General features: G+C 70.8%; 57 protein-coding genes, 2 rRNA genes and 1 pseudogene (2 of these 60 running past the window's edge). 29 read left to right on the plus strand and 31 right to left on the minus strand.

Annotation, left to right across the window (positions count from 1 at the left end; all coding sequences use genetic code 11):
* Positions 1–2049 (plus strand): 23S ribosomal RNA (locus tag AB5J73_RS23360); it begins 1070 nt to the left of the window's first position.
* 69 nt (positions 2050–2118) lie between these two features.
* Positions 2119–2235 (plus strand): 5S ribosomal RNA (gene rrf / locus AB5J73_RS23365).
* Between the two features lie 462 nt (positions 2236–2697).
* Here rrf and AB5J73_RS23370 read toward each other — a convergent pair.
* Together AB5J73_RS23370 and AB5J73_RS23375 are read right to left on the minus strand one after the other, a co-directional pair.
* Positions 2698–3909, minus strand: a complete 1212-nt coding sequence (locus AB5J73_RS23370; RefSeq protein ID WP_370972235.1) for an Ig-like domain-containing protein — start codon at positions 3907–3909, stop codon at positions 2698–2700.
* A gap of 104 nt (positions 3910–4013) precedes the next feature.
* Positions 4014–4883 carry a patatin-like phospholipase family protein gene (locus AB5J73_RS23375; protein WP_370972237.1) on the minus strand — a complete coding sequence of 290 codons (870 nt, stop codon included), beginning with the start codon at positions 4881–4883 and terminating at the stop codon, positions 4014–4016.
* A gap of 69 nt (positions 4884–4952) precedes the next feature.
* On the opposite strand from AB5J73_RS23375, the gene AB5J73_RS23380 reads away from it, so the two are divergent.
* The 4 genes from AB5J73_RS23380 (at position 4953) to AB5J73_RS23395 (ending at position 8427) form a co-directional block, all read left to right on the plus strand.
* Positions 4953–5912, plus strand: a complete 960-nt coding sequence (locus AB5J73_RS23380) for a LysR family transcriptional regulator (RefSeq protein ID WP_370972239.1) — start codon at positions 4953–4955, stop codon at positions 5910–5912.
* Positions 5913–6011: 99 nt separating this feature from the next.
* A complete protein-coding gene (locus AB5J73_RS23385; protein ID WP_290060952.1) occupies positions 6012–6575 on the plus strand; it encodes a papain-like cysteine protease family protein in 564 nt (187 codons plus the stop codon).
* On the plus strand, positions 6572–7330 hold the full coding sequence (locus tag AB5J73_RS23390; RefSeq protein ID WP_370972241.1) for a hypothetical protein: 759 nt from the start codon (positions 6572–6574) through the stop codon (positions 7328–7330). Before AB5J73_RS23385 ends, AB5J73_RS23390 begins: the two co-directional genes overlap by 4 nt.
* A 218-nt stretch (positions 7331–7548) precedes the next feature.
* Positions 7549–8427, plus strand: a complete 879-nt coding sequence (locus tag AB5J73_RS23395; protein WP_370971552.1) for a transposase family protein — start codon at positions 7549–7551, stop codon at positions 8425–8427.
* Positions 8428–8569: 142 nt separating this feature from the next.
* Here the strand turns inward: AB5J73_RS23395 and AB5J73_RS23400 are convergent, their stop codons facing one another.
* Genes AB5J73_RS23400 through AB5J73_RS23415 form a run of 4 tightly spaced genes read right to left on the minus strand, consistent with a single transcriptional unit; the run spans position 8570 to position 11783 of the window.
* A complete protein-coding gene (locus AB5J73_RS23400) occupies positions 8570–9223 on the minus strand; it encodes a DedA family protein (protein ID WP_370972243.1) in 654 nt (217 codons plus the stop codon).
* A 44-nt stretch (positions 9224–9267) separates the two neighbouring features.
* Positions 9268–10269 carry a lipoyl synthase gene (gene lipA / locus AB5J73_RS23405; protein WP_370972245.1) on the minus strand — a complete coding sequence of 334 codons (1002 nt, stop codon included), beginning with the start codon at positions 10267–10269 and terminating at the stop codon, positions 9268–9270.
* Positions 10270–10294: 25 nt separating this feature from the next.
* Entirely contained in the window at positions 10295–11242 is a 948-nt protein-coding gene (locus AB5J73_RS23410) for an oxidoreductase (protein WP_370972246.1), read from the minus strand.
* Positions 11243–11261: 19 nt separating this feature from the next.
* Positions 11262–11783 (minus strand): hypothetical protein, encoded by a 522-nt coding sequence (locus tag AB5J73_RS23415; RefSeq protein ID WP_370972248.1) that lies wholly within the window; start codon positions 11781–11783, stop codon positions 11262–11264.
* A 131-nt stretch (positions 11784–11914) separates the two neighbouring features.
* Here AB5J73_RS23415 and AB5J73_RS23420 point away from each other — a divergent pair, with 131 nt between their 5' ends.
* Together AB5J73_RS23420 and AB5J73_RS23425 are read left to right on the plus strand one after the other, a co-directional pair.
* Positions 11915–12541 carry a TetR/AcrR family transcriptional regulator gene (locus AB5J73_RS23420; RefSeq protein ID WP_318307498.1) on the plus strand — a complete coding sequence of 209 codons (627 nt, stop codon included), beginning with the start codon at positions 11915–11917 and terminating at the stop codon, positions 12539–12541.
* Positions 12542–12545: 4 nt separating this feature from the next.
* Positions 12546–13481, plus strand: coding sequence for an LLM class F420-dependent oxidoreductase (locus tag AB5J73_RS23425; RefSeq protein ID WP_370972250.1), 936 nt, complete (start codon positions 12546–12548; stop codon positions 13479–13481).
* Positions 13482–13569: 88 nt separating this feature from the next.
* Here AB5J73_RS23425 and lipB read toward each other — a convergent pair whose 3' ends face one another.
* The 5 genes from lipB to lpdA form a co-directional block, all read right to left on the minus strand.
* On the minus strand, positions 13570–14313 hold the full coding sequence (gene lipB, locus AB5J73_RS23430) for a lipoyl(octanoyl) transferase LipB (protein ID WP_370972252.1): 744 nt from the start codon (positions 14311–14313) through the stop codon (positions 13570–13572).
* On the minus strand, positions 14310–14933 hold the full coding sequence (locus AB5J73_RS23435) for a phosphatase PAP2 family protein (RefSeq protein WP_370972254.1): 624 nt from the start codon (positions 14931–14933) through the stop codon (positions 14310–14312). Before AB5J73_RS23435 ends, lipB begins: the two co-directional genes overlap by 4 nt.
* Positions 14930–15802 (minus strand): TIGR01777 family oxidoreductase, encoded by an 873-nt coding sequence (locus tag AB5J73_RS23440; RefSeq protein WP_370972256.1) that lies wholly within the window; start codon positions 15800–15802, stop codon positions 14930–14932. The genes AB5J73_RS23435 and AB5J73_RS23440 overlap by 4 nt, the downstream gene beginning before the upstream one ends.
* Positions 15803–15896: 94 nt before the next feature.
* Complete coding sequence (gene sucB, locus AB5J73_RS23445) at positions 15897–17663, minus strand: 2-oxoglutarate dehydrogenase, E2 component, dihydrolipoamide succinyltransferase (RefSeq protein ID WP_370972258.1); 1767 nt, start codon at positions 17661–17663, stop codon at positions 15897–15899.
* 55 nt (positions 17664–17718) lie between these two features.
* The gene (gene lpdA / locus AB5J73_RS23450; protein ID WP_370972260.1) at positions 17719–19092 is read right to left on the minus strand and encodes a dihydrolipoyl dehydrogenase; all 1374 of its coding nucleotides are present in this window, start codon (positions 19090–19092) and stop codon (positions 17719–17721) included.
* A 182-nt stretch (positions 19093–19274) separates the two neighbouring features.
* Between lpdA and AB5J73_RS23455 the strand changes: the two genes are divergently transcribed.
* Positions 19275–19619: an oxidoreductase gene (locus AB5J73_RS23455; RefSeq protein ID WP_290062043.1), complete on the plus strand. Its 345-nt coding sequence runs from the start codon at positions 19275–19277 to the stop codon at positions 19617–19619.
* On the opposite strand, the pseudogene AB5J73_RS23460 reads toward AB5J73_RS23455, so the two are convergent.
* From AB5J73_RS23460 to AB5J73_RS23480, 5 genes and pseudogenes are all read right to left on the minus strand, one after another.
* Positions 19616–20067: pseudogene (locus tag AB5J73_RS23460) on the minus strand (GNAT family N-acetyltransferase). The gene AB5J73_RS23455 and the pseudogene AB5J73_RS23460 overlap by 4 nt on opposite strands.
* A gap of 10 nt (positions 20068–20077) precedes the next feature.
* On the minus strand, positions 20078–21136 hold the full coding sequence (locus tag AB5J73_RS23465) for an SMI1/KNR4 family protein (RefSeq protein WP_370972262.1): 1059 nt from the start codon (positions 21134–21136) through the stop codon (positions 20078–20080).
* A gap of 9 nt (positions 21137–21145) precedes the next feature.
* Positions 21146–22117 carry a TAXI family TRAP transporter solute-binding subunit gene (locus AB5J73_RS23470; RefSeq protein ID WP_370972263.1) on the minus strand — a complete coding sequence of 324 codons (972 nt, stop codon included), beginning with the start codon at positions 22115–22117 and terminating at the stop codon, positions 21146–21148.
* On the minus strand, positions 22114–24078 hold the full coding sequence (locus tag AB5J73_RS23475) for a TRAP transporter permease (RefSeq protein ID WP_370972265.1): 1965 nt from the start codon (positions 24076–24078) through the stop codon (positions 22114–22116). Before AB5J73_RS23475 ends, AB5J73_RS23470 begins: the two co-directional genes overlap by 4 nt.
* 152 nt (positions 24079–24230) lie before the next feature.
* A complete protein-coding gene (locus tag AB5J73_RS23480) occupies positions 24231–25730 on the minus strand; it encodes a leucyl aminopeptidase (RefSeq protein WP_370972267.1) in 1500 nt (499 codons plus the stop codon).
* 110 nt (positions 25731–25840) lie between these two features.
* Here AB5J73_RS23480 and AB5J73_RS23485 point away from each other — a divergent pair, with 110 nt between their 5' ends.
* Positions 25841–26686: a hypothetical protein gene (locus tag AB5J73_RS23485; protein WP_370972269.1), complete on the plus strand. Its 846-nt coding sequence runs from the start codon at positions 25841–25843 to the stop codon at positions 26684–26686.
* A complete protein-coding gene (locus tag AB5J73_RS23490; RefSeq protein WP_370972271.1) occupies positions 26679–27353 on the plus strand; it encodes a DUF402 domain-containing protein in 675 nt (224 codons plus the stop codon). Before AB5J73_RS23485 ends, AB5J73_RS23490 begins: the two co-directional genes overlap by 8 nt.
* Here the strand turns inward: AB5J73_RS23490 and AB5J73_RS23495 are convergent.
* On the minus strand, positions 27310–27612 hold the full coding sequence (locus tag AB5J73_RS23495; protein WP_370972273.1) for a hypothetical protein: 303 nt from the start codon (positions 27610–27612) through the stop codon (positions 27310–27312). The genes AB5J73_RS23490 and AB5J73_RS23495 overlap by 44 nt on opposite strands.
* Before the next feature lie 109 nt (positions 27613–27721).
* On the opposite strand from AB5J73_RS23495, the gene AB5J73_RS23500 reads away from it, so the two are divergent.
* Positions 27722–28825 carry a branched-chain amino acid aminotransferase gene (locus tag AB5J73_RS23500; RefSeq protein WP_370972275.1) on the plus strand — a complete coding sequence of 368 codons (1104 nt, stop codon included), beginning with the start codon at positions 27722–27724 and terminating at the stop codon, positions 28823–28825.
* 57 nt (positions 28826–28882) lie between these two features.
* On the opposite strand, the gene cobT is transcribed toward AB5J73_RS23500, so the two are convergent.
* Positions 28883–29959: a nicotinate-nucleotide--dimethylbenzimidazole phosphoribosyltransferase gene (gene cobT, locus AB5J73_RS23505; RefSeq protein ID WP_370972277.1), complete on the minus strand. Its 1077-nt coding sequence runs from the start codon at positions 29957–29959 to the stop codon at positions 28883–28885.
* Between the two features lie 75 nt (positions 29960–30034).
* Between cobT and AB5J73_RS23510 the strand changes: the two genes are divergently transcribed.
* On the plus strand, positions 30035–30721 hold the full coding sequence (locus AB5J73_RS23510; protein ID WP_370972279.1) for a 2-C-methyl-D-erythritol 4-phosphate cytidylyltransferase: 687 nt from the start codon (positions 30035–30037) through the stop codon (positions 30719–30721).
* Here the strand turns inward: AB5J73_RS23510 and AB5J73_RS23515 are convergent.
* Complete coding sequence (locus tag AB5J73_RS23515) at positions 30718–31161, minus strand: hypothetical protein (RefSeq protein ID WP_370972281.1); 444 nt, start codon at positions 31159–31161, stop codon at positions 30718–30720. The genes AB5J73_RS23510 and AB5J73_RS23515 overlap by 4 nt on opposite strands.
* A gap of 137 nt (positions 31162–31298) precedes the next feature.
* On the opposite strand from AB5J73_RS23515, the gene AB5J73_RS23520 reads away from it, so the two are divergent.
* From AB5J73_RS23520 to AB5J73_RS23530, 3 genes are read left to right on the plus strand one after another with little or no spacing between them, the layout of a single operon-like run.
* A complete protein-coding gene (locus tag AB5J73_RS23520) occupies positions 31299–32048 on the plus strand; it encodes a GntR family transcriptional regulator (RefSeq protein WP_370972283.1) in 750 nt (249 codons plus the stop codon).
* Positions 32045–32887 carry a phosphoribosylaminoimidazolesuccinocarboxamide synthase gene (locus AB5J73_RS23525; protein WP_370972285.1) on the plus strand — a complete coding sequence of 281 codons (843 nt, stop codon included), beginning with the start codon at positions 32045–32047 and terminating at the stop codon, positions 32885–32887. Before AB5J73_RS23520 ends, AB5J73_RS23525 begins: the two co-directional genes overlap by 4 nt.
* Positions 32880–33092, plus strand: coding sequence for a hypothetical protein (locus tag AB5J73_RS23530; RefSeq protein ID WP_370972287.1), 213 nt, complete (start codon positions 32880–32882; stop codon positions 33090–33092). The genes AB5J73_RS23525 and AB5J73_RS23530 overlap by 8 nt, the downstream gene beginning before the upstream one ends.
* Here AB5J73_RS23530 and AB5J73_RS23535 read toward each other — a convergent pair.
* Both AB5J73_RS23535 and AB5J73_RS23540 read right to left on the minus strand, forming a co-directional pair.
* Positions 33089–34078, minus strand: coding sequence for an aldo/keto reductase family protein (locus AB5J73_RS23535; protein ID WP_370972289.1), 990 nt, complete (start codon positions 34076–34078; stop codon positions 33089–33091). The genes AB5J73_RS23530 and AB5J73_RS23535 overlap by 4 nt on opposite strands.
* 160 nt (positions 34079–34238) lie before the next feature.
* Positions 34239–34886, minus strand: coding sequence for a DUF3043 domain-containing protein (locus AB5J73_RS23540; protein WP_370972291.1), 648 nt, complete (start codon positions 34884–34886; stop codon positions 34239–34241).
* Positions 34887–35032: 146 nt separating this feature from the next.
* Here AB5J73_RS23540 and AB5J73_RS23545 point away from each other — a divergent pair, with 146 nt between their 5' ends.
* Positions 35033–35410: an iron-sulfur cluster assembly accessory protein gene (locus tag AB5J73_RS23545; RefSeq protein ID WP_004562664.1), complete on the plus strand. Its 378-nt coding sequence runs from the start codon at positions 35033–35035 to the stop codon at positions 35408–35410.
* 79 nt (positions 35411–35489) lie between these two features.
* Here AB5J73_RS23545 and AB5J73_RS23550 read toward each other — a convergent pair whose 3' ends face one another.
* Positions 35490–35660: a hypothetical protein gene (locus AB5J73_RS23550; RefSeq protein ID WP_370972293.1), complete on the minus strand. Its 171-nt coding sequence runs from the start codon at positions 35658–35660 to the stop codon at positions 35490–35492.
* Between the two features lie 148 nt (positions 35661–35808).
* Here AB5J73_RS23550 and AB5J73_RS23555 point away from each other — a divergent pair, with 148 nt between their 5' ends.
* Positions 35809–36801, plus strand: coding sequence for a carbohydrate kinase family protein (locus AB5J73_RS23555; RefSeq protein WP_370972295.1), 993 nt, complete (start codon positions 35809–35811; stop codon positions 36799–36801).
* Positions 36802–36860: 59 nt separating this feature from the next.
* On the opposite strand, the gene asnB is transcribed toward AB5J73_RS23555, so the two are convergent.
* Positions 36861–38795: an asparagine synthase (glutamine-hydrolyzing) gene (asnB, locus tag AB5J73_RS23560; protein WP_370972297.1), complete on the minus strand. Its 1935-nt coding sequence runs from the start codon at positions 38793–38795 to the stop codon at positions 36861–36863.
* 184 nt (positions 38796–38979) lie between these two features.
* Between asnB and coxB the strand changes: the two genes are divergently transcribed.
* Complete coding sequence (gene coxB / locus AB5J73_RS23565) at positions 38980–39921, plus strand: cytochrome c oxidase subunit II (protein ID WP_370972299.1); 942 nt, start codon at positions 38980–38982, stop codon at positions 39919–39921.
* A 29-nt stretch (positions 39922–39950) separates the two neighbouring features.
* A complete protein-coding gene (locus AB5J73_RS23570; RefSeq protein WP_370972300.1) occupies positions 39951–40370 on the plus strand; it encodes a cytochrome c oxidase subunit 4 in 420 nt (139 codons plus the stop codon).
* 50 nt (positions 40371–40420) lie between these two features.
* Here AB5J73_RS23570 and AB5J73_RS23575 read toward each other — a convergent pair whose 3' ends face one another.
* Entirely contained in the window at positions 40421–41380 is a 960-nt protein-coding gene (locus AB5J73_RS23575) for a GlxA family transcriptional regulator (protein WP_370972301.1), read from the minus strand.
* Positions 41381–41463: 83 nt separating this feature from the next.
* Between AB5J73_RS23575 and AB5J73_RS23580 the strand changes: the two genes are divergently transcribed.
* On the plus strand, positions 41464–42393 hold the full coding sequence (locus AB5J73_RS23580) for a DMT family transporter (protein WP_370972303.1): 930 nt from the start codon (positions 41464–41466) through the stop codon (positions 42391–42393).
* A gap of 283 nt (positions 42394–42676) precedes the next feature.
* Here AB5J73_RS23580 and trpD read toward each other — a convergent pair whose 3' ends face one another.
* The 3 genes from trpD to AB5J73_RS23595 are packed head-to-tail and all read right to left on the minus strand — an operon-like array spanning position 42677 to position 44590.
* Entirely contained in the window at positions 42677–43711 is a 1035-nt protein-coding gene (gene trpD / locus AB5J73_RS23585; RefSeq protein ID WP_370972305.1) for an anthranilate phosphoribosyltransferase, read from the minus strand.
* A 5-nt stretch (positions 43712–43716) separates the two neighbouring features.
* The gene (locus tag AB5J73_RS23590) at positions 43717–44118 is read right to left on the minus strand and encodes a hypothetical protein (protein ID WP_370972307.1); all 402 of its coding nucleotides are present in this window, start codon (positions 44116–44118) and stop codon (positions 43717–43719) included.
* A gap of 58 nt (positions 44119–44176) precedes the next feature.
* Positions 44177–44590, minus strand: coding sequence for a hypothetical protein (locus tag AB5J73_RS23595; RefSeq protein WP_370972309.1), 414 nt, complete (start codon positions 44588–44590; stop codon positions 44177–44179).
* 95 nt (positions 44591–44685) lie between these two features.
* Between AB5J73_RS23595 and AB5J73_RS23600 the strand changes: the two genes are divergently transcribed.
* From AB5J73_RS23600 to AB5J73_RS23620, 5 genes are all read left to right on the plus strand, one after another.
* The gene (locus AB5J73_RS23600; RefSeq protein ID WP_247025237.1) at positions 44686–45312 is read left to right on the plus strand and encodes a heme-copper oxidase subunit III; all 627 of its coding nucleotides are present in this window, start codon (positions 44686–44688) and stop codon (positions 45310–45312) included.
* A 67-nt stretch (positions 45313–45379) separates the two neighbouring features.
* Positions 45380–46198, plus strand: a complete 819-nt coding sequence (locus AB5J73_RS23605; protein ID WP_125306905.1) for a c-type cytochrome — start codon at positions 45380–45382, stop codon at positions 46196–46198.
* Positions 46195–47349 carry a ubiquinol-cytochrome c reductase iron-sulfur subunit gene (locus AB5J73_RS23610; protein WP_370972311.1) on the plus strand — a complete coding sequence of 385 codons (1155 nt, stop codon included), beginning with the start codon at positions 46195–46197 and terminating at the stop codon, positions 47347–47349. The genes AB5J73_RS23605 and AB5J73_RS23610 overlap by 4 nt, the downstream gene beginning before the upstream one ends.
* Entirely contained in the window at positions 47346–49031 is a 1686-nt protein-coding gene (locus AB5J73_RS23615; RefSeq protein WP_370972313.1) for a cytochrome bc complex cytochrome b subunit, read from the plus strand. The genes AB5J73_RS23610 and AB5J73_RS23615 overlap by 4 nt, the downstream gene beginning before the upstream one ends.
* A gap of 76 nt (positions 49032–49107) precedes the next feature.
* Entirely contained in the window at positions 49108–49461 is a 354-nt protein-coding gene (locus AB5J73_RS23620; protein ID WP_370972315.1) for a VOC family protein, read from the plus strand.
* Between the two features lie 15 nt (positions 49462–49476).
* Here AB5J73_RS23620 and AB5J73_RS23625 read toward each other — a convergent pair whose 3' ends face one another.
* The 4 genes from AB5J73_RS23625 to AB5J73_RS23640 form a co-directional block, all read right to left on the minus strand.
* Entirely contained in the window at positions 49477–50247 is a 771-nt protein-coding gene (locus AB5J73_RS23625; protein ID WP_370972317.1) for an IS5 family transposase, read from the minus strand.
* 47 nt (positions 50248–50294) lie between these two features.
* A complete protein-coding gene (locus tag AB5J73_RS23630) occupies positions 50295–50480 on the minus strand; it encodes a YdeI/OmpD-associated family protein (RefSeq protein WP_370972319.1) in 186 nt (61 codons plus the stop codon).
* Positions 50477–50758: an Lrp/AsnC family transcriptional regulator gene (locus AB5J73_RS23635; protein ID WP_370972321.1), complete on the minus strand. Its 282-nt coding sequence runs from the start codon at positions 50756–50758 to the stop codon at positions 50477–50479. The genes AB5J73_RS23630 and AB5J73_RS23635 overlap by 4 nt, the downstream gene beginning before the upstream one ends.
* A 360-nt stretch (positions 50759–51118) precedes the next feature.
* Complete coding sequence (locus AB5J73_RS23640) at positions 51119–52822, minus strand: DEDD exonuclease domain-containing protein (RefSeq protein ID WP_370972323.1); 1704 nt, start codon at positions 52820–52822, stop codon at positions 51119–51121.
* Between the two features lie 97 nt (positions 52823–52919).
* Between AB5J73_RS23640 and AB5J73_RS23645 the strand changes: the two genes are divergently transcribed.
* The 3 genes from AB5J73_RS23645 to AB5J73_RS23655 form a co-directional block, all read left to right on the plus strand.
* Positions 52920–54308, plus strand: a complete 1389-nt coding sequence (locus AB5J73_RS23645) for an NYN domain-containing protein (protein ID WP_370972325.1) — start codon at positions 52920–52922, stop codon at positions 54306–54308.
* Positions 54309–54375: 67 nt separating this feature from the next.
* A complete protein-coding gene (locus AB5J73_RS23650; protein WP_370972327.1) occupies positions 54376–54633 on the plus strand; it encodes a hypothetical protein in 258 nt (85 codons plus the stop codon).
* 424 nt (positions 54634–55057) lie between these two features.
* Positions 55058–55141, plus strand: the 5' portion of a protein-coding gene (locus AB5J73_RS23655) for an NlpC/P60 family protein (RefSeq protein ID WP_370972329.1). Its footprint extends 969 nt past the window's final position; only the first 84 of its 1053 coding nucleotides appear in the window; the start codon lies at positions 55058–55060; the stop codon falls past the right edge of the window.

Here is a 55141-nt window from a genome sequence, read left to right on the forward strand (position 1 = left end):
GAACACCAGCTAAGGCCCCTAAGTGTGTGCTCAGTGGGAAAGGATGTGGGATTGCCCAGACAACCAGGAGGTTGGCTTAGAAGCAGCCACCCTTGAAAGAGTGCGTAATAGCTCACTGGTCAAGTGGTCCTGCGCCGACAATGTAGCGGGGCTTAAGCACACCGCCGAAGCTGTGTCATTCATGCGTTACATCGGCTTCACTCCTTGAGGGTGTTGTCTAGTGGTATGGATGGGTAGGGGAGCGTCCTGCATCCAGGGAAGCGGCGGCGGAAGCCAGTCGTGGAGGGTGTGGGAGTGAGAATGCAGGCATGAGTAGCGAATGCAGAGTGAGAAACTCTGCCGCCGGATGACCAAGGGTTCCTGGGCCAGGCTAATCCGCCCAGGGTAAGTCGGGACCTAAGGCGAGGCCGACAGGCGTAGTCGATGGACAACGGGTTGATATTCCCGTACCCGAGCATGTGCGCCCATGACGAGGCGTTTGATACTAACCACCCAAAGCCGTCGCTTGAAGCTTCGGGTGGATGGTGGTGTGTGGAGCGTGGGACCTGATTTCGTAGTAGTCAAGCGATGGGGTGACGCAGGAAGGTAGCTCCGCCAGGCGATGGTTGTCCTGGTGTAAGCGTGTAGGCCGAGTGGTAGGCAAATCCGCCACTCACGTAGGCTGAGACGTGATGCGTAGCCGTTTGAGGCGAAGTAGAGTGATCCTATGCTGCCGAGAAAAGCCTCTAGTGAGTGCATGCACGGCCCGTACCCCAAACCAACACAGGTGGTCAGGTAGAGAATACCAAGGCGATCGGGTGAACTGTGGTTAAGGAACTCGGCAAAATGCCCCCGTAACTTCGGGAGAAGGGGGGCCAAACATCCTGAAGCTTTTTACAGGCTAGGGGTGGGTGGCCGCAGAGACCAGCGGAAAGCGACTGTTTACTAAAAACACAGGTCCATGCGAAGTCGCAAGACGATGTATATGGACTGACGCCTGCCCGGTGCTGGAACGTTAAGAGGACCGGTTAGCCTTTCGGGGCGAAGCTGAGAATTTAAGCGCCAGTAAACGGCGGTGGTAACTATAACCATCCTAAGGTAGCGAAATTCCTTGTCGGGTAAGTTCCGACCTGCACGAATGGCGTAACGACTTTCCGGCTGTCTCAACCACAGGCCCGGCGAAATTGCACTACGAGTAAAGATGCTCGTTACGCGCGGCAGGACGGAAAGACCCCGGGACCTTTACTATAGTTTGGTATTGGTTTTCGGTTCGGCTTGTGTAGGATAGGTGGGAGACTGTGAAGCTGCAACGCTAGTTGTGGTGGAGTCGTTGTTGAAATACCACTCTGGTCGAATTGGGAATCTGAACCTCGGGCCATGATCTGGTTCAGGGACAGTGCCTGATGGGTAGTTTAACTGGGGCGGTTGCCTCCTAAAGAGTAACGGAGGCGCCCAAAGGTTCCCTCAGCCTGGTTGGCAATCAGGTGTTGAGTGCAAGTGCACAAGGGAGCTTGACTGTGAGACAGACATGTCGAGCAGGGACGAAAGTCGGGACTAGTGATCCGGCACCTCCTGGTGGAAGGGGTGTCGCTCAACGGATAAAAGGTACCCCGGGGATAACAGGCTGATCTTGCCCAAGAGTCCATATCGACGGCATGGTTTGGCACCTCGATGTCGGCTCGTCGCATCCTGGGGCCGGAGTAGGTCCCAAGGGTTGGGCTGTTCGCCCATTAAAGCGGCACGCGAGCTGGGTTTAGAACGTCGTGAGACAGTTCGGTCCCTATCCGCCGCGCGCGTAGGATACTTGAGGAAGGCTGTCCCTAGTACGAGAGGACCGGGACGGACGAACCTCTGGTGTGCCAGTTGTTCTGCCAAGGGCATGGCTGGTTGGCCACGTTCGGAAGGGATAACCGCTGAAGGCATCTAAGCGGGAAGCCTGTTCCAAGATGAGGTATCCCACCCTTTGTGGGTTAAGGCCCCCAAGAGACCATTGGGTTGATAGGCCAGAAATGGAAGCACAGTAATGTGTTGTCGAGTTGACTGGTACTAATAGGCCGAGGACTTGTCTACGAAGATGTTGCGCATCCACTCTACGGTTCTGAAGCACCACACGGAAGCGTGTGTGTTGTTTCGGAGTGTTTCGGTGGTTATAGCGTCAGGGAAACGCCCGGTCCCATTCCGAACCCGGAAGCTAAGCCTGACAGCGCCGATGGTACTGCAACCGAAGGGTTGTGGGAGAGTAGGACACCGCCGAACTTAACGTGAAGGAAGGGCCTGGGCCCGGTTGAGACTGGTTGTCTCCCGGCCCAGGCCCTTTTTCATGCCCGCCGAACCTCGCACCCGCAGCCGACGGCGGCACGAGCGCGAGTGGCTCCACCCGACGCGCCCGCGGGCCGGCCCGGTCGTCGCCCAGCAGTGGGACGAAAGGTCCGTTAGCGCCTGTCGACCCCACGCGAGCGGCGCTTGGTCGCCCAGCCCGCTTAGCCGCGCTAAGGAGGGTTCGCGCTTCCGGCGGTCGGCGCGAGAGGTCCGTTCGTGGCGCTGACAGCCCGCGCGAAAGGCCCGTTCGGGTCCACAACTACTGCGCGCGAACGGGTTCACCCTGCGCGCCGGCGGCCGCCCGAGCCGACCTCACCCAGCACATGAAAAAGGGCCGGAGCTCCACGAGCCCCGGCCCTTCACGCCGATCGAACCGAATTCCGAACCGCTGCCCGGCTCCTACTTCAACGCCGAGCCGGCCTGCCAGTCGGCCCACGACTTCGACCAGTCGCCGTACAGGTCCCACACCGGCAGCTGCGGGCCGCCCGAGTTGGTCACCTCCACGACGTCGCCCAGGCCCATGTTCTGGAAGAACCACTGGGCGTTCGCGCCGTTCAGGTTGATGCACCCGTGCGACACGTTCGAACTGCCCTGCTGGCCCACGCTGTTGGGGTTCTCGTGGACGAACTCGCCGTCGTTCGAAATCCGCTCCGACCACTTCTCGTTGGAGCGGTACGCCTTCGGGTCCGGCGGGCAGACGCCGTACGTGCAGGAGTCCATCGTGTAGTTCGCCTGCTTGTCCGAAATGACGTGCGCGCCCAAATGGGTGGGCGTCGCGTCCTTGCCCATCGAGATCGGCATCGACTTGACCATGGCGCCGTTGTGGAAGATCTGCATCTGCTCGGTGTTCCCGTCCGCCTTCGCGATCCAGGAATCGTGCACCTTGTACGTTTCCGTACGATCCTCCGCGCCGAACACGCCGCCGCCGAAATCGACGCCGTAGATCTTCGCCGAGACCTTCAGGGTCGTGCCCGCCTTCCAGTACTCCTTCGGGCGGTAGTGGACGTTCGAGTCGTCGATCCAGTACCAGCTGCCCTCCTGCTTCGGCGTCGACTCGACCGTGAGGGCCTTCTCCACCGCCGCCTTGTTCTTGACGGCGATCTTGCCGAAGCTGAACACGATCGGCTGGCCGACGCCGACACCCGTGCTCGCCACCGCGGACGGGGCCGGGATCAGGTTGGCGTTCGCCTGCTTCTTCGGCGCGATCGTGCTGATCTGGTTGTCCTGCTCGATCGGCGTCCCGTTGGCGCCCTGGGCGTGCGCGACGATCTTGTACGTCGCGCCGTAGCCGAGCGGCTCGCTGGACGTCCAGCTCGAGCCGTCGTCGGCGAGCTTGCCGGCGACCGTCTTCCCCTTGGCGCTGTTGGTCACCGTGACGTCGAGCAGCTTCCCGTTGGCCGCCTTGACGACGATCGGCGTCGCCGGGTTCACCCCGGTGCCACCCGCGGGCTCGAACGTCACCGCGACCGGCGTCCCGGACGCCGAAGCGGAACCCGGCGCCGGTGTGCCGCCGGCGGGTGAACCGCCGTCGTCACCGGACGAACAGGCGGAAACCAGCAGTGCCCCGGCGAGGATTCCGGCCACCGAAAGTAAAATCTTCTTGGGGAGCATATTGTCTCTTTTTTGGGAATCGGGATCGGCGGGCATTCGTCATCAAAACTACGCGATAGCGATGACGTTCTTCCCGGCGGATCGGTGCATCGGCGTGACGCGGATCACGTGACGACGAGCCCCGGGGCACCGTAAAGTCCCGGGCCGCGCACCGACAGCCCGTCGAGGTACTCGCGCGCCGCCGTGTACGCCTCCTCCGCCAGTTCTTCCGTGTGCCCGAAGTCGAGCGGGTTCACACGTACGGGGGCCGGCCCCGGCAGGTAGACCACGGGCACCTGCTGCGCGGCGACCGGTGCTTCCAGCACGGCCTGGTTCCGCATGCTGATCATCGCGGTGAACATGATCACCTCGGCGAACGTCCGCGGCGCGTCCGGCATCTTCCCCGGGAACGCGCAATCCAGCACCACCAACGACTTCGCCCCCATGGCCAGCGCCTGCCGCATCGGCACGTTCGCGACGAGCCCGCCGTCGTACAGGAGCCGTCCTTCGTGCGCCACCGGCGGGAAGATGCCCGGGATCGCGCAGCTCGCCAGCAGCGGCTCGAGCAGCCGGCCCGACCGGATCAGCAGCGGCTCGGCCGAGTCGACCTGCGTCGTCACGACGCCGAGCGGCAGCGCCAGGTCCTCGAACCGCGTTTCGGCGCCGAGGTGGTCGGCGATGATCCCGGCCAGGCCGGAATTGGGGAACAGGTGCGTTTTGCTCTGCGTCAGCGTCCGGACGCGGCTCAGCACGCCGCCGGGGAAGGCCTCCGCACGGGTCATGTGCGCCCAGATGCCGTGCAGGTCCTTCAACGCGTCGCCGCCGGAGCGGGCCAGGACGGCGGCGTTCAGCGAACCGACCGACGTGCCCGTCACGAGGTCCGGCGACGCCCCGGCTTCGGTCAGCGCGCGCAGCATGCCGACCTGCATGGCGCCGAGGCTGCCGCCACCGCCGAGGACGAAGCCGATCGGCCGGGGAAGATCCGCGAGACTCATACCGCCGAATGTAGTAAGCCCGACTTTCGCAGGTCGTGCCGCCCGTGAAACCGGCGTTAACCTGCTGGGGTGGCCGAGCTGGAGCTGCGCCATCTCAGAGCCGTCCGCGCCGTCGCGGACGGCGGGAGCGTGAGCCGCGCCGCCACCGTGCTCGGCGTCAGCCAGCCCGCGCTCACCGCGCAGCTCAAGCGGATCGAACGGATCCTCGGCGGCGACCTGTTCGTCCGCGGGCCCAGCGGCGTGCGCCCCACCGAGCTCGGCCGGTTCGTGCTCGCCCGCGCCGACGCGCTGCTCTCGGACATGCAGGCCCTCGTCGCGTCCGCGCGCCGCCACGGCGAAAGCGAGCCCGAGTCGCTGCGGATCGGGTACGTGCCGCTGCTGATCATCGGCCGGTTCATCGAGGAGCTGGGGGAGCTGGACCTCGACGTCCAGACGTACGCCGAACCGGCGTCGCTGACCCTGCTGAAGCTGCTCTCGACCGGCCGCGTCGACGTCGCCCTGCTGGAGCGGTTCGACGGCACCGAGGCGCACCACTTCGCCGGGCTGGCCGTGCGGACGCTCGCGACGGAGCCCATCTTCGTCGGGATCGCGCAGGGCCACCCGGCGATCCGCGGCGGCGTCGTCGACCTCGCGGACCTGGCCGGCTGCGACTGGATCCTGCCGCCACCGCACGAAAACTGCGTGCGGGTGCGGTTTTCGCAGGCGTGCGCGGCCGCCGGGTTCACGCCGCGGGTGCGGCACTTCACGTCCGAGGCGGGGACGGCGGGCACGCTGATCGCGCAGGGCGCGGTCTGCCTCGCGCAGGCGGCTTCGGCGCCGCCGCGCGGGCTGCTCGCGCTGCCGCTGGCGGGCGACCCGCTGTGGACGACGTTGTTGTTCGCGACGCGCGAGGACGACGCCCGGACGCCGACGACCGACGAGGTGTTCCGGTGCGCGGAGGTCGCGCACCGGGCGTCGCTGCGCCGGAACCCGCACTTCGCGCGGTGGTGCGGCCGGAATCCGGGCGAACGGCTCGTCTTCGCCCGATAGGCGGCATAACGCCGGTGTTATCCCCGCTGGGATTACTGCCCGGCGCGGCAACGGGAGAAGCTCACGAAGTCCCCACCTGTTGCCGACAAGGAGCAACGAATGCACTTCAGACGAGCAATGGCGCTCGGCGCGCTGTGCGTGGCCCTCACCGGCCTGCTCTCCCCGCCCGCGAGCGCGACCACCGAAGCGACGACGTTGTCCATCAGCCAGCTGGTGCAGGAGCAGAACCAGTGGTGCTGGGCCGCGAGCGGCCTGACCATCGCGCGGTTCCTGGGCTATGGCACGAGCACCAGCCAGAACACCTTCTGCGACTACTCCCGCGGCTACCCGGCCGGATCGCAGTGCCCCAACCAGCCCGGCGAACTGACGTACGTGCAGCGCGGCTACCAGGCGCTCGGCCTGCGGCCCGGCACGGTGACCGGCGCGCTCAGCTTCGCGTCGGTGCAGAGCGAGATCACCGGCCGCCGCCCGATCGAGACCGGCATCTACTGGACCGCGGGCGGTGGGCACGCCCAGGTCATCTACGGCTACGACGCCAGCGGGCTCGTGTACTACGGCGACCCGTGGCCGAGCAGCCAGCGCTACAGCGCGATGGCGCACTCGAGCTACGTCCGCAACGGGCAGTTCCAGTGGGCGCAGTCCCTCTACCGGATCGGGGCGTGACCGTGAACCTCTTCCGTGGACTCGTCACGCTCTTCGCGGGGACGGCACTGGTACTGGGCTTCGGCGGCACGGCTTCGGCTTCTTCGCCGTCGTCCGACGAGGTCGCCGCCGCGGTCAAGGCGGCGGACTCGCAGCTGTCGGCGTTCTTCGGTCAGCTCGACCGGCGGGCGGGTGTCGCGCGCGCCGACGTCGCGCAGGCGCCCGAAGTCGGCGGTGAGCCGCAGAGCGTCTACTCGCTCGATCCCGCGTTCGTCGCCGGGAAGCCGGACGCGAAGCCCGCGGCGTTCGCGTACTACGCGGTGAAGGCGCAGGCCTCGACCGGGCGGCAGGCCACCGTGTGGGTGACCCGCGACGCGGCCGGGTGGACCGCGACCAACTTCACGACCGGCACCGAGGAGCTGACCTACCCGGCGCAGGCGCACGGGGATCTGGTGTTCACCGAACCGCAGGTCAACGCGTGGTACCGGGTGCGGGACGGCCGTGTGCTCCCGCTGAACGACCCGGCCCGCCAGCGGGTCGGCGAAGGGGTCGCGGTGGCGGCGTACCAGCAGCTGGTGCACCGCTTGTACGGCGACAAGCTGCCCGGGTCGGCTTACCGCGACCAGGGCAAGCTCGGCGGCTACGACCTCGCCGCTTCGCCGCCGCCGGCCCCCGCGCCGGGCACCGGTTCCTGGCCGTTCGCCGCCGGTGGGGCGCTGCTGGCGCTCGGCCTGATCGGCTGGGCCACCGGCAAGGCGGCGCGCGCCCGCCGCTGACGCCGGGAGGGTGCGGCCCGGGCGACCGGACCGCACCCTCGTGGCTCCCGCCGGCTCCCGACCGGCGCGGGTCCCAAGCGCCCCAATGGGGTTGTTTCATCGTGGTTGTGGCTGGTTGGGGCGGTGTGGCTGGGTGGATGAGGTTGCGTGGCAACACCTGCCCGCGCGGACCAGCGTGGTGGCCCGGACATAGGCGAAGCCCTCGGCAAGATCGAGATGTGAGTCAATCACCCGCCGAGGGCTTCGGTTCTCTTTCCTACCAGGTCACCCTTCCCCTCTCACGACAGACCCTGCAGCTGACCGCCGAGCTGATCCGCACCCATCGCCGGCGGCGGCGCTCCCGCTGGCGCAAAGCCACCCCGGCCGGGCAGGCCCTGGTCGTGCTGGCGGTGCTGCGCCACGACCCCCGCCTGGCCCACATCGGCGCCGGCCACGGTGTCTCAGCGGCCACGGTGCGCCGGTGGGTGCTGGAAGTCATCGCCCTGCTCGCCGCCCGAGCCGCACGGCTGGACCGCGTGCTGCGCGGCCTGCTCACCCGAGGTGAAGCAGTGGTGCTGGTCGATGGCACCCTGATCCGCACCCGCCGCCGCACCGGGCGAGCGAACCGCGGCAACTACAGCGGCAAACACAAACACCACGGGCTGGTCGTGCTCGCGTTGACCGACGAGGCAGGCCGGTTGCTGTGGGTATCGGCGGTGCTGCCGGGCAAGACCGCCGATATCACCGCCGCCCGCCGGCTGGGGCTGCGGGAACGGCTGCACGCTCACGGTCTGACCCCGGCCGGAGATAAAGGGTTTCACGGCTGGCACAAAGACGTCCGCGGCACCCGCGACTGCGGTATCTGCGGCGGGGTGTGTGAGCAGATCGTGCTCACCCCTGACAAAGCCGAGGCGAATCGGCCGTTGACTCCGGGCCAGCAGCAGGCCAACGCGGCGTTCGCTGCGATGCGCTGCGCTGTTGAGGGCGGCTTCGCCGCCCTCAAAGCCTGGCGGGTGCTGGACAAACTCCGCCTGCATCCCCGCCACGCCACGACGTTGCTGCGGGCTCTGCTCGTGCTGACCCAGCACGAGCAGAGCGTCCGACACGCCCAGGCCTGAACCAATACCAGACTTGGTCAACCCGCCCTGACCAGCACAGACCACGATGAAAAAACCCCAATGTGGCGTTCGGTGCGTCAGACGCACCCAATGTGGCGTTCGGTGCGCTGGATGCACCCAACGCCACATTGGGGCGCTTTGGTCAGGGCACGCGCTCGGGTTCGCGGTTCGGGGGCGGCGCTGCCAGGGCCTTGCGCTTCTTCAGGCGGAGCAGGAAGAAGACCGCTGCCGCCGCGAGGATGCCCACCACGATCAGGCCGCCCGTGTTGAGGGCGCCCTCGATGCGTTTCGCCGCTTCGCCCAGTGCCGCGCCGATGCCGATGTGGATCAGGGACCAGCAGAAGGCGCCCGCCGCCGCGGCGGGGAGGAACTTGCGGAACTCCAGGCCCGAGGTGCCCGCCGCCGCCGGGGTCAGGGTTCGGACCACCGGCAGGAAGCGGGCGAAGAACACCGCCCACGCGCCGCGGCGTTCGAGGACGCCGGTGGCTTTGTCCCAGGCGTCGAGGCCGTACTTGCGGATCAGCTTCGTCTCGCGCAGGCGGGGTCCGAAGCGGCGGCCGATGAAGTAGCCGAGCGCGTCGCCCGCCGTCGCGCACACGGTCACCACCGCCCACAGGGCGAGGAAGCGCGGCACGGTGTTCGCCGTCGTCGCCGCGATCAGCAGGCCGGATTCGCCCGGGGCCAGGAAACCCAGCCCGATCGTGCATTCGGCGAACACCAGGCCGCCGGTGGCCGCGACGAGCCCCGGTTCCGGGAGTCCTTGCAACCAGCTGAGGAGGTCCGAAACCAGGGCCATGCCGCCACTTTACCGATCCTTTAAGGATGGTGGGGTGACGTGCGTCACCGGGCGAGCAGCGACGCCGCTTCCTGCGCGGCCGGGCCTTCGGCGGCCAGGTGGGCCAGGTTCTCGGGCAGTTCCTCGCCGCGGTGGGCCTTCGTCTGGGCGTACAGGCGTCCTGCGCGGTAGGACGACCGCACCAGCGGACCGGCCATGACACCCGCGAAACCCATCGCTTCCGCCGCACGAGAGTGCTCGACGAACTCCTCCGGCTTCACCCACCGATCCACCGGGTGATGCCGCGGCGACGGACGCAGGTACTGCGTGATCGTCAAGATCTCACACCCCGCATCGACCAGGTCCCGCATCGCCGGAGCCACCTCATCCGGGGTCTCGCCCATACCCAGGATCAGGTTCGACTTCGTCACCAGACCCGCCTCGCGAGCGGCGGTGATGACCTCAAGGGACCGCGCGTACCGGAAACCAGGCCGGATCCGCTTGAAGATCCGCGGCACCGTTTCCACGTTGTGCGCCAACACCTCCGGCCGCGACCCGAACACCTCAGCCAACTGCGCCGGATCCGCGTTGAAGTCCGGAATCAACAGCTCCACACCGGTACCCGGGTTCAACTCGTGGATCTGCCGGACCGTCTCCGCATACAGCCACGCGCCACCATCGGGAAGGTCATCACGCGCGACACCGGTGACCGTCGAATACCGCAAGCCCATGGCCTGCACCGACTCCGCGACCTTGCGAGGCTCAGTCCGGTCGAGAGCGGCGGGCTTACCCGTGTCGATCTGGCAGAAGTCACACCGGCGCGTGCACTGGTCACCACCGATGAGGAACGTGGCCTCCCGGTCCTCCCAGCACTCGTAAATGTTGGGACAACCCGCCTCTTCGCACACCGTGTGCAAGCCCTCACGGCGCACCAAGCCCTTGAGCTCGGTGAACTCCGGCCCCATCCGCACCCGCGTCTTGATCCACGGCGGCTTCTTCTCGATCGGCGTCTCACTGTTGCGAACCTCGAGACGCAGCAGCTTCCGGCCTTCAGGCGCAGCACTCACGCCCTCAACCGTACGCCCGTCCGGGCTAAGCGGGGTCGGGGGTGACGCCGGTCAGCTTCGCCGTGACGTCCCACAACGCGGCCCCCAGCGACTCGCTCGACGCGGGTGTGAGGGGACGCACTTTCACCGGGTGGCCACGCAGGCCGCCGAGGCCGCCGGGGGCGATGTAGTCGCCGCCTTCGACGCCGTCCGCCGTGGCCGCGTACAGCTGCGGGAGCGCGCCCTGGCGGACGTTCTGGGCGAACAGGGCCTCGCCGATGCGGTGGCCGCCCGCGATGACGCCGCGGACGACCGGATTCGTGTACGAGCGGGCCATGCCGCTGCCGAGGCCGGTCGCGGTGTAGCCGGGGTGGGCGGCGACGCTCAGGACGTCGTCGCCGGCCGCGCGCAGGCGGCGGTCGAGCTCCAGGGCGAACACCTGGTTCGCGAGCTTCGACTGCCCGTACGCGGTCGCCGGGTTGTAGCGGCGGTGCTCGCCGTTGGGGTCTTCGAGGTCGATGCGGGCGCCGGTCGCGGCGAGGCTCGACAGCGTGACGACGCGGGCGTGCGTCCCGCCGCGCAGGGCGGGCAGCAGCAGCCACGTCAGCGCCGCGTGGCCGAGGTAGTTGGTGCCGAACTGGAGCTCGAACCCGTCGGCGGTGCGGCCGCGGGCGGTCGCCATCACGCCGGCGTTGGCGACCAGGACGTCGACGGCGTCACCGGTCCGCTCGCGCACCGACGCGGCGGCCGCGCGCACCGACGCGAGCTCGCTCAGGTCCAATGGGATGAGCTCGGGTTCGGCGCCCGCGGCGGCCGCGCGGACTCGATCGAGTGCCTTCGCGCCGCGTTCGGGCGAACGGCAGGCGAGGAACACGCGGGCCCCCTTGCCCGCGAGCACCTCGGCGGTGCGGAGACCGAGCCCGGAGTTCGCCCCCGTGACCACGACGGTCCGGCCGGTCTGATCCGCGATGTCGTTCTCGGTCCACCTTGTCATGCGTGACACTTAACTCCGTTCACGCACTGGGCGCGAGCAGGCGCCGCAGGTGTCCCATGACCGGGCGGCGCCGGACGGGCTCCTCGCGGCTCGTGTGCAGCAGCGCTTCCAGCGCGTGGCCCACCTTGACGATCTCTTCGGCCGGCTCGCGCGGGTCGGCCAGCCCGGCCGTGACGGCCAGCATCCGCAGCTCGCCCTCGTGCATCCGGCGCAGCGACGCGTACCGCTCGTACGCGCCGTCGAGGACGGCGCGCAGGTCGGCGTGCTCGTCGACGGCGGTGCGCCAGGCGCGGGTGACGGCGTCGACGTGGTCGGTGAGGCCGTCGGCGTCGTCCGGATCGGCGACCTCGGCGCGCAGGCGGCCGCCGAGCGTGCGCGTCCACTGGTACTGCAAGGCGGTGAGGACGTTCTCCTCGGTGCCGAAGTGCTCGTCGGCCCCCGGTACCTCCTCGAGCGGCAGCGGCGCACCCGGGTTCCGGGCGGCCAGGCGGACGGCGGCTTCGAGGATTTCCTGACGTCGGTAGAAGTCTGTCCAGCTCATCGTGTGGCTCCCCTTCCGTGGCCCGGGTCATACCGCGGGTCTGCGGCATACTCCCGGTACGGACCTGACACGGTGAACATACCATGAGTATGGAGAGATCCTCCGGGCGTAAAGTTGTGAAGGTGGCGACAATGAGGTCCAGACGACTCGACTACTCCGAGTCGACGCGGTCGGCGCTGGTCGACAGCGCGGTCGAACTGTTCACCAAACGCGGCTACGCGGGTACCTCGCTCGACGAGATCGCCAAACGCGCCCGGGTCACCAAGGGAGCCCTGTACCACCACTTCAGCGGCAAGCAGGCGCTCTTCGAAGCCGCGTTCGACCAGGTGGAGAGCCTCGTCTACGACCGGCTCGACAAGATCATGACCGGCGAGGGCTCGCCGTGGGAGCGGGCGCTCGGCGGGCTCAACGCGTTCATCCGCAGCTGCCTCGACCCCGCCTACCAGCGGATCGCCATCCACGAGGCGCCGGTCGTGATGGGCTGGGAACGCTGGCGCGAGGCCGAGGAGCGGTGCAGCTTCGGGCTGGTCCGCTCGGGCCTGCAGTCGCTGATCGACGCGGGCGAGGTCGAGCCGGTGCCGGTGGAGGTCACCGCGCGGCTGCTGTTCGGCGCGCTGTCCAGCGCGGCGACCGAGATCGCCAGCTCGCCGGACCCGAAGCGGGTCGGCGCCGAGATCGAGGACGTGATCGTCCGCATGCTGGTCCGGTTGCGGCGGACCGAGCAGGACGGCGCGGAGGTCTCTCCGTCGATAGGCTGACGGCGTGGACTTGAGGATCTTCACCGAGCCCCAGCAGGGGGCCTCCTACGACGACCAGCTGCGCGCCGCCAAGGCCACCGAAGCGGCCGGCTACGACGCGTTCTTCCGCAGCGACCACTACCTGAGGATGGGTTCGGCCGACGGCCTGCCCGGCCCGACCGACGCCTGGATCACCCTGGCCGGCCTGGCCCGCGAGACGAACCGGATCCGGCTCGGCACGCTCGTCACCGCGGCGACGTTCCGGCACCCCGGGCCGCTCGCCATCTCGGTCGCGCAGGTCGACCAGATGTCCGGCGGGCGCGTCGAGTTCGGGCTCGGCTCCGGCTGGTACGACGCCGAGCACGAGGCGTACGGCCTGACGCTGCCGCCGCTGAAGGAGCGGTTCGACCGGTACGCCGAGCAGCTCGAGATCATCACCGGCCTGTGGAAGACCCCGGTGGGCTCGACGTACTCCTTCGCCGGTCAGTACTACACGCTGACGGACTCGCCCGCGCTGCCGAAGCCGGCGCAGCAGCCCGCCCCGCCGGTGATCATCGGCGGCGGTGGCAAGAAGCGCACGCCGGCGCTGGCCGCGCGGTTCGCCGACGAGTTCAACCTGCCCTTCGCCGACGCCGAAACCGCGGCCGCGCAGTTCGCCCGCGTCGAGGCGGCGGCCGCGGAGATCGGCCGCGACCCCAAGGAGATCCTGCGGTCGGTGGCGCTGGTGATCTGCGTCGGCCGGTCCGAGGAGGAGGTCGCGCGCCGGGCGTCGGTCCTCGGGCGGGACGTCACCGAGCTGCGCGCGAACGGCCTGGCCGGGACGCCCGCCGAGGTCGTCGACCGGATCGGGCAGTGGCGGGAGAAGACCGGGATCACCCGGCTCTACCTGCAGCTGCTGGACATGCGGGACCTGGACCAGATCGAGCTGATCGCCGCGGAAGTCGCACCCCAGCTGGACTAGCGCCCCAATGTGGCGTTCGGTGCGTCTGACGCACCGAACGCCACATTGGGTGCGTCTGACGCACCCAATGCCACATTGGGGCGCTTGGTCAGTTCTGGAGGGCGAAGGTGACGCCGGGGGCCTGCGGGGCCTCGGGGCGGGGGAGCCAGCGGTCCTCGCTCACCGGCAGCTCGCCGTCGAGGGCCGCCAGGACGGCGTCGCGGGCCAGGGGGAGCACCGCCTCCACCGCGACGTCCCGCTGGAGCTCGTAGGACAGCGAAGTCACGCCCGCGTCGCGGATGCCGCACGGGACGATGCTGTCGAACGCCGCCAGGTCGGCGTTGCAGTTCAGTTCGAAGCCGTGCATCGTCACGCCGCGCTGGACGCGGATGCCGATGGCCGCGATCTTGCGCTCGATGCCGCGGTCGTCGGCCGGGATCCAGACGCCGCTGCGGCCCTCCACGCGCCCGCTGGTCACACCGAGCTGGTCGCACACGTGGATCAGCGCCTCTTCCAGCCGCCGGACGTAGTGGACGACGTCGATCGGGTCGGCGAGCTTCACGATCGGGTAGCCGACCAGCTGGCCAGGACCGTGCCAGGTGATCTTGCCGCCGCGGTCGACGTCGATCACCGGGGTGCCGTCCGTGGGGCGGTCGGCCGGTTCCGTGCGCTTGCCCGCGGTGTACACCGACGGGTGCTGCAGCAGGAACATCGTGTCCGGCGCGGTGCCGTCGGCGCGCTCGGTGAGCCGGCTTCGCTGGAGCTCCCAGGCTTCGGTGTAGTCGATCGTGCCGAGCTCCCGGACGTCGACGGGTTCGGTGCTGGCGCGGCAGGAGGTGCGGGAAGAACTCACCCGTCGAGGCTACGCCCGTCACCCGGGGGAAGCAGCCGCAAGGCGCACGCTGAGAGCAGGCCGACACCGGTCACCGCCAGCACTGCGCCGATCGTGTCCGACACCCAGTGCACGCCCAGCAGCACGCGGCAGGCGGCGCAGGCCACGACCGCCGCCGCGGCGGCGAGCAAGACGCGCTTCACCAGCCGGGGCCACAGCCACGCGCACAGCAGCACCAGCACGAACCCGGTGCTCGCCACCGACGTCACGTGCCCGCTCGGGTAGCTCAGGTCCGGGTAGTCGCGTGGGCGTTCCCGCAGGAAGACCGGCTTGAACACCAGGCTGGTCAGCCGGCACAGCACCAGCACGACGGCGAGCCGCACGCACAACGCTGTGTGCTCGCGCCGCCGAAGCGCCAGCGCCAGCAGCGCCGTGCCGAGGACGAAGGGGAGCACCGGGCCGAGGACGTCGCTGCCGATCTGCGCCACCCGGCCGAGCGGTTGCGTGTAGACGCCGTGGAGGGCGTTCGCCACCTGGGCGTCGAGGGTCAGCGGGTGCCGGGCGACGCCGAGCCCGAGCACGACGAACGCCGCCACCAGCGCGACGCCGACGACGAGCCAGCGCTTGAGCGGGACCGTCATGCCGCGGCGAGCGCGCTGTCCAGGGTCGGGTGCCGGAACGCGTAGCCGGAGCGCTCCAGCGCGGCCGGGACGGCCCGCTGCCCGAACAGCGCCATCTCCTCGCCGGCCTGGCCGAGCACGGCCTTGAGCGCGATGCCGGGCACCCACCACGGCGCCGGGCGGTGCAGCGCGCGGCCGACCGCGCGGGTGAACTCGGCGTTGGTCACCGGCGCCGGGCCGGTCAGGTTCACCGGGCCCGCCAGGTCGTGCGTCAGGACGTGGACGATCGCGCCGACCTCGTCTTCGAGGGCGATCCACGGCATGTACTGGCGGCCGTCGCCGAGCCGTCCGCCCAGGCAGAGCTGGAAGAGCGGGCGCAGGGTGCCGTACAGCCCGCCCTTCGCGGACAGGACGAGCCCGGTCCGGATGTGCACGACCCGCGCGGCGCCCGCCGGCGTCGTCGCGGCTTCCCAGGCTTCGCAGAGCTCGGCGAGGAACCCGTGCCCGCGCGGCGCTGATTCGTCCACAGTGGACTCGTGGGTGTGGCCGTAGTAGCCGACGGCGGAAGCGTTGACGAGCACGCCGACCCCGTGTTCGGCGACGGCTTCGGCGAGCACCTCGGTCGGTTCGACCCGGCTGTCGGTGAGCTGCTGCTTGCGCATCGCGCTCCAGCGGCCGGGGAACAGCGGCTTGCCGCCCAGGTTCACGACGGCGTCCACGCCTTCGAAGGCGCCGTCGGCGATGGTCCCGGACGGCGGGTCCCACCGGAATTCCCCGCCGCCGCGCGCTTCCCGCCGCACCAGGCGGCGGACTTCGTGCCCGTCGCCCAGCAGGCGCTCGCCCAGCGCCGACCCGATCAACCCGCTCGCTCCGGCGATGAGTATTCGCATGCCTCGATCGTTGCGCATCCGCTGCGCGACCGCACTCCCGGACACGGCGAAGGCCGCCACGGAAAGTCCGTGGCGGCCTTCGCCAGCGGGTGACTCAGAGGCCGAGTTCGCCCTCGAAGTTGCCCTCTTCCAGGCGCTGCTTGATCGTCGTCAGGAAGCGGCCCGCGTCGGCCCCGTCCACCAGGCGGTGGTCGTAGGTCAGCGGCAGGTACGCCATCGAGCGGACGGCGATCGTGTCGTTGCCGTCGGCGTCCGCGATCACGACCGGGCGCTTGACGACCGCGCCGGTGCCGAGGATGCCCGACTGCGGCTGCACGATGATCGGCGTGTCGAACAGCGCGCCGACGCTGCCGATGTTCGTGATCGAGAACGTGCCGCCCGACAGCTCGTCCGGCTTGATCTGGCCCGACCGCGCGCGGCCCGCCAGGTCGGCGATCCGGTGCGCGAGACCGGCCAGGCTCAGCTCGCCCGCGTCGTGGATCACGACCGAGAGCAGGCCGCGCTCGGTGTCCACCGCGATGCCCAGGTGCACGGCGCCGTGGTAGGTGATCTCCTTCGTGTCCTCGTTGTAGGACGCGTTGACGTTCGGGTGCTGCTTGAGCGCCTCGACCGTGGCCTTCGCGAAGAACGGCAGGAACGTCAGGTTGACGCCCTCGCGCTCCTTGAAGGCCGCCTTCGCGCGCTGGCGCAGCTTGGCGATCTTCGTGACGTCGACCTCCTGGACCTGCGTGAGCTGCGCGGCGATCTGCAGCGACTCGCGGGTCTTGGTGGCCGTGATCTGGCGGATCCGGCTGGCCTTCTGCACCGTGCCGCGCAGCGCGGCCAGTTCCGGCGACACCGGGACGGCGGGACGCGCGGCCGGCGCCGACGGGGCGGCAGCGGCGGCCGGAGCGGCCGCGGCGGGCGCCGGGGCGGCCGCCTTCTGCTTCTCCTCGGCCGCGGCCAGGACGTCCTGCTTGCGGATCCGGCCGCCGACGCCGCTGCCGGTCAGCGACGCGAGGTCGATGCCGTGCTCGGTCGCCAGCTTGCGGACCAGCGGCGTGACGTACGGGCCGTCCGCCGAGCCGTCCTTCGCCGCGGCGGCCGGAGCCGATTCCGTGGCGGCCCCGGCCGCGGCCGGGGCCGCCTGCGGCTTCGGTTCCGGCTTGGGCTCGGGCTTCGGCTCGGGCTTGGTCTCCTGGACCGGCTCGGGCTTCGGTTCCGGCTTGGGTTCCGGCTTCGGCTCGGGCTTGGCCTCGGCCTTCGGCGCCGCGTTCGCGTCACCGATGACGGCCAGGACGCCGCCGACCTCGACGGTCTCGTCCTCGCCCGCGCGGATCTCCAGCACCGTGCCGGCGACCGGGGACGGGACCTCGGTGTCGACCTTGTCGGTGGAGATCTCGAGCAGCGGCTCGTCGACCTCGACCGAGTCGCCGACCGCCTTCAGCCAGCGCGTGACGGTGCCTTCGGTGACGCTTTCGCCCAGCTCGGGCAGCTTCACCTCGGTGCCTTCGCCGCCGGCGGCCGGCGCGGTGTCCGGCTTGCTCGGGGCGCTGTCCTGGGCCTGCGGCTCGGGCTCGGGCTCCGGCTCGGGCTGCTTCTCCTCTTCCTGCGCCGGGGCGGCGGACTCGGGCACGCCGCCGCTGCCGTCGTCGATCACGGCCAGCTCGCCGCCGACCTCGACGGTCTCGTCTTCCTGGGCGCTGATCTTCACGACCGTGCCCGCCACCGGGGAGGGGACCTCGGTGTCGACCTTGTCGGTCGAGATCTCGAGCAACGGCTCGTCGACCTCGACGGTGTCGCCCTCCTGCTTAAGCCACCGGGTGACGGTGCCTTCGGTGACGCTCTCCCCGAGCTCCGGCAATGTGACGGAGTAGGCCATCGTTCGCTGACTCCTCTTCCAAGTTCTGCGTGGTCTGGATTCTGCTGGTGGGACGTCAGCTGTGCACGTGCAGCGGCTTCCCCGCGAGGGCGAGGAACGCTTCACCGAGGGCCTCGGTCTGGGTCGGGTGGGCGTGGATGAGGGGTGCGACGTCCTCCGGGAAGGCCTCCCAGCTGTAGATCAGCTGCGCTTCGCCGATCAGCTCGCCGACGCGGTCGCCCACCATGTGCACGCCGACGACCGGGCCGTCCGGCGCCTTGACGAGCTTGACGCCGCCGGAGGTCTTGAGGATCTGGCTCTTGCCGTTGCCGCCGAGGTCGTAGGTGAACGTCGTGACGTCGGCGCCGTACTTGTCCTTGGCCTGGGACTCGGTCAGCCCGACCGACGCGACCTCCGGGTGGGAGTAGGTGACCCGCGGGATGCCGCTCTCGTCGATCACGCGCGGGCTCTGCCCGGCGATCTCCTCGGCGACGAAGATGCCCTGCTGGAAGCCGCGGTGCGCGAGCTGCAGGCCGGGGACGATGTCGCCGACGGCGTAGACGTTCGGCAGGTTGGTGCGCAGCCGCTCGTCGGTGATGACGAAGCCGCGCTCGATCTTGACGCCGGCCTCCTCGTAGCCGTGGCCGGCCGAGTTCGGCCCGCGGCCGACGGCGACCAGCAGCAGGTCGGCCTCGATGGTCTCGCCGGACTCCAGCGAAACGGCCACGCCGTTGTCGTCCTGCTTCGCGCCGGTGAACCGCACGCCCGTCTTGAAGGCGATCTTGCGGCGGCGGAACGCGCGCTCGAGCTGCTTGGACGCGAACTCGTCCTCGTTCGGGACCAGCCGCGGCAGGGCCTCGACGATGGTGACGTCGACGCCGAAGGAAGCCCAGACGCTGGCGAACTCGACGCCGATGACGCCGCCGCCCAGGACGACGACCTTCTTGGGGACGTAGTCGAGGGACAGGGCCTGCTCGCTGGCGATGATGCGGCCGCCGAGCTCCAGGCCGGGCAGCGTGCGCGAGTACGAGCCGGTGGCGAGGATGACGTTCTTGCCGGTGTGGCGGGTGCCGTCCACCTCGACGGTCGTGCCGCCGACGAACGTGCCGCTGCCCTCGACGAGGTTCACCTTGTGCGCCTTGGCCAGGCCCTGCAGGCCCTTGTACAGGCGGGCGACGATGCCGTCCTTGTACTTGTTGACCCCGGCGATGTCGATGCCCTCGAAGGCGGCCTTGACGCCGACCGCCTCGGCTTCGCGGGTCTCGTCGGCGACCTCGGCGGCGTGCAGCAGGGCCTTGGTCGGGATGCAGCCCCGGTGGAGGCACGTCCCGCCCAGCTTGTCCTTCTCGATCAACGTGACGGAAAGGCCCAGCTCGGCCGCGCGGAACGCCGCGGCGTAGCCGCCCGATCCGCCTCCCAGGATCACGAGGTCGGCGGAGGTGTCGGTCACTTGTATAACTCCTCGGCAAGCAGTGGGGTGGTGCTCTGTCGTCGCCCGTGCGCGGTATAACCGCGCGCGCGACACCCGCCATCTTGTCACTACGCCGGACGGGGCTGCGACCTAGCCGGGTGTGCGACGCCGACCACACGCGGACATCGGGATAATGAGTGGTGTAGGTCTCGGGAGGAGAGGTGGTCGTAGTGGGGCTCTTCGACTCGCTGCGCAGGCGGGCCAAGGGTGGGCAACGGGCCGGCACGCTGCGGAAAGCCAGCTCCGAAGACACCCGGCACCTGGAGGAGTGGGTGGCCTCGAGGCAGGGGGTGGAGGCCTACGTGGAGCCTCGGACCAATGTCACGGAGACCACTGTGGTGTTGATCGCCCACGACGGTGAGTGGACCCGCCGCCGCATCGGCAGCCTGGAGGCCGCGCAGCAGTTCGGCCACCGCCGGTCCATCCCGGTCTACGAGGTCGCGCGCGTCGGCTACCCGAAGCGGATGCGGGAGTACACCGAGCGCAAGAAGCGCGGGCAGGCTTAGAGCTCGATCCGGCCGACGACCTCGCCGTTGAAGGTCTGGCCGGTCGGGCGGAAGCCCAGCTTGAGGTAGAGTCCTCCGGGCCGCCCTCGGCCGGGATCCACAGCACGGTGGCGGCCTGCTGCCCGCGTCGCCGGGCTTCCTCGAGGACGGTTTCGACGGCGAACCGGCCGTAGCCGCGCCCCTGGACGCCGGCGCCGACGTTGAGCCGCCAGATCCCGCAGCGGAAGAAGTCGAGCTCGGCGTTCGGGTCGAAGCCGCCCATCACGAACGCGACCGGCTCGCCGTCGTCGAGGATCAGCCGCGGCCACGCGACCTCGGGCTGGGTGTAGGCCTCGGCCAGCGAAACGGCGACGGGCGCGACGAAGTCCTTCTGGTGCGGCTCGACGGCCAGCTGGCACGCGGCGGCGACGTTCCCGGGGGTGATCGGCTCCGCGGTGAGGGTGGTCACCGGGTCCAACCTAGCTGGCTTGGGCGAGCAGGGTGGCGTGCTTGACCAGGGCCGCGCGGAAGGACGGGTGGACGGTGGTGCCGAGGACCGGGTCGACCTCGACGACGTGCCCGGCCGAGAGCAGCAGCACCGCCGGTTCCGCCAGGACCACGACGCCGTTCTCGGCGCGCAGGTCGGCCGTGCCGAGCAGGCGGGGGAAGACCACGTCGGCGGGGAGGCCGTCGCAGGTGCGGAGGAAGTCGCGGTGGTCGGGTGGGAGTTCGACGCCGAGGCGGAGCTCTGCCGAGCGGATGGCGGCTTCCGATGCCGGGGGCGGGAGGGTGGACCGGCCGCGCAGGAGCGGGGCTGCCGCCGTCGCGCCGCCGGGCCGGGGTGGGCGGCCTGCGGATGCGCCGTCGCGCTGGAGTGGGGCTGTCGCGCCGCCGCGCAGGCGCAGGATCTCCGCGATCAGCTCCGGCCAGCTGCCGAGCTCCGGCGGGTAACGCTCGTGCAGGGCCGCGACCAGCGCACCCGCGCACGACGGGGCCCAGTCGCGCAACCCGAGCGGGTCCGCGCCCGCCACCAGCGCCGGGGCCAACGCCCGTGTCGCCGCGAGGGCCGCGACGTCGGGGTGCGGCCCGGCGAGGGAGGCCCAGAGCGCGAGATCGCCCTCGGCCACTGCCGTGCGGACGCGGTCCGGGCGGGCCGGCGCCACCTGCTTGACCACCTCCGCGATCGGGCCCGGCGGCAGCACACCCGCCAGGTCGGAGACCGCGCGGCGCAGCGAAACCGCGTGCGCGCGCTCTTCGGCGTCGAGGTCCAGCGGCGGCAGCCCCTCCGCCCACGCCGGACGCGCGCCGCGGGCCTCGAAGAGCATCGCCCACGCTCGGGCGCGCACCGGGTCCGGCGCCAGCGCGCTCACCGGCCGTTCCGTGCGGGCCAGCCACTGCTCCACCACCCGGTCGGCCTCGTCGAGCGCGCCGGTCACCGCGAGCAGCAGCGCGGCGTACCCGACCTGGTCGTCGACCGCCGCGTCGGGCGCGGTCAGGACGTCGCGGACCGCCGTCTCGAGGTAGTCGCCGGCGTCCACGCCCCGACCCTAGCCGAGCGCCTGCTTCGCCCCCGGGTGCAGCGGGACCGGGTCGGTCTGCGGGGCCAGCTGCTTGGTGATCTCCTTCGCCGCCGGGTGCACCTTCGCCAGCTCCGCCTGCTTGTCGAAGATCAGCTTCGTGATCGCGCACGCGTTGCCCGCCGGGAAGTCTTCGCGCACCAGCAGCAGGTTCGGCACCACGACCGTCGGCACGTCGGACGGCTGCGCGTAGGTCTTCGCGGGGATCACGGCCTGGTCGTAGACCGGGTTGACCTCCTTCAGCTTCGGCAGCAGCGGCGTGACGTCGAGGAACTTCACCTTGTCCTTCAACGCCGTCGTGATGTCGGTGATCTGCGCGGTCGGCAGCCCGCCGGACCAGACGAGCCCGTCGAGGGTGCCCGCCTTCATCCCGTCCGCCGTCTTGGCCAGGTCGAGCCGCTGCGCCTGGACGTCGGTGTCCTTCAGGCCCGCCGCCTGCAGCAGGCGGTTCGCGATCACCTCGGTGCCCGACTTCGGCGAGCCCGTCGAGATCCGCTTGCCCTTCAGGTCCGCGACCGAGGTGATGCCGGCGTCCGCGCGCACCAGGACCTGCGTCGAGTTCGGGTAGATCCGCGCCAGCGCCTGGACCTTCTGCGGCTTGCCGTCGAAGGACCCCCTGCCGTTCACCGCGTCCGCCGCGGTGTCGGCCAGGGAGAAGGCGACGTCGTAGTTGCCGGCGACGAGCTGCTGGATGTTCTGCACCGACGCGCCGGTCTCCGCGGCCGTCGCCCGCAGCTTGGTGTTGCCGCTGATCAGCTGAGCCAGCCCACCGCCCAGCACGTAGTAGACGCCGCCGCTGTTGCCGGTGGCGATGGTGATCCGGCCTTCGCCGGCTTCGCAGGACTGCGGACCGCCGGGTGCGGCCGAGTCCGTCTGCTGCTTCCCGCCGCAGCCGGTGACGGCCAAGGCGAGCACCGCGGCGGTGACGAGTGCGCGTTTCATGCTGTCCTCCTCTTGATCACGGCGTGGGCGAGCAGCGCGGCGGCACCGCACGCGGCACCGATCGCGATCGGCACCGGCTCCAGGTAGAGCAGGCACAGCGCGGCGGGCACGAACAGCAGCCGCACCGGCAGGCTGACCGGCCCGAACAGCCAGCCCCCGGTCACCACCGCCAGCGCGGCGACGGCCAGCGCGGAGACCGCCGCCACCCAGCCGACGGTCAGCGCGTCGGACTCCAGCAGCAGCGCGGCGCCGTTGTCGGTGAGCACGAAGGCGATCGGCACGAGGAACGCCGGGAGCGTGTACTTCCAGCACTGCCACATGGTGCCCAGCACCGAGCCGCCGGTGATCGCCGCCGAAGCGACGGCGGCGAGCGCGGTCGGCGGCGTGACCTCGGACAGCACGGCGTAGTAGAAGATGAACATCGCGCGCTCGGCGTCGGCGACGCCCAGCGTCTCCAGTGCCGGGCCGATCACGACCCAGGCGATGATGAAACTGGCGGTGACCGGTACCGCGAGGCCGAGTACGCCGACGGCGACCGCCGAGAGCAGCACGGTCAGGACGAGGATCACCGTGCCGTTGTCGCTGAGCACGCCGGCCAGTTCCACCAGCGCGTCCGCGAGTTCGAGGCCGAGCCCGGTCTTGGTGATGGTCGAGGTGATCACCCCGGCCGCCGCGCACACCGCGATCACCGGCAGCGCCCCGCGCACCCCGGCCGAAAGCGCGTCGACCATGTCCTTCGCCCACCCGCGGACGTCGCGGCGGCGGGCGATCAGCGCGAAGAGCGCGGCGACGCCGGTGGCGTAGACGACCGCGGCGAACGGCGGGATGTCGAGGGCGAGGAACACGACGATGATCGCCAGCGAGAGGAAGTGGTAACCGCCGCGCAGCAACAGCTTCCAGGGATCGCCGTGGGGGACGTCGACCGCTTCGGCCTTGAAGCGCCGGGCGTCGGCCTCCATCGCGAACACGATGCCGAGGTAGTACAGCAGCGTCGGCACGGTCGCCCAGATCAGCACCTTCAGGTACGACGTCTGCAGGTACTCGGCGATGATGAACGCGGCGGCGCCCAGCGTCGGCGGCGAGAGGATGGCCCCGATCCCGGACGCGGCGAGCAGGCCGCCCGCGTTTTCCTTGGGGTAGCGGGCTTTCTTGAGGATCGGCCAGGTGATCGAGCCGAGGCTGACGGCGGTGGCGGTGCCCGAACCCGAGACCGTGCCGAGCAGGAATCCCGACAGGACGGTGGTCCGGCCCGGCGCCGTCCGCGACTTCCGGAACGCGGCGAACGAGATGTCCACGAAGAACTGCCCGGCGCCCGAAGCGTTGAGGACGGCGCCGTACAGGGTGAACAGGACGATGTAGCTGCCCGCGACGTCGAGCGGGGTGCCGTAGAAGCCGCTGGCGTCGTTGTAGAGCGCGTTGACGATCTGGCTGAAGTCGATGCCCGCGTGCGCGATGCCCCAGTTCTGCGGGAGGAAGCCGCCGTAGTAGGCGTAGGCGAGGAAGAGCAGGCAGACGATCGGCAGCACCAGGCCGGTGGTGCGGCGGGTGGCTTCGAGGATCAGGACCAGCAGCAGCGCGCCGGCGACGATGTCCAGCGGGGACAGGATGCCCTGGCGGTCGAGGAAGGCGTCGTACCCGGTCAGCACCGGGTAGAGGCCGACGACCAGTGCGACGGCGGCGAGCGTCCAGTCGGTCCAGCCGGGGGCGTCCCCCGCGCGGGCTCGCGGGCGGTAGCAGAGGAAGACCAGCGGGAGCGTCGTGCCGAGGAAGAGCACCAGGTAGAACTGGTTGCCCTTGGCGAAGGGGAAGAAGACCTGCTTGAGCACCAGCACGGCGACGGCCAGCGCGACGAAGTAGACGACCCGGTCCGGAACCCGGGGGAGCTGCCGCGCGGGCCGTTCTTCGTCGTGCTCGGCGGCGATCGCGGCGGGAGTGTCCTCTTCGACCGGCCCGGTGGTCACCCAGCCACGGTACGGTGTCGCGGATCACACCGAAACCGGCAAAGGGATCACCCACCCCAAGCGCCCCAATGTGGCGTTGGTTGCGTCAGACGCACCCAATGTGGCGTTCGGTGCGTCTGACGCACCGAACGCCACATTGGGGCGCTTGAGACTCAGCCGTTGGCGGCGATGTCCGCCAGGACCGCGGCGATCGTGCGGACCGGGACGCCCGTGCCGCCCTTGCCGGTGTAGCCCCAGGGCGAACCGGTGTTGAACGACGGGCCGGCGATGTCGATGTGGACCCAGTCGAGGCCGTCGGCGACGAACTCGCGCAGGAAGATCCCGGCGGCGAGCATGCCGCCCCAGCGGTGGCCGGTCACGTTGGCCAGGTCGGCCAGCCGCGAGTCGAGGTCGGCGCGCAGTTCCTCCGGCAGCGGCATGGCCCAGCCGTTCTCGCCGGTGGCCTGCATGATCGTGGCGACGCGGTCGCGGAAGTCGTCCGAGCCCATCACGCCGGCGGTGCGGTTGCCGAGCGCGACGACCTGGGCGCCGGTCAGCGTCGAGGTCTCGATCAGGTAGTCCGGGTTCTCCTCGGCCGCGCGCACCATGGCGTCGACGAGCACGAGCCGGCCCTCGGCGTCGGTGTTGAGGACCTCGACGGTCTTGCCGCCGTACATCGTCAGGACGTCGCCCGGGCGGTAGGAGGTGCCCGAGGGCAGGTTCTCCGCCAGCGGGATGTGCGCGACGACCTCGAGCGGGTACTTCAGCTTCGCCGCCAGCACGACGGCCGCGAGCACGCCGGCCGCGCCGGACATGTCGGAGGTCATGTGGTCCATGTTCGCGGCGGGCTTGAGCGAGATGCCGCCCGAGTCGAACGTGATGCCCTTGCCGACCAGCGCGACCTTCTTGGCGGCCTTGGCGGGCTTGTAGCCGATGCGCACCAGGCGCGGCTGGCGGGACGAACCGCCGCCGACGCCGAGGATGCCGCCGAAGCCCTTGCGCTTCAGGGCTTTCTCGTCGAGGACCTCGAACTCGAGGCCGTTGTCCTCGGCCAGCTTCTTCGCGCGGTCGGCGAAGGAGGCCGGGTAGAGGTCGTTCGGCGGGGTGTTGATCAGGTCGCGGGCGGTGAGGACGGCTTCGGCGATGGAGGTCGCGGCCTTGAGCGTCGCCTTGTGCTCGCGGGCGGTGCCGTCGGCCGGGCTCGCGAAGTCGACCTTCGCGACCGGGGCGTCACCCTTCTCGGAGCGGTAGGCGGTGAAGACGTAGGAGCCCATGACCGTGCCCTCGACGGCGGCCTGCAGGTCGAGCTCGGACAGCGTCACGAGCGCGCGGTCGGTGCCGGCCAGCGCGCGGCCGGCGGCCCCCGCGGCGCGGCGGACCTGCTCGGGGGTGACGCCGTCGCCCGGCTTGCCGAGGCCGACGGCGAGCACGACGGCGGCCGGGAGCTTGCCCAGCGTCGGGACCTTGACGACCTCTTCGGCCTTGCCGCTCGCGCCGAGGGTGGCCAGCAGGTCGGCGAGGCGCCCGTCGAAGGCGGCGTCGACGGCGGCGGCGCCGTCGGCGAGGACCGGGCCGTCCTCGCCAGCCAGGGTGCCGATGACGACCACGTCGGCGCGCGTCTTGGCCAGTGCCTCCCCGGTGTTGTCGGACAGGGCGAGCTTAGGCACGGTCACTTCTGGCTCCTCGCGCGTTCTCGGTGGTACCGGGCACCGGCCCGGCCGGGATCGTGAGCCATGCTAATGACGACGGAAGCCGGGGTGAACAGAGGGAGAGGGAGGACCGCGTGCGGCTGGGTGGCGGGCTGCTGGTGCTACTGGCGGCGGGGGCGGCGGGCGCGGGCTGGTGGCTGCTCGCCGGGCTGGTGCTCGCGGCGGTCGCCGCCGGGGCGTCGGCGCGGGTGCCGGAACCGGGGGACGCCCTGGTCGACCGGGTCGTCGTGGTCCTCGCGCGGCTCGCCGAAACGACGGTCTACGCGATCGCGTTCGGGGCCTACGTCTTCCCGGCGCACCGCGAACTCGCCGCGGCGGCCTTCGCGGTCGTGGTCGCCGGGGCGGGGTTCGCCGGGCTGAAGGTCCCGACGATCGTCGTACGGATCGCGGGCGGGCTGCTGCTCGCCGCCGGGCTGGTGCTCGTCGTGGTGTGCGTGGCCGTCACGCCGGTGGGGACGGCCGACGCCCTCCGGCCGCCGGACTTCGCGGGTGTCCTCGTCGCCGCCGTGCTCGCGCTGCCGTTCCTGCGGCCGGGCGGCCGGGAGCACGCGGGCCTGCGGGTGCTGCTGCTCGGTGCGGTCGCGGTCCTGGCCGCGTTCGCCGCGCTCTACCAGCTCGGCGCCGTCCGGCTCGGGTTGTCGCCGACCTCGCTGCGCGACCTGCTCTCCGCCGCCGACGCGGACGCGCTGCAGCCGCTGCTGACCGCCGTCGCCGTGGCCGCCACGGTCGTCCCGGCGCTCGCCGCGGGCGGGCAGGTCCGGACGCGGGCCGGGGCGCCTGGGCTCGCCGGCCTGGCCGTCGCCGCGGTGGCCGCGTACTTCCTGCCGGTGCTGCCGGTGCTCGTCGCCGCGGGGCTGGCGACCGTGTTCGAGCTGCTACTGGGTGTACGCGCGCGCCGGTACAGTGGAGCGCGTGACTGATCGACGGTGGCGGCCGGGGCAGACGGTGGTCGAACGGTTCCACCGCCCGGACGGCTCGATCGGCCAGGTCCACCCGCTGCGCGTGCTGGCGGACGACGGCCGCGTGCTGCTCGCCTGGCTGCCGGCGGGCACGCCGATCGTCGGCAGCCGGCTCGTGGACGGGCGCTCGATGGCCGAAGCGCCCCTGGACCAGCGGTTCCGCATCCCGCGCGTGCCGGTGCCGGACTTCTGGCACCGCACGTCCACGCTGCGCCGCATCGCCGACGACGAATGGTCGTCGGTCTGGTGGTTCTTCGACGCCCAGGGCCGCTTCACGAACTGGTACGTCAACCTCGAGGTCCCGCTCGGCCGGAACCCGCAGGGGGTGGACCGCATCGACGGCGTGCTCGACGTCGTCGTCGACCGGGACGGCACCTGGCGCTGGGACGACGAGGACGAGGCCGAGGTCGCGATCGACGCCGGGCGGCTGACGCGGGAACAGCTCGACCGGCTGCGCGACGAGGGCGAGCGGATCGGCGCGCTGGCCGAACGCGGCGCCTACCCGTTCGACGGCACGGACACCGACTTCCGCCCGGACCCGGCGTGGCCGGCGCCCGAGCTGCCCCCGGGACTGCTGGCCGGGCTCAGCCCGCGGTCAGGAGAAGGATCAGCGCCAGCACGGCGTTGACGACCGCGAGGATCACGACCGACTTCGTCGGGATCACCTTCGGGAACACGGTCTTGCCGTGGATGCTCCGCCACCACACGATGGCGAACACCCCGCCGACCAGGCCGAGGAAGCCGCCGAAGCCGCTGTTGAGCACCGCCCAGCCGACCATGCCGAGCAGGCCGACACCGAAGGTCAGCAGCACCGCGGTGACGAACGTCTTGACGTCGGCCCCGCCGGTCTTGGGCCGGGGCACCGGCTCCGTGGAGTGGTAGGTCACAGCGCCATACTAGAGCGAGGGCCGTCCGGGCCGGCGCGGCGCGCGCGAGGGACCCGGAACACATGGACTTCCGACTAACGTGCTTCCGACCAAGCGGTATCGTCTAGCCATGACCACGACGACGCAGTTCGCCCCTGTCCCGCACCCGAGTCCTGCGAGCGCGGACCGTGTCGCGGAGGTACTCGAAGCCCCTGGATTCGGTACTTATTTCACCGACCACATGGTCACCGTGAAGTGGTCCAAGGCCGAGGGCTGGCACGACGCCCAGGTCGGCCCGTACGCCCCCTTCACGCTCGACCCGGCGACGTCGGTGCTGCACTACGGCCAGGCGATCTTCGAGGGCCTCAAGGCCTACCGCCAGCCGGACGGCTCGATCTCGTCGTTCCGCCCGGACGCCAACGCCGCGCGGTTCCGGCAGTCGGCCGAGCGGCTCGCGATGCCGCAGCTGCCCGAAGACGTCTTCGTCGACTCGCTGCGCGAGCTCGTCGCCGTCGACAGCCGGTGGGTGCCCACCCGCCGGGGCGACTCGCTGTACCTGCGGCCGTTCATGATCTCGACGTCGACCGGCCTCGGTGTCAACAGCCCGGCCGCCGACTACGTGTACACGGTCATCGCGTCCCCGGCCGGGTCGTACTTCGCCGGCGGCGTGAAGCCGGTCAGCGTCTGGCTGTCGACGGAGTACGTGCGCGCGGCCCCCGGCGGCACCGGCGCGGCCAAGTGCGCGGGCAACTACGCGGCTTCGTTCGTCGCGCAGGCGCAGGCCGTCGAGAAGGGGTGCGACCAGGTGGTCTGGCTCGACGCGGTCGAGCGGCGCTGGGTCGAGGAGATGGGCGGGATGAACCTGTTCTTCGTCTTCGGCTCGGGCGAGAACGCCCGGCTGGTCACCCCGGAGCTGACCGGCTCGCTGCTGCCCGGCGTCACCCGCAAGTCGTTGCTGCAGCTGGCTTCGCGGCTCGGCTACAAGATCGAGGAGCGCCGCATCTCCACCGAGGAGTGGGAGAAGGCGTCGGCGTCCGGTGAGCTCACCGAGACGTTCGCCTGCGGCACCGCGGCGGTGATCACCCCGGTCGGCCACGTCAAGCACGCGGGCGGCGAGTTCACCATCGCCGACGGCCGGCCCGGCGCGCTCACGATGAAGCTGCGCGAGGAGCTGACCGGCATCCAGGAGGGCACCCGCCCCGACACCGACCACTGGATGGTCAAGCTCGGCTGAGTGCCGTCGAGGCCACCTCATGGGCGACTGACGCCCGTGAGGTGGCCTCGAGGGCTTTCAGGAGGCGGGGGCCGCGATGAGGGGGCCGGAGACGCCGGCCTGGTCGTGCGTAGCCGTTTCGGCCAGGACGCGGGCGGCCATCATCAGCAGCGGCAACGCCGTGACCGCGCCGGTGCCTTCGCCGAGGCGGACGTCGAGTTCGAGCAGGGGCCCGAGGTCGAGGTGCTCCAGGGCCAGGCCGTGCGCCGGCTCGGCCGTCCGCTGCCCGGCCACCCACCAGCGGCGCGCGCCCGGGGCGAGGTCTTCGGCGACGAGCGCCGCCGCGCACGCCACCAGGCCGTCGAGGACCACCGGGGTGCGCCGGACCGCGGCCTGGGCCAGGAAGCCCGCCATGGCGGCGATGTCCGCGCCCGCCGTCGTGCGCAGCAGGTCCACGGGGTTGGCCAGGACCGCGCGGGCGCGGCGCAGCGCGTCGCGGACCGCCGTCGCCTTGCGCATCCACGCGTTGTCGTCGATGCCCGAGCCGCGGCCGACGACGGCGACCGGCTCGGTGCCGGTCAGCGCCGCCACCAGGACCGACGCCGGTGTGCTGTTGCCGATCCCGAGGTCGCCCGGGATGAGCAGGTCCGCGCCGCCGTCGACCTCGGCGTCGGCGATCGCGATGCCGGCCCGGACCGCGGCCTTCACCTCGTCCTCGGTCAGCGCGTCTTCGACGTCGATGGAGCCGGAGCCGCGGCGGACCTTGAACTCGCCGATCGACCGGGTCGCCGGCGCCTCGGTGTCCACGGCCAGGTCGACCACCCGGACGCTCGCGCCCGCGGCGGCGGCCAGCACGTTGATCGCGGCGCCGCCGGTCAGCATCGTGCCGAGCAGCTGCGCGGTGACCTCGGCGGGATAGGCCGAGACGCCCTTCGCGGCGATGCCGTGGTCGCCGGCGAACACGATCACGCGCGGCCGGGTGAACGGCCGCGGCGGCGACTGGCCCTGGCACGCGGCGATCCACACGCCCAGCTCTTCCAGCCTGCCCAGCGACCCGGCCGGCTTGACCAGCTTGTCGTGCAGGGCGATCGCGTCGGACCGGGCGTGGTCGTCGGGCGGGGTGATCTCGGGGAACTCGATGTTTTCCGGCTCCACACCAGGCCCTTTCTCGGTCCGCGGCAACGCTGTGGCCAACCTACCGGTGAGCCGGCACCGGTAGTCTCGCGGCTCGTGGAGACGACGGCGGCCGCGGTGGTGCTGGCCAGCGGCGCGGGTACCCGCGTCGGCGCGAAGCTGAACAAGGTCTACCTGCCGCTCGGCGGGCGCCGGGTGGTGGCCTGGTCGCTGGACGCGTTCGCGCGCGTGCCCGGCATCGGCGTGCTGGTGCTGGTCATCCGGCCGCAGGACCGGGAACTGGCGGACGAGGTCCTCGCGGATTTCGACGGCGACGTCGAAATCGTGCACGGCGGGGACACGCGCCAGGCGTCCGAGCTCAACGCGCTGCGCCACCTCGCCCCGAGAATCGCAGGCGGCCGGGTCGACGCCGTGCTGCTGCACGACGCGGCCCGGCCGCTGGTCCACCCACAGCTGGTCGATGCGGTGCTGACCCGGACACGCGAGGACGGGGGGGCTGTGCCGGGCCTTGCCGCGGACGACATCGTCGGGGTGGATGCCGGGCACCTGGTCGCCCAGGTGCCCGGCGCGATCCGCGTCCAGACGCCTCAAGGCTTCCGGGCCGGACCGCTGCTCGAGGCCTACGAACAGGCCGAGCGCGAAGGCTTCTCGGGTACGGACACTTCCTCGTGCATGGAGCGGTTCTCCTCCCTGCCGATCCGGTGGGTCCCGGGTGCTCCCGAGAACCTCAAGATCACGTATCCCCACGACCTGGTGGTCGCGGAGCGGTTGCTCGCCCGCTAAGCGCAGGCGGGCGGGCCGCCGTCTTCCCCTTCCGTGGTGCTCGTCGGCCGGATGGTGACGTCCTGCCGCAGTTCCGCCGGGACGCCGCAGTCCGGCTGCGGGCGCAGCGCCTGCAACGGCGCGCCCGGGGTGCCGGGTTCCGCGAGGGTGAGCACCGCGCGCAGCGTCCACACCGGGGTGGCGTGGTACTGCCAGGTGACGACCCGCGGGCTGAACACGTCCGTGCCCGGGAAGGTCGGGACGCGGTAGGCGCTGGCCCGGTGCTCGTCGCGGAGGATGATGACGTCCGCGCAGGTCGGCCACCGGTGCACCGCCGCGTAGACCTCCGGGGCCTCGCGGCCGCCGAACAGGTGCAGCACCCATTTGCGGCGCCGGAGCTCCTCGAGGAGTTCCTCGAGGCCCTGGCCGCTGGATCCGGTGTGAGGTGTGGGCGGGGACACACTTTCGAGGGTAACTTGCGTACTAGAGCGCAGTCCAGCTCGTGTACTAGTACACCTGGGTGGTTCTGATCAGGGCTTTGTCTCCGACACCCTGGCGTGCTAGAACACTTGTGCGTTAGTCCCCGTGAGGAGCTGCCGTGCCCACCCTCGACCGTCCAGAGCCGCCGTACCTGCAGATCGCGGGCCGGATCCGTGACGACATCCTGTCCGGCCGGCTGCAGGAGGGCGACACCGTGCCGTCCGCCCGCGAGATCGCGCGCACGTGGGCCGTCGCCATGGCGACGGCCACCAAGGTGCTGGCCACCCTGCGTTCCCAGGGCCTGGTGCGGCCCGTGCGCGGCGTCGGCACGGTCGTCGACCGCGGCGGCCTGCACCGCACGGCCCGCGACCGCTCGGCCGCCTCGTCGCGCACCGGGCGGATCTACCCGCCCGGCCACTACGCGGTGATCCGCTCGGCCGGGCTCGAACCGGCGTCCGAGCGCGCCGCCGCCGTGCTGGGCCTCGAGGAGGGTGCCCCGGCGGTCCGGCGGCAGCGCACCACGTACGGGCCGGACTCGCGGCCGCTGTCGACGTCGACGTCGTGGTTCGACGGCGCGCTGTCGGCCAAGGCGCCGGCCCTGCTGGTCGCGGAGCGGATCGTCGAGGGCACCTCGGCCCACGCGGCCGCCCGGCTGGGCACGAAGATCGTGACGACGCAGGAACGGCACGCGGCGGGCCGCGCGAGCGGCGAGGAGGCACGCGAGCTCGGGCTGCCCGAAGGGGCGCCGGTGCTGCTCGGCCGGAGCACCTTCCTGGCGGCCGACGGGACGGTCGTCGAGTACGGTGAGTCCGCCGCCTTGCCCGACCACTGGGTTTTCTACGAGTACACGACTGAGGACGGCGAATGAAGAAGATCCACGCGGGCAAGGTCCGCGACCTGTACGAGCTCGACGGCGGGGACATCCTGCTGGTCGCGTCCGACCGGGTCTCGGTCTACGACGTGGCGCTGCCGACGCTGATCCCGGACAAGGGCGCGCTGCTCAACCAGCTGTCCGCGTGGTGGTTCGACAAGATGGCCGCGGTCGTGCCGAACCACGTCGTGTCCACCACCGACGTGCCGGCGGAGTTCGCCGGGCGCGCGATGCGGTGCAAGCCGCTGAAGATGGTCAAGGTCGAGTGCATCGCCCGCGGCTACCTCGCCGGCCTGGGCCTGCGGGAGTACCAGCGTGACGGCAAGATCTCCGGCGTCGCGCTGCCGCCGGGCCTGCGCGAGGGCGACAAGCTGCCGGAGCCGATCTTCACGCCGACGACCAAGGAGTCCGACACCGGGCACGACGAGTTCATGACCTTCGACGAGGTCCTGAACGACATCGGCGAGGACACCGCGAAGCGGCTTCGCGAGCTGACGCTGGAGATCTACACGAAGGGCGCGGAGCACGCCGCGAAGCAGGGCGTCATCATCGCGGACACGAAGCTTGAGTTCGGGTTCGACGCCGACGGCACGCTGACCCTCGGCGACGAGGTGCTGACGTCGGACTCGTCGCGCTTCTGGCCCGCCGACGACTGGGAGCCGGGCCGGCCGCAGCACGCGTTCGACAAGCAGTTCGTCCGCGACTGGTCCCGCGGCACGGGCTGGGACCAGACCCCGCCCGGGCCGGAGATCCCGGCGGACATCGTCGAGCAGACGCGGCAGCGCTACACCGAGGTCTACGAGCGGATCACGGGGAAGACCTGGGTCCGTGGGTGAGTTCGACCCCTACCAGCTGATCGACGACGTCGAGACGCTGCTGACCGAGCGGGGGCTGGCGCCCTCGCGCGTGCCCGGCCGCGGCGGCGACCGGCTGGCGGGGGCCAGCCGCCTCCTGCGCGGGTTCGGCCTGGAGCCCCGGATGGCCCCCGAGGACGCGTTCGACCTCGGGGTGCCGTTCCAGGGCCGGATCAACCAGGACTAGGGGCTCTTCGTCAGGTTCGCGTCGCGCTCGACGACGTCACCGAGGACGTCGTCGATGGCGGCCAGCAGGTCGGCGTCGAGCTTCTGGCCGGCGGCCTTGACGTTCTCGTGCACCTGCTCCGGCCGCGAGGCCCCGATGATCGCCGAGGCGACGTTCGGGTTCTGCAGCACCCACGCGACGGCCAGCTGCGCGAGCGTCAGACCGGCCTGCTTCGCGAGCGGCTCCAGCTCGGCGACGCGCTTGAGGACGTTCTCGTCGAGGAAGCGGGCGACCATGTTGGCGCCGCCCTTTTCGTCGGTCGCGCGCGAGCCGGCAGGGTAGTCCTGGCCGGGCTTGTACTTGCCGGTCAGGACGCCCTGCGCGATCGGCGACCAGACGATCTGGCTCAGGCCCTCGCGCTCGGAAGCGGGGATGACCTGGTCTTCGATGACGCGCCAGAGCATGTTGTACTGCGGCTGGTTGGAGACGAAGGGGATCTTCAGCTCGCGGGCGAGGGCGGCGCCGCGGCTGATCTGCTCGGCGGTCCACTCGGAGACGCCGACGTAGAGCACCTTGCCCTGACGGACGAGGTCGGCGAAGGCGAGCATGGTCTCTTCGAGCGGGACGGTCCGGTCGAACCGGTGCGCCTGGTAGAGGTCGACGTAGTCGGTGCCGAGCCGGGCCAGGGACGCGTTCGCCGATTCGAGGATGTGCTTGCGGGACAGGCCCTTGTCGTTGGGGCCCTTGGGGCCGGTGGGCCAGAAGACCTTGGTGAAGATCTCCAAGCTCTCCCGCCGCTGGCCCTTCAGGCCGCGGCCCAGTACCGATTCGGCGGCGGTGTTGGCGTAGACGTCGGCGGTGTCGAAGGTGGTGATGCCGGCGTCGAGTGCGGCCTTGATGCAGGCGTGGGCCTGGTCCTCCTCGACCTGGGAACCGTGGGTGAGCCAGTTCCCGTACGAGATCTCACTGACGTTGAGGCCGCTGCGGCCGAGACGACGAAACTCCATGGTGCGAGCTTAGGCGGAAATCGTTTGCTTTGCTAACGACCCTGGAGTGACTCCAGCCTCCCCCCGGCCGGCTCCGGAGGTCGCGAATGACTCATTCGGGACCACCGATGTCCCGAATGAGTCATTCGCGACGCTTGGTCGCGGGCTTCTCGCATCCAGCTCAGTTGGGGATCGGGTCCCCGGGCTTCAGCCGCGGCTTCGGCACCCGCAGCCGGCGGATCTGGGACGCCCGGACGAACGCGTACCAGCCGATCGAGCGGCCGTTCACCGTCTCCTTCGGGAACCTCTCCCGCACCAGCTTCGCGATCTTCCGCCCGTTGACGAAGCCCTCGATCGCCATCACCAGCAGCATCGCCGTGCACAGCAGCGTGATGTACGACTGGACCTGGGGCAGCGGCACCAGCAGCGCGAGGAACACCACGATCGCCAGCGGCATGAACAGGCCCAGCAGGTTGCGCCGGGTGTCGACCAGGTCGCGGACGTACGCCTTCACCGGGCCGCGATCGCGGGGGAGGAGGTACTTGTCGTCACCCGCCATCATGCGGTCGCGGCGCAGCTTGGCGGCCGCGCGGCGGTCTTCCTTCGTCTGCGGGTTCGACTTGCGCAGTTCCTTGTTGCGCTTCATCGCCTCGCGCATGGTGGTGGGCGGCGGCGCCACCGGGCCGCGCTTCTTCGCCTCCGCGTCTCGGCGCTTCGGCGTAGCCTTGCCCTTACCGGGCGTGAACGCCTTGCCCGCGACGTCGACGGCTTCCGTCGTCTCCGGCTCTTCGGCGGCGGTGTCTGTGGTGCTTCGGCGCAGGAACCTCACCTCACCAGGGTATTGCAGGCGTCACGCCGCCGTTCACCAGGTCGATCGATGTGCGACCATGGTGGGGGAACAGAACGGACGCCCCGGGTGTTGAAGACGTCAGCACGAGGAGTATCCGCAGTGAGTTCGAACTTAGAGGGAGTGCCATGACGACCGCTGAGCACGCCGGCGCGACGCAGGCCGAGACCGCCGAAGAGACCCACGGCGTCACGCTGACCGACGCCGCGGCTTCCAAGGCGAAGGCCCTGCTCGAGCAGGAGGGCCGCGACGACATGCACCTGCGCATCGCCGTCCAGCCCGGTGGCTGCGCGGGCCTGCGCTACCAGCTGTTCTTCGACGAGCGCACGCTCGACGGCGACCTGTTCCGCGACTTCGACGGCCTCAAGGTCGCCGTGGACCGGATGAGCGCGCCGTACGTCTCGGAAGCCGTCATCGACTTCGTGGACACGATCGAGAAGCAGGGCTTCACGATCGACAACCCGAACGCCACCGGCTCCTGCGCCTGCGGCGACTCGTTCCACTGAGCCGCGGCGACGCCGGCAGACGAGAAAGGCCCCGTCCCCCGAGAGGGAGGCGGGGCCTTCTCCGTCTTTGCGGACTACGTCAGACGTAGGCGTCGAGATCGGCAACCTGGGCGTGGCACGCCTCGTCGACCTGCCACGGCTTGGCCGCGACGCGGGGCTGCGGCAGGCTCTCGGCCTGCAGGTTCTCCGGGATGAGCGCGCAGTCGGCGATCAGCTCGGACAGGGTCTCGGGTTCGGTGACGGCGTTCACGATTCGTAACGCTATTGATCGCGATTCGACTGGAGAAGGAGTACCAGCCGGTAGTGTCGGTTGGGCGCGCGCGAACTACCCGGATGGGTCATGACCCGGGGGTAACTTCGCGCCTTTTGCCGTGAGGTCGAACACAAAGGAGCAGCCGGTGGCAGACAGGGCCAGGATCGCGGTGTCCGGCAGTATCGCGACCGACCACCTCATGCACTTCCCGGGCAGGTTCGCGGAGCAGCTGGTCGCGGAGCAGCTGCACCGGGTTTCCCTGAGCTTCCTCGCCGACGACCTCGTGGTCCGGCGCGGCGGCATCGGCGCCAACATCGCTTTCGGGCTCGGGGTGCTCGGCGTCCAGCCGGTCCTCGTGGGTGCCGTCGGCGCCGACTTCGCCGACTACCGCTCCTGGCTGGAGCGCCACGGTGTCGACACCTCCGGCGTGCACGTGTCGGAGGTCGCGCACACCGCGCGGTTCGTCTGCACCACCGACGAGGACCTCTGCCAGATCGCGACGTTCTACGCGGGCGCGATGGCCGAGTCCCGCAACATCGAGCTGCAGCCGATCGCCGAGCGCGCCGGCGCGCTCAGCCTGGTGCTGATCAGCCCGGACGACCCGGAAGGCATGGTCCGCCACGCCGAGGAGTGCCGCCAGCGCGGGTACGCCTTCGCCGTCGACCCGTCGCAGCAGCTGGCCCGGATGAGCGGCGAGCAGGCCCGCGCCTTCGTCGCCGGCGCGAAGTACCTGTTCAGCAACGACTACGAGTGGGAGCTGCTGCTCCAGAAGACCGGCTGGACCGAGGCCGACGTCCTCGCGCAGGTCGGCCTGCGGATCACGACGCTGGGGGAGAAGGGCGTCGAGATCGTCGGCAAGGACGGCACGGCCCTGCAGATCGGCGCGGTCCCCGAGCGGGCGAAGGCCGACCCGACGGGTGTCGGCGACGGCTTCCGCGCCGGCTTCCTGGCCGGCCTCGACGGCGGTCTGAACGTGGAGCGCGCGGCCCAGCTCGGCTCGCTGATCGCGGTGCTGGTGCTGGAGACGGTCGGCACACAGGAGTGGACGTTCGACCGCACGGACGCGCTGGCCCGCATCGGCGACGCCTTCGGCCCGGACGCCGCCGACGAGATCGCGGCGGTCCTGCCGGCGGCCTGAGCCCCGGAACGAGGAAGGCCCCGCACCGAACCGGTGCGGGGCCTTCTCCGTCGGAAACCTCAGAGCTTGACCGGGTACACCGGCTCGGGGACCTCGGGCTTGATGCGGTGCTCGACGAAGATGCCGTGCCACAGCATGAACACGATCAGCGCCCACAGCTGGCGGCTGCGGTCCAGCTGGCCCGCCTTGTGCTCCTCCAGCAGCGCCAGGATCGCCTTCTTGTCCAGCAGCTCCTCGGTCCGGGAGTCGCTGATGATCCCCTTGGCCCAGTCGTACATCTCGTTGCGCAGCCACAGCCGGATCGGAACCGGGAAGCCGAGCTTGCGGCGGTTGAGCACGTGCGCCGGGATGATCTTGGCCAGGGCCTGGCGCAGCGCGTACTTCGTCGTGCCGTGGGCCAGCTTCTGGTCCAGCGGGATCGACGCCGCGACCTTGAACACCTCGGCGTCGAGGAACGGCACCCGCAGTTCCAGCGAGTTCGCCATGGTGACCTTGTCGGCCTTGACCAGGATGTCGCCGCGCAGCCAGGTGTAGAGGTCGACGTGCTGCATGCGGGCCACCGGGTCCCAGCCGCGCGAGACGTCGTACCAGGGCGCGGTGACGTCCTTGAAGCCGACGCCCTCCTGATACGTGCGAAGGACGTTGCGCAGCTGGTCGTCGCGGAAGTTGCGGGCGTTGCCGTAGTAGCGGTCCTCCAGCGGCAGCGCGCCGCGGCGCAGCAGGTCCTTGCCGCGGGTGCCCTCGGGGATCTTCGTCGACACCTTGCCGATGAGCTTCCGCATGCCGCCCGGGATCTTCTCGAACGGCGCCAGCGAGATCGGCTCGTTGTAGATCGTGTAGCCGCCGAACAGCTCGTCCGCGCCCTCGCCGGAGAGCACCGCCTTGACGTGCTTGCGGGCCTCGCGGGCGATGAACCAGAGCGGGACCAGCGCGGGGTCGGCCACCGGGTCGTCGAGGTACCAGACGATGAGCGGCAGCACCTCCATCATCTCGTCCGCCGACACCGTCCGGACCACGTGCTTGACGCCGATCGCGGCGGCCGACTCGGCGGCGACGTCGACCTCGGAGTAGCCCTCGCGCTCGAACCCGGTGGTGAACGCGATCAGGTTCGGGTTGTGCTCCTTGGCCAGCGTGGCGGTGGCCGTGGAGTCGATGCCGCCCGACAGGAACGCGCCGACCGTGACGTCCGGGTCGGAGATCATGTGCTTGCCGACCGAGTCGCGCATCACATCGGCGATGCGCTGGTGCAGCTCCTCGGCTTCGGCCTGCGTGTGCACCGGCTTGGCGCTGAACTGCGGGTGGAAGTAGCGGGTGAACTTCACCTCACCGCCCGGGACCACCTCGAACGACGTGCCGGACTCGACGCGGCGGATCGCGGTGTGCAGCGACTCGGGTTCGGGCACGTACTGCAGGACCAGGTAGTGCTGCAGGGCCTTCCGGTCCAGCTCCTGGGCGACGCCGAGGACGTCCGACAGCTCCAGCAGGCTCTTCTTCTCGCTGGAGAACGCCACCCCGCCGGGGCCGGCCGAGTAGAACAGCGGCTTGATGCCGAACGGGTCGCGGGCGCCGAAGACGCGCTTCTCCTGGGAGTCCCAGATCATGAAGGCGAACATGCCGCGCAGGCGCTTGACCCAGTCGGCGCCCAGGTAGTGGAAGCCGGCGACGATGGCCTCGCCGTCGCCCTCGGTCTCGAACTTCGCGCCGTACTGCGCGGCGAGCTCTTCGCGCAGCTCACGGTAGTTGTAGATCTCGCCGTTGAAGTTCATCGTGTACCGGCCGGGCGCCTCCGGCGGGCCCCACACCAGCGGCTGGTGCGCGTGCTCGACGTCGATGAACGCGAGCCGGTTGAAGCCGTAGACGACCTCGGCGTCGGCCCACGTGTCCTGCTCGTCGGGGCCGCGGTGGCGCTGGCAGCGCATGGCCGCGCCGACGGCGTCACGCGCGTTCGCCGCGCCGGTCTCGGTCGCGCAGATCAGTCCAAGCAGGCCGCACACGGGTACTCACACACCTTCAGGGGTATTCGCGGGGCTGGGAAGCGCCCAGTATGCCGGGCCGGTCGTGGCGAGTACCACGCGCGTCGGGGGTTACCCCTTGGTCAGCGGAGTCGGCCAACTCGGCTAGGCTCCGCCTGTCACGAAGATCTGTCGTAGGAGGCTCTGGGTGAAAGGGCGAGGCGCAGTGGGACAACCCGAGCGCACCCTGGGTAAGCGGACCGTGCGCGTCGCCGCGTTGGCGGTGCTGGTCGCGCTGACCGCGACGGGTTGCTCCGGCGACGAGATCCTGCGGTTCGGCTGGCCGGTCGGCGTCACCGAGCAGGCGAACCAGATGCGGAACCTCTGGACCTGGACCGTGGTCGCGGCGCTGGTCGTCGGTGTCATCGTGTGGGCCCTGATCTTCTGGACCGCGACGTTCCACCGCAAGAAGAAGACGGTCGACGGCGAGCCGGAGGAGCTGCCCCGGCAGTTCCAGTACAACATCCCGCTCGAGCTGTTCACGGTCGTCGTCCCGACGATCATGGTCTGCGTCCTGTTCTTCTTCACCGCGACGACGGAGTCGAAGGTCCTGGACAAGATCCCGAACCCGGACGTCAAGGTCCAGGTCGTGGCCTTCCAGTGGAACTGGGAGTTCAAGTACGAGGACGAGTCGGCGAAGAAGGCCGACGGCCAGCAGGTCAGCACGGTCGGCTCCTCCGGCGAGATCCCGCTCCTGGTGCTCCCGGTCGGCAAGACCATCCAGTACGACCTCGTCTCCACCGACGTCATCCACTCCTTCTGGGTCCCGGAGTTCCACTTCAAGCGGGACGTCATGCCGAACCCGGAGAAGAACAACCAGGACAGCTCCTTCCAGAACAAGATCGACCGCGAAGGCTCCTTCGTCGGCCGGTGCGCGGAGCTGTGCGGCACGTACCACTCGGTGATGAACTTCGAGGTCCGGGCGCTGTCGGCCGACAAGTACGACCAGTACATCGGGCTGCGCAAGCAGACGAACCCGGCGACCGGTCAGAACTTCACCGCGGCCGAGGCGCTGGCGAAGATGAACTGCGGCGAGCTGTGCACCCCGCACGCGGTCACGACCCAGCCGTTCAACACCGACCGCACGGCCCGCACCGCGTCCAACTGACGCGGCCAGAACAGGAGTAGGGAAGTCCCATGAAGGCCGAAGCCCGGATCTTCTTCATCGTGGCGATCTTCGCCGTGTTCATGGCGGTCGTGTACTGGGTGTGGACCGCGGCGGCCGCGACCCACGGCCCGGAGCCGGTCGGCATCGTCTCGCTGTTCCTGACCGGCGGCCTGGCGTTCCTCGCGGGCAGCTACATGCAGTTCGTCGCCCGGCGCATCGAGCCGCGGCCGGAAGACCGCGAAGACGCCGAGATCAGCGACGGCGCCGGCGAGCTGGGCTTCTTCAGCCCGGGCAGCTACTGGCCGGTCGGCATGGCGGCGACGGCGGCCCTCGCGGCGCTGGCGCTGGCGTTCTTCCACATCTGGCTGCTGGTGATCGCGCTCGTCGCACTGCTCATCACCATCGGCGGGCTGGTGTTCGAGTACCACACCGGTCCCTCGCACGACTGAGTTCTCCCGAAGCCGGCCGTCACGCACCTCGCGTGGCGGCCGGTTTCGTTTCAGCCCCGGAAAGCCGTCCGGTACGACGACGGGCTCGTCCCGCGGAGCCGGGTGAACTGGTGCCGCAGCGCGGCCGCCGACGCGTAGCCGCAGGCGGTCGCGATGTCCTCCACCGACAGCCCGCCTTCTTCCAGCAGGGCCTGGGCGCGGTCGAGGCGCCGCTCGGTCAGCCACCGGTGCGGCGTCGTGCCCGTGGCGGCCGAAAAGCGGCGCAGGAACGTCCGTTCGCCGAGCCCGCTGCGACGGGCCAGCTCCGCCACCGTGAACGGCTGGTCCAGGCGCCGCTCGACCCACTCCAGGGCCTCCGCGACCACGGCGTCGTCGGCCGCCGCCGTGGCCGGGACCGGGGCCTGGACGAACTGGGCCTGCCCGCCCGCGCGGTGCGGGGCCGCGACCATCCGGCGCGCCAGCGTCGTGGCCGCCGCGACGCCGCGCAGCCGGCGGACGAGGTGCAGGCACAGGTCGACGGCCGCGACCGTGCCCGCGCTGGTCAGGACGCCGCCGTCGTCGGCGTACAGCGCCTGCGGGTCGACGTCGGCCGCCGGGAAGCGCGTGCGGAACTCCGCCTCGTACACCCAGTGGACCGTGCAGCGGCGGCCGTCCAGCAGGCCCGCGTAGCCGAGCGTGAACACGCCCGCGCAGAACCCCGCGACCCACGCCCCGCGCCCGGCGGCGTCCCGCAGGACGTCCAGGACCGGCTCGGGCGGCGGTGCCGTCCGGGGTGCGCAGGTCGGGACGATGAGCAGGTCCGCCGTCGCCGCGTAGCCGAGGTCGCGCAGGCCGGACAGCCCGAACCCGGACCAGCTGGCGACCGCGTCGCCACCCGGCGAGCAGACGCCGAAGTCCCAGCCCTCGATGCCGTCGGCGCTGCGGTCGGTGCCGAACACCTCGCACGCGACGCCCAGCTCGAACGGCGAAACGCGGTCGGCGAGCACCACCGCGACCCGGTTGACGTCCATGGCGGCCAGTCTGTCACAAGTTTTGCGGCCGTTGTCATCTCTGACACTGGTTGAGCGTCGCCGACGGGACGAACCTGGACGGCATGACGAACTCGGAAACCCGCCCGCTCCTTCAGTGGTCCGCGGCGATGGCCATGTCCGGCACGATCGGTGCCGTCGTCCTCGAGAGCGGCGCGGCCGCCCCCGCCGTCGCGTTCGCACGCTGCTTCGTCGGCGGCGCGCTGCTGGTGCTGTGGTGCCTCTCCCGCGGCTGGCTGCAGGCCTGGCGGCCGTCCCGCCGGGACCTCGGCCTGGCCGTGCTGGGCGGGCTGTTCCTGGTCGGCAACTGGGTGCTGCTGTTCGCTTCCTACGCGCTGTCGTCGATCTCGGTCAGCACCGTCGTCTACCACACGCAGCCGCTGATCCTGGTCGGCCTGGCGGCCGCGTTCCTCGGCGAGAAGGTCGCGAAGAGCCACCTGGCCCGGGCCGCCATCGCGTTCGGCGGAGTGGCGTTGATCTCGCTCTCCGCCCACGGCGAGGACGGCAAACCCGTGCAGCTGGCCGGGATCGGCCTCGCCCTCGGCGCGGCCGTGCTCTACGCGGGAGCGTCCTTCGTCGCGAAGCAGCTGAAGCACATCCGCCCGCACCTCCTGGCGGCCGTGCAGACGACGGTGGGCGCGCTCGTGCTGGCGCCCCTGCTGCTCGTCGCGCCGCTGCCCACGACGACTTCGGGGCTGCTGTGGCTGGTCCTGCTCGGGACCGTCCACACGGCACTGATGTACGTGCTGATGTACGCGAGCATCGGCAAGCTGCCGACCACGACGGTGGCGCTGCTGTCCTACCTGTACCCGGTGGTCGCGGTGCTGGTGGACATCGCGTTCTACGGTCACCGCCCGAGCTGGCCGGAGGCGGTGGGCATGCTCGCGGTCCTGGCGGCCGCACTGGCTCCCCAGCGCGGCCGGCGGTCTGAGGTGCCGGGCGGGAACGGCCGGGGGAAAGCGGGTGCGGTGCCCGAACCCGCCGCCCGCAAGTGAGCGGGCGGACAGCCCGGCCGGTGGCACCCCGGAGGACGCCGACCCGAGCGGTCAGCCGGTCTCGCGGATTCGCCGCGGACCGTCACCGGGGGCACCGGTTCGCCGCGCTGAGGGAGGCTCGCCGGTCCGCGTACCAGCAGCTGGGCGAGCGAGCCACGCCCGAGCTGGCCGGAGGCGGTGGGCATGCTCGCGGTCCTGGCGGCCGCACTGGCTCCCCAGCGCGGCCGCAAGCCCGGTGCCGCCGCGACCGCCCCGGCTTACCGGAGCGGCCGCCGTGCGCGGGTCAGCTGAAGGCGATCCAGCGGTCCAGCAGCGCGGCCGCGGCGCCCGAGTCGATCGCCTCCGCCGCTCGCACCAGGCCGGCCCGCAGATCGTCCTCCAGGGACCCCGAGAAGCCCGTGAAGGCCGCCAGCGCGGCGGCCGCGTTGATCAGGACCGCGTCGCGGACCGGGCCCGCCTTGCCGCCCACCAGCTCGCGGACCACCTCGGCGTTCGCCGTCGCGTCGCCGCCGCGCAGGTCGTCCGCCGTCGCGCGGGGGATGCCCAGGTCGGCGGGGTCGAGGGAGCGCTCGGCGACCGTGCCGCCCGAGACCACCCAGACCGTGGACGTCGTCGTGGTGGTGATCTCGTCGAGGCCGTCGTCGCCGCGGACGACCAGGGCCGTCGTGCCGCGGCGGGCGAACGTCTCGGCCAGCACCCGGGTCTTGTCCTGGTACGCGCAGCCGATCAGCGCGGCGCCCGGCTGGGCCGGGTTGGTCAGCGGGCCGAGCAGGTTGAACGTGGTCGGGATGCCGAGCTCGCTGCGCACCGGGCCGGCGTGCCGCAGGGCCGGGTGGAACGCCGACGCCAGGAAGAACCCGATCCCGACCTCGGCGAGGCTGCGCTGCACGTCCTCCGGCGGCAGGCTGATCCGCACGCCGAGCGCCTCGAGGACGTCGGCCGCGCCGGACTTCGACGACGCGCTGCGGTTGCCGTGCTTGGCCACCGGCGCGCCGGCGGCCGCCGTGACGATCGTCGCCATCGTCGAGATGTTCACCGAGTTCGAGCCGTCGCCGCCGGTGCCGACGATGTCGACCGCCGGGCGGTCCAGCTCGACCCGGCGGGCGTGCGCCAGCATCGTGGCCGCCATGCCGGCGATCTCCTCGGGCGTCTCGCCCTTGGCGCGCAGCGCGACCGCGAACCCGGCGATCCGGGCCGGGCTCGCGGCTCCGCTCATGATCTGGTCCATCGCCCACGCCGTGTCGTCCGCCGAGAGGTCGACGCCCGCGATGAGCTGCTTGAGCAGGGGTGGCCAGGTGCGGGGGACCGGGGTGGTCACCGGGCTCAGCCGTTCACGACGGGGACCCGTCGCAGCACGTCGGCGACGGTCTCCGCGGCGGTCAGCGGGTCCAGCGGGTGCACCAGCACGGCGTCCGCCTGCGACCAGGTCGCCAGCCACCGGTCGTCCTTGCGCCGCACCGAAACCACGATCGGCGGGCAGTTCGCGATCTCGGCCTTGAGCTGGCGGCAGAGGCCGATGCCGCCGGTCGGCTGCGCCTCGCCGTCGAGGATGGCCAGGTCGACGTTGCCCGCGTCCACCTCGGACAGCACGTCGGCGATGCCGGCCGCCTCGACGTAGTCCACGCGCGCCAGGTCCGCCGCCGGACGGCGCCCGACCGCGTTCACGATCGCCTCGCGCACCTCCGCCTTGTGGCTGAACACCAGGACCCGCATCGACTCGCCCATTGCGCACGCCTCCGTCTCGTCAAAGCCTTCCCGGCGATCGTATCGGCCGAGACCGACATCACGCGGTCGGCTCCGGCTGGAGCGCGTCCCAGCCCAGCGCGTCGCCGCCCAAGCGTTGCGCGAGGCCCGCCATCCGGGACCGTTCCTGGGCGCAGTGGAGCGCGTCGAGCACCTGGACGCGCACCGCGAGCACCCGCACCAGCTCGCCTTCGGGAGACTGTTCCCGCAGGTCGTAGCCGTCCTGGGCGAGGATCGACGCCGCTTCGGCGACCCGGCCCGGCGGCAGCAGCAGGTGGTGCCGCAGGACGGCCGGTGCCGTGCTGACCCAACCGGGTGAACCCGCGAGCACGGCGGAGTCCGCGACGACCGGGTCGAAGGCCGCCACGACGATCTCCAGGCCGGGGTCGTCGGGCCCGAGAACAGGCGTTTCGCGCTTCTTGACCAGGTTGAGCAGGCGGTTCACCAAACCCATGAGTAGCTCTCACCTTCCCGGGCATCCCGTGTGATCGGTAACGCAGACGGCTCGCCGTGGACCCACCCGGCGGAGCGGTGGTGCGAGAGGACATAATGCGACGCGTGACAACGGCAGCTCCCACCATCAGTCAGCGGGTCCACTCGCTGAACCGGCCGAACATGGTCAGTGTCGGCACCATCGTGTGGCTGTCCAGCGAGCTGATGTTCTTCGCCGGACTGTTCGCGATGTTCTTCACCGTCAAGGCGCAGAACCCGGTCGGGGAGACCTGGCCGCCGCGCCTGCACGGCGAGGAGTTCCACCTCAACGTGGCGTACGCGATCCCGTTCACGGTGATCCTCGTGCTGTCCTCGCTGACCTGCCAGTTCGGGGTGTTCGCCGCCGAGCGCGGCGACGTCTACGGGCTGCGCCGCTGGTACATCATCACGTTGATCATGGGCGCGATCTTCGTCGGCGGCCAGGCCAACGAGTACCACAACCTGGTGGAAGAGGGGATGACGATCCCGTCCGGCCCGTTCGGCACGGTCTTCTACCTCGCCACCGGGTTCCACGGCCTGCACGTCATCGGCGGGCTCATCGCCTTCGTGTACCTGCTCATCCGCACGAAGCTGAGCAAGTTCACGCCCGCCCAGGCCACGTCGGCGATCGTCGTGTCCTACTACTGGCACTTCGTCGACATCGTGTGGGTCGGCCTGTTCGGTGTGATCTACCTCCTCCCGTGAGGGGCTTCACGCCCAGCCGCCACCACCATCACCATCGGCCTGAACTGACAGCAAGGGTTGCCGCAAGATGACCACCAGCACCAAATCGTCGGAGCGCCGCTACCGCGCGCGGTCGAAGCTGCGGAGGCGGTTCGCCGGCCTGCTCGCGCTCGGTATCGCGCTGGTGGGCGCCGGCGCCCTGTACGCCGTGTTCGCCCCGGAGCCGCAGACCGCGCAGGCCCAGGGCACGCCGGCGCAGCTGCGCCTCGGCGAGCAGGTCTACAACAACACCTGCATCGCGTGCCACGGCGCGAACCTCGAGGGCGTGCAGGACCGCGGGCCGAGCCTGATCGGCATCGGCGACGCCGCGGTGTACTTCCAGACTTCTTCGGGCCGCATGCCCGCCGCGCGCCAGGAGGCGCAGGTCGAGCGGAAGCCGCCGAAGCTGACCGAGGCCGAGATCGACGCGGTCGGCGCCTACATCCAGGCGCACGGCGGCGGCGTCCAGCGCCCGGCCGAGAAGGGCGAGGCCCTGCGCGGCTCCGACCCGGCCCGCGGTGGCGAGCTGTTCCGCCTCAACTGCGCTTCGTGCCACAACTTCACCGGCCGCGGCGGCGCGCTGTCGGCGGGCAAGTACGCGCCGAACCTGGATCCGGCCAGCGAAGAGCAGATCTACACGGCCATGCTCACCGGCCCCCAGAACATGCCGAAGTTCTCCGACCGGCAGCTGTCGCCGGAGGAGAAGAAGGACATCGTCGCCTACGTGAAGTCGGTGTCCGACGGCAACAATGACCCGGGTGGTAACGGCCTCGGCGGGGTCGGCCCCGCTTCGGAGGGCGTCATCGCCTTTATCGTCGGGATCGCCGCGCTGATCGGCGTGACGTTGTGGATTGGATCGAAGGCATGAGTGCCGAGGGGCCTAAGCCGCCGACGGAGGCGGAGCTGGCTGAGATGGACCGGGACCAGCTGGTCAAGCTGGGCGGGCAGCTCGACGGCGTCGAGATCGTCGAGTACCCGACCCCGTGGCCGGTGGAGGGCACCCGGGCGGAGAAGCGCGCCGAGCGCCTGGTGGCGTTCTGGTTCGCCCTGTCCGCACTGGCCGGGCTGGGCTTCGTCGTCTCGCTGATCTGGTGGCCGTGGAAGTACGAGGCGCCGGACAACGAGAGCGGCCACTTCTGGTACAGCCTCTACACCCCGATGCTCGGCATCACGCTCGGCCTGGCCATCCTCGGCCTCGGCATCGGCGTGATCCTGTACACGAAGAAGTTCGTGCCCGCCGAGGTCGCGGTGCAGGAGCGCCACGACGGCGAGGGCAAGGGGTCGGCCGAGGTCGACCGCCAGACGTTCCTCGCGCACCTGGCCGACGCCGGCAACCGCAGCACCATCGCCCGCCGGTCGCTGATCAAGCGCTCGGCCATCGCCGGGGCCGGCACGCTCGGCCTCGCGGCCGCCGCGCTGCCGCTCGCGTCCTTCATCAAGAACCCGTGGAAGGACAGCGAGACCCGCGAGTCGCTGTGGCACACCGGCTGGCAGCCGAACTTCCCCGGTGAGAAGGTCTACCTGCGCCGCAACACCGGCAAGCCGCTGGAGGAGGGCGAAGAGGTCAGCCTGGTCAAGGCCGAGGACCTCGACGCCGGCGCGATGGAAACCGTCTTCCCGTACCGCGAGTCCGAGAAGGACAAACCGGAACTGCTGGCCGCCGCGCTGACCCGGGTCGACAACCCGGTCATGCTGATCCGCCTGCGCCCGACCGACGCCGCCAAGGTGGTCAAGCGGTCCGGCCAGGAGGACTTCAACTTCGGCGACTACTACGCGTACACGAAGATCTGCAGCCACGTCGGCTGCCCGACCTCCCTGTACGAGCAGCGGACCAACCGCATCCTGTGCCCCTGCCACCAGTCGCAGTTCGACGCGCTGCACTACGCCAAGCCGATTTTCGGCCCGGCGACGCGTCCGCTGGCCCAGCTACCGATCACGGTGGACGAAGAGGGATACTTGATCGCGCGAGGCGACTTCATCGAGGCCATCGGTCCGGCCTTTTGGGAGCGTAAGTCATGAGTTCACTCACCACGCCGACCAAGGGGTCGAGTGCCGTGGAGCGGCACGTGGGGGAGGCCGCGGACAACGCGGACCAGCGGTACCACGCGGCCAAGGGGCTGCGGCACCAGATGAACAAGGTGTTCCCGACGCACTGGTCGTTCCTGCTCGGGGAGATCGCGCTCTACAGCTTCATCATCCTGCTGCTGACCGGGGTGTACCTGACGCTGTTCTTCGACCCCTCGATGCAGGAGGTCGTGTACCAGGGCAGTTTCAAGAACATGCAGGGCCTGGAGATGTCGCAGGCGTTCCGCACGACGCTGGACATTTCCTTCGACGTGCGCGGCGGGCTGTTCATGCGGCAGCTGCACCACTGGGCGGCGCTGATCTTCGTGGCGTCGATGGCCGTGCACATGCTGCGGATCTTCTTCACGGGTGCGTTCCGGCGCCCGCGTGAGGCGAACTGGGTGATCGGCGGGCTGCTGCTGATCCTGGGCTGCTTCGAGGGCTTCTTCGGGTATTCGCTGCCGGACGACCTGCTGTCGGGTACCGGTATCCGGGCGACGCTGTCGGGGATCGTGCTGTCGGTGCCGGTGATGGGCACCTGGATCCACTGGGCGCTCTTCGGTGGGGAGTTCCCGGGCGATCAGATCATCCCGCGGTTGTACACGCTGCACATCCTGCTGCTGCCGGGGATCATGCTGGCGTTGGTGGGGGCGCACCTGGCGTTGGTGTGGTACCAGAAGCACACCCAGTTCCCGGGGGTGCGCCGCAAGGAGACCAACGTCGTCGGGGTGCGGATCATGCCGTACTTCGCGTTGAAGGGCGGGGCGTTCTTCACGCTGGTCGTGGGTGTGCTGGCGTTGATGTCGGGGTTGTTCCAGATCAACCCGGTGTGGAACTTCGGCCCCTACAACCCGGCGCAGGTGTCGGCGGGCTCGCAGCCCGACTGGTACATGGCCTGGGCGGACGGCATGCTCCGGATCTGGCCGGCGTGGGAGGTCTACCTCGGGAACTACACGATCCCGGCGGTGTTCTTCCCCGGCGCGATCGGCATGCCGATCCTGTTCGGCCTGTTCCTGGGCTACCCGTTCATCGAGCGGAAGCTGTCCAAGGACACCGCGCACCACAACCTGCTCCAGCGGCCCCGGGACGTCCCGGTCCGCACGGCGCTGGGCGCGATGGCGCTGGGCTTCTTCATGGTGATCGAGCTGTCGGGCTTCAACGACATCATCGCCGACCAGTTCGACATCTCCCTGAACGCGACGACGTGGGCGGGCCGCATCGGTGTCCTGATCGTGCCGCCGATCGCCTACTACCTCACCTACCGGCTCTGCCTGGGCCTGCAGCGGGCCGACCGCGAGGTGCTGGAGCACGGCGTCGAGACCGGCATCATCAAGCGGCTGCCGCACGGTGAGTTCATCGAGATCCACCAGCCGCTCGCCGGCGTCGACAGCCACGGCCACGCGATCCCGCTCGAATACCAGGGCGCGTCCGTGCCGAAGAAGATGAACAAGCTCGGCTCGGCCGGGCACGCCGTCCCGGGCACGTTCTGGTCGCCGGACCCGGCCGAGGAGACCGCCGCCCTGCAGCGGGCCCACGGCAACGGGCACGGCAACGGCCACTCCGCGGACGAAAACGGCCGGCCCGGTGAGTTCGACTCCGCCGAAGCGGCTTCGGCCGCGAAGCAGTCGGACCACTAGCCGCAAGTCAGCTCGAAGGCCACCTCCGGTTCGCCGGAGGTGGCCTTCGGTGTTTCCGGGCTGGCACGATGCGCGCATGGAACGTGTGCTCGGCATCGGTGGTTACTTCTTCCGCGCGGCGGACCCGGCCGTCCTGGGGGCCTGGTACCGGGACTTCCTGGGCCTCGACGCCGACGAGCACGGGCTCTGGCAGCAGGCGCCGGGTGCGACCGTCTTCGCGCCGTTCGAGGCCGGGACCGACTACTTCGGGTCGCCCTCGCAGCAGGCCATGCTCAACTTCCGGGTCCGCGACCTGGACGCGATGCTGGCGCAGCTGCGCGCCAAGGGCGCCGACGTGGCCGAGGAGGTCCAGGACATGGCGGGCGTCGGCCGCTTCGGCTGGGTCACCGACCCCGAGGGGAACCGCGTCGAGCTCTGGCAGCCGGCCTAGGAGCTGTCCTGTAAGTCATCGGAGCCAGAGCACGATGGCGGCGATGGTGAGCTCGGCCTGGTAGTAGGCGGCGCGTTTGGCGTAGCGGGTGGCCAGGTCGCGGAACTGCTTGAGCCGGTTGAAGCACCGTTCGACCACATTGCGCTGCTTGTAGAGCTCGGCATCGAACGCGGGTGGCCGCCCGCCGCGGGAGCCTTTGGCCGCGCGGTGGGCGATCTGGTCATCCCGCTCCGGGCTGACGAACGTGATCTGCCGGTCCCGCATCGCCTGACGGGTCGAGGGATGCGAGTACGCCTTGTCCGCGATCACCGTCTCCGGCTGGCAGCGTGGCCGGCCTGGCCCGGGGCGGGCGACGCTGATGCCGTCCAGCAGCGGCAGCAGCTGCGGGTTATCTCCGGCTTGGCCGGGGGTGAGCAGGATCCGTACCGGCAGGTCCCGCCCGTCGACGGCCAGGTGGATCTTGGTGCTCAGTCCGCCGCGGGACCGGCCGAGTCCTTCCCCGTCGAGGGCGAGGACTTCGACGGCGTCGTCTTTGACGATCACCCGGTCGAGGATCCGATCCCAGGTGCCGTCTTCGGTCCACAGCCGCAGCCGTTCATGGGCGGTTTTCCAGGGGCCGTAGCGTTCGGGCAGGTCACGCCATGGGGCGCCGGTGCGGAGTTTCCACAGGATCGCGTTGATGACTTGGCGGTGATCACGCCACCGCCGTCCGCCGCCTTGCCGCGGCGGCAGCAACGGTTCGATCACCGCCCATGCCTTGTCCGTCAACTCACCGCGACCAACCACCGGGCACAACTACCAGAGGTCCAGCTCAACCGCTTACAGAACACGCCCTAGTCCGGCCCGCGGAGCCGTTCGACGGCCTTCCGGGCCCGCGAGACGCGGGTTTCCGGCTTCTTGGCCTCGGCGACCCACCGGACGTACTCGCGCCGGTGCGACGGCGGCAGGGCTTCGAACGCCGCCGCCGCGTCCGGGGCCGCGGCGAGCGCGGCGGCCAGCTCCCCGGGGACCTCGGTCAATCCTCGACGCCGATCGAGAAGGCCGACTCGGTGTCGGCGCGGGAGTACGACCGGAACGCGATGTGCGTGACGGTGTCCAGCACGCCCGGCACCTTCCCGATCCGGCCGGGGATGAGGTCGGCCAGCTCCTCGTGCGCGGACACCTGCACGGTGGCGATGAGGTCGACGTCCCCGGCGCACGAGTAGACCTCGCCGACACCCTCGATGTCGGCGATCGCCTGCGCCGCGTCCGGGATCGCGTCCGCCTCAACCTGGATCAACACGATCGCGGTGATCACCTGGGTCCTCCAAGACTCGTCTGCGGGTGTCGTCCGCGATCCTAGTGAGCTGCCTCGCCGCGGCGCCGTGTGTGCCAGCGGGGGACGCCCGCGCGGGCGGGGGAGGCCGCGCCGATGGGCGTTGCGCCCGCCTGGTCGCTCGATGCGCGGGCGAGCGGCGGGCCGAGGGGACCGGACCGCGTCAACGGCCATGGGACCGTCAGGGCTCGCGTGAACGGCTCGCCCGTGGCCGGGGCCGCCGGGTCCGGGCATCCCCGCTGGTGCTCGATGCGCGGGCGGGTGGCGGGCCGGACCGCGTCGGCGGGCTTCGAGCCGTCAGGGCTCGCCTGCGATCCGGTGCCAGGGGAACCGCGGGCGTCCTCAGCCCACGTGCTCCAGGGAATGCGCCCCCGCCACCAGGTCCAGCCACCCCCGCCAGCCCGCCACCGCCGCCGGTTCCGCCCACGGCCTCGTCGTCCTCACCAGCCGGACCCCCGGGCGGGCCAGCCAGCGCAGCAGCACGCCGACCTCCTCCGGGGCCGCTCCGTGCAGGGGGCCTGGCTCCGGCAGGACCGTCTCCGCCGACGCCACCAGCGCCTCCACCACCGGCATCGGCGGCACCCCGCGCCGGGCCACGCCCGCCGAGGCCAGGCGGCCGTAGCGGATCACCGCCAGCTCCCAGCCGCCCGCGCCGTCCGGGCCCGCCGCGATCAGCTCGCCGATCGAGGCCAGTGCTCCCTGGCGGTGGGCCCGGCCCAGCGCGCGGATCAGGGCCGCCAGCTCGTCGCGGTGGCGGGCCGCCTGCTCGTAGTGCTCGCCGGCCGCCAGGCGCTCCACGTGCTCCGCCGCCGTGTGGAGGGGGCGGCCGTCCAGGCCCGCGATCAGGCCCGACACCGACTCGACCAGGGGCTCGTACGCCTCGACGCTCTGGCGTCCCGCGCACGGCGCGCCACAGCGGCCCAGCTCCGCCAGGACGCACGGGGTGCCGTTCGGCGAGCGGGGCGAGATCCGCTGCGTGCACGTCCGCAGGCCGGACGCGCCGGCCAGGGTGTCCGCCGTCGCGCGGGCGTCCGCCTGGTTGCGGAACGGGCCCAGCACCCCCGGGCGCGGCAGGCGGACCACCGACAGCCGCGGGAAGGCCTCCTCGGTCAGCCCGATCCACCAGCCCTGGTGGCGGTTCTTCGACCGGCGGTTGTACGCGGGCCGGTGGGCCGCGATCAGCCGCAGCTCCCGCACCTCCGCCTCCAGCGCGTGCGCGCACACGACGTGGTCGACGCGCTCCGCCAGCGCGACCATCTCCCGGATCCGGCTGCGGTTCTCCGAACCCGTGAAGTACGTCCGCACCCGCCGCCGCAGGTCCTTCGCCGTGCCGACGTAGAGGACCTCGTCCTTCGGGCCCTTGAACAGGTAGACGCCCGGCGCGGCCGGCAGGTCCGCCGCCAGGTGCCGCTTCGCCCGCTGGGCGACCGTCACCTCCGGGAGGTACCCCATCAGCTCCTCGAGCGAATGGACGCCCAGGTTCCCGACGCGCTCCAGCAGGCCGTGCAGCACGTCGACCGTGGCGCGCGCGTCGTCGAGGGCGCGGTGCGTCGGCCGCGTCCGCGCGCCGAACAGCAGCGCCAGCGCCGTCAGGTTGTAGCGCCCGACCTCGTCGCGCGGCACGACGCGCCGGGCCAGCCGCGCCGTGCACACCACCGTCAGCTTCGGCCAGACGTAGCCGTGCGCCTCGCAGGCGGCGCGCATGTGCGAGGTGTCGAACCCCGAGTTGTGCGCCACCAGCACCGACCCGCCGATGAACTCCAGGAACGCCGGCAGTACCTCCTCGACCGGCGGCGCGTCGTACACCATCAGCTGGGTGATGCCCGTCAGCGAGACGATCTGGGGCGGGATGGTCTTGCCGGGGTTCACCAGGGTCGCGAACTCGCCGAGCACTTCGCCCGCGCGCACCTTCACCGCGCCGATTTCGGTGATTTCGGACGCGCCCGGTCCGGCTCCCGTGGTTTCCAGGTCGAAGACCACGAAAGTCGTTTCCCGCAACGGGGTTCCCAGCTCGTCGAACGCGAGTTGTTCCTGGATCGAACGCATGGGCGGGACTGTAGGGGCGACCACCGACAGTTTCCGGGCGCCGCCGGTCCGTGTCCCGCGCGGCGCGGGATGCGGGGGCGGGGCCTACCCTGGACCAATGCACCCGCAGCCGCTCGTGCCGGAGCCGCCGGAGGACCCCGCCGGTCCCTCGGGTGTCGCGTCGCGCCCGGAGCCGGCTGAAGAGCCCGCCGACCGGCCCGAACCCGCCACCTGGCCGGCGCTGCCGGAGCCGGTCCGGGACCGGATCGCCGAGCTCGCCGCGGCGGCCGTCGCCAAGCTCCCGGGCACCGACGTGCCGCGCCAGCTGCGGCCGGTCGCCAAGTTCGCCCCCGCCAAGCGTGCCAAGCTCGGCGGGGCCGCCCTGCTGGCTTCCCTGGGCGAGTCCTCGCAGTTCCGCACCGCCGTCATCGAGTGGTTGCGTGAACACCGCACCGACGCGCTGGACCCGAACGCCGCCGACTCCGTCGCCGCGGCGGCCGCCGCCGTCCTGCTCGGGGAGTCCGGGGCCGCCGGGCGCGTGCGGCTGGTCGCCAAGAACGCCGAGGAGAACGCCCTCCGCGCCGAACGCGACGCCGCGCTGGCCCGCAACCAGCGGCTCGAGGCCGAACTCCTCCAGGTCCGCGCGGAACTGGCCGAGGCGCAACGGGCCGCGGAAAGCGCCCGCGGCGAGCGCGAAGGCGAAGTCGAGAAGCTCCTCAAACGGCTTCGCGAACAAGGCGTCCAGCTGCGCCAGGCCCGTGACGCGGTCGAAGCGGCGTCCGCCGAGGCCGAACGCGGGTCCGCCGCCCGCGCCGACGAGATCGCCGCGCTGACCGCGCAGCTCGACCGCGAACGCCAGCGCGTCGCGGCCGAACGCGCCCGCGCCGACCGCGCCGCCGCCGACGCCGAGATCGCCCGCCAGTCCGCCCGGGAAGCCCGGCAGGCCGACGAGGTGCGCCTCGCGCTGCTGATCGACACGATCGACGGCGCCGTCACCGGCCTCCGCCGCGAACTCGCCCTCGGCGCCCGCGGCGCCCGCCCCGCGGACATGGTGCGCGGCACCCGGTCCGGCACCGGGCAGGGCGGCAAGATCGCGGACGTGTCCACCCTGGACCGTTACCTCGCGCTGCCCAACGTGCACCTGATCGTCGACGGCTACAACGTCACCAAGACCGGTTACCCCGAACTCGCCCTCGCCGACCAGCGCGACCGGCTGATCCACCAGCTCCAGGCACTGGCCGCCCGCACCTCCGCCGAGGTCACGGTGGTCTTCGACGGCGCCGGCGTGCTCTCGGTCCCCGCGGCGGTGCCGCGCGGGGTGCGGGTGCTGTTCTCCGACCGCGGGGTGCTGGCCGACGACGTGATCCGCAACCTCGTCGCGGCCGAACCCGCGGGCCGGCCGATGGTGGTGGCGACGTCCGACCGCGCGGTGGCGGACTCGGTCCGCGGCGGCGGCGCCCACCCGACGCCGTCTTCGGTGCTGGTCAGCCGCCTTTCGCGGGTCTGATCGCCCGAAATTGTCGGTGGTGCCCCTTACCGTCCTCCTCAGTCGGTGACGACGTGAGGAGGACCACGTGAACGACACCCCCGACCGGTCCGAAGTGGACGTCTCGCACATTTCCGTCGAGGACATCGAAAGCCTCGTGGTGGACTGCGATCGGTGCGTGGTGCGCGGCATCTCCTGCCACGACTGCGTGGTGAGCGTGCTGCTCGGCGCGCCGCCCGCCGTCGTCTGGGACGCCGACGAGCGCCGCGCCGTCGACGCACTCGCCGAAGCGGGGATGGTGCCGCGGCTGCGCTTGGTGGAGGGAGTGGCCTTGCGCACGGCCTGACACGCCCGTTTCGTGTCGGCGCGCCGAATGGTCGATCGGATCAGGTGAACGGTCGGTGACCGAATCGGCTTCGGGAATATCCCCAGCGTGTAACGCCCATCACATGTTTTCTCCACAGCTGGTCCGATGGTGTTTCGGGGCGCTACGGAGAGTTTTTGGCCGACGGGTGGTGGACGTGGTGGCGGTCTTTTCGTAACCTGTCCGAGATCTCGTGGCCCCCGGCCGTCGATGAGGCGGCGACGCGAGATCGCCGCCGGGCGCAGCTTTGTCGGGAAGCTGGGATCCGGAACCACCACCGCTTTGCTTCACCTGTTGCGGACGAAGCATCCCCGAAGCGGTGGGGACGAGCGGCGAAGAGGACTCCCCGGCCTCTTCGTGCCCCGGTCCCCGACGGCGGCCGAGACCAAAGGAGACCCGCGCGACCGTGCAGTCGCATCCAGTCAGGCGCGTGGTGTCAGGTGCCCTCGCCGCGGCTTCGGTGATCACCCTCGTCACCGTGGCCCAGCCG

It is taken from the genome of Amycolatopsis sp. cg9, from assembly GCF_041346945.1.
Classification (GTDB): Bacteria; Actinomycetota; Actinomycetes; order Mycobacteriales; family Pseudonocardiaceae; genus Amycolatopsis.

Excerpts from the sequence above, each read along its gene's own strand:
- AB5J73_RS23370 (WP_370972235.1), bottom strand. The coding sequence starts at position 3,909 with ATGCTCCCCAAGAAGATTTTACTTTCGGTGGCCGGAATCCTCGCCGGG.
- AB5J73_RS23375 (WP_370972237.1), bottom strand. The coding sequence starts at position 4,883 with ATGAGTCTCGCGGATCTTCCCCGGCCGATCGGCTTCGTCCTCGGCGGT.
- AB5J73_RS23385 (WP_290060952.1), top strand. The coding sequence starts at position 6,012 with ATGCACTTCAGACGAGCAATGGCGCTCGGCGCGCTGTGCGTGGCCCTC.
- AB5J73_RS23400 (WP_370972243.1), bottom strand. The coding sequence starts at position 9,223 with ATGGCCCTGGTTTCGGACCTCCTCAGCTGGTTGCAAGGACTCCCGGAA.
- AB5J73_RS23410 (WP_370972246.1), bottom strand. The coding sequence starts at position 11,242 with ATGACAAGGTGGACCGAGAACGACATCGCGGATCAGACCGGCCGGACC.
- AB5J73_RS23415 (WP_370972248.1), bottom strand. The coding sequence starts at position 11,783 with ATGAGCTGGACAGACTTCTACCGACGTCAGGAAATCCTCGAAGCCGCC.
- AB5J73_RS23420 (WP_318307498.1), top strand. The coding sequence starts at position 11,915 with ATGAGGTCCAGACGACTCGACTACTCCGAGTCGACGCGGTCGGCGCTG.
- AB5J73_RS23435 (WP_370972254.1), bottom strand. The coding sequence starts at position 14,933 with ATGACGGTCCCGCTCAAGCGCTGGCTCGTCGTCGGCGTCGCGCTGGTG.
- AB5J73_RS23440 (WP_370972256.1), bottom strand. The coding sequence starts at position 15,802 with ATGCGAATACTCATCGCCGGAGCGAGCGGGTTGATCGGGTCGGCGCTG.
- sucB (WP_370972258.1), bottom strand. The coding sequence starts at position 17,663 with ATGGCCTACTCCGTCACATTGCCGGAGCTCGGGGAGAGCGTCACCGAA.
- AB5J73_RS23470 (WP_370972263.1), bottom strand. The coding sequence starts at position 22,117 with ATGAAACGCGCACTCGTCACCGCCGCGGTGCTCGCCTTGGCCGTCACC.
- AB5J73_RS23500 (WP_370972275.1), top strand. The coding sequence starts at position 27,722 with ATGACCACGACGACGCAGTTCGCCCCTGTCCCGCACCCGAGTCCTGCG.
- AB5J73_RS23525 (WP_370972285.1), top strand. The coding sequence starts at position 32,045 with ATGAAGAAGATCCACGCGGGCAAGGTCCGCGACCTGTACGAGCTCGAC.
- AB5J73_RS23535 (WP_370972289.1), bottom strand. The coding sequence starts at position 34,078 with ATGGAGTTTCGTCGTCTCGGCCGCAGCGGCCTCAACGTCAGTGAGATC.
- AB5J73_RS23545 (WP_004562664.1), top strand. The coding sequence starts at position 35,033 with ATGACGACCGCTGAGCACGCCGGCGCGACGCAGGCCGAGACCGCCGAA.
- AB5J73_RS23570 (WP_370972300.1), top strand. The coding sequence starts at position 39,951 with ATGAAGGCCGAAGCCCGGATCTTCTTCATCGTGGCGATCTTCGCCGTG.
- AB5J73_RS23575 (WP_370972301.1), bottom strand. The coding sequence starts at position 41,380 with ATGGACGTCAACCGGGTCGCGGTGGTGCTCGCCGACCGCGTTTCGCCG.
- AB5J73_RS23580 (WP_370972303.1), top strand. The coding sequence starts at position 41,464 with ATGACGAACTCGGAAACCCGCCCGCTCCTTCAGTGGTCCGCGGCGATG.
- AB5J73_RS23590 (WP_370972307.1), bottom strand. The coding sequence starts at position 44,118 with ATGGGCGAGTCGATGCGGGTCCTGGTGTTCAGCCACAAGGCGGAGGTG.
- AB5J73_RS23595 (WP_370972309.1), bottom strand. The coding sequence starts at position 44,590 with ATGGGTTTGGTGAACCGCCTGCTCAACCTGGTCAAGAAGCGCGAAACG.
- AB5J73_RS23600 (WP_247025237.1), top strand. The coding sequence starts at position 44,686 with ATGCGACGCGTGACAACGGCAGCTCCCACCATCAGTCAGCGGGTCCAC.
- AB5J73_RS23605 (WP_125306905.1), top strand. The coding sequence starts at position 45,380 with ATGACCACCAGCACCAAATCGTCGGAGCGCCGCTACCGCGCGCGGTCG.
- AB5J73_RS23610 (WP_370972311.1), top strand. The coding sequence starts at position 46,195 with ATGAGTGCCGAGGGGCCTAAGCCGCCGACGGAGGCGGAGCTGGCTGAG.
- AB5J73_RS23615 (WP_370972313.1), top strand. The coding sequence starts at position 47,346 with ATGAGTTCACTCACCACGCCGACCAAGGGGTCGAGTGCCGTGGAGCGG.
- AB5J73_RS23620 (WP_370972315.1), top strand. The coding sequence starts at position 49,108 with ATGGAACGTGTGCTCGGCATCGGTGGTTACTTCTTCCGCGCGGCGGAC.
- AB5J73_RS23640 (WP_370972323.1), bottom strand. The coding sequence starts at position 52,822 with ATGCGTTCGATCCAGGAACAACTCGCGTTCGACGAGCTGGGAACCCCG.
- AB5J73_RS23645 (WP_370972325.1), top strand. The coding sequence starts at position 52,920 with ATGCACCCGCAGCCGCTCGTGCCGGAGCCGCCGGAGGACCCCGCCGGT.